The sequence below is a fragment of the Mycetohabitans sp. B8 genome, assembly GCF_021991875.1.
Classification (GTDB): Bacteria; Pseudomonadota; Gammaproteobacteria; order Burkholderiales; family Burkholderiaceae; genus Mycetohabitans.
Genome location: NZ_JAHLKR010000019.1, coordinates 115343 through 173013 on the forward strand (window position 1 = coordinate 115343; position 57671 = coordinate 173013).

At 62.6% G+C, this 57671-nt stretch carries 51 protein-coding genes, 1 tRNA gene and 7 pseudogenes (2 of these 59 running past the window's edge); 37 read left to right on the plus strand and 22 right to left on the minus strand.

What is annotated here, in order from left to right; all coding sequences use genetic code 11:
* Positions 1 to 830, minus strand: the start of a protein-coding gene (locus KQH60_RS11205; protein ID WP_237576523.1) for an acetolactate synthase 3 catalytic subunit. 940 nt of this gene lie to the left of the window's left edge; 830 of the gene's 1770 nt are visible here — the first part of the coding sequence; it begins with the start codon at positions 828 to 830; the stop codon falls past the left edge of the window.
* 323 nt (positions 831 to 1153) lie between these two features.
* Between KQH60_RS11205 and KQH60_RS11210 the strand changes: the two genes are divergently transcribed.
* From KQH60_RS11210 to KQH60_RS11245, 8 genes and pseudogenes are all read left to right on the plus strand, one after another.
* Positions 1154 to 1717 (plus strand): RNA polymerase sigma factor, encoded by a 564-nt coding sequence (locus tag KQH60_RS11210; RefSeq protein WP_237576524.1) that lies wholly within the window; start codon positions 1154 to 1156, stop codon positions 1715 to 1717.
* Positions 1714 to 2136: a DUF3619 family protein gene (locus KQH60_RS11215; protein ID WP_237576525.1), complete on the plus strand. Its 423-nt coding sequence runs from the start codon at positions 1714 to 1716 to the stop codon at positions 2134 to 2136. The genes KQH60_RS11210 and KQH60_RS11215 overlap by 4 nt, the downstream gene beginning before the upstream one ends.
* A gap of 24 nt (positions 2137 to 2160) precedes the next feature.
* Positions 2161 to 2967, plus strand: coding sequence for a DUF3106 domain-containing protein (locus tag KQH60_RS11220; protein ID WP_237576527.1), 807 nt, complete (start codon positions 2161 to 2163; stop codon positions 2965 to 2967).
* A complete protein-coding gene (locus KQH60_RS11225; protein ID WP_237576528.1) occupies positions 2964 to 3467 on the plus strand; it encodes an RDD family protein in 504 nt (167 codons plus the stop codon). Before KQH60_RS11220 ends, KQH60_RS11225 begins: the two co-directional genes overlap by 4 nt.
* Before the next feature lie 346 nt (positions 3468 to 3813).
* On the plus strand, positions 3814 to 3966 hold the full coding sequence (locus tag KQH60_RS11230; protein WP_237576529.1) for a hypothetical protein: 153 nt from the start codon (positions 3814 to 3816) through the stop codon (positions 3964 to 3966).
* Between the two features lie 132 nt (positions 3967 to 4098).
* On the plus strand, positions 4099 to 4854 hold the full coding sequence (locus KQH60_RS11235) for a TetR/AcrR family transcriptional regulator (RefSeq protein ID WP_237576530.1): 756 nt from the start codon (positions 4099 to 4101) through the stop codon (positions 4852 to 4854).
* On the plus strand, positions 4854 to 5438 hold the full coding sequence (locus KQH60_RS11240) for a TIGR00730 family Rossman fold protein (RefSeq protein WP_237576763.1): 585 nt from the start codon (positions 4854 to 4856) through the stop codon (positions 5436 to 5438). Before KQH60_RS11235 ends, KQH60_RS11240 begins: the two co-directional genes overlap by 1 nt.
* A pseudogene (locus tag KQH60_RS11245) lies at positions 5434 to 6028 on the plus strand (arginase family protein); the annotation flags it as partial. The gene KQH60_RS11240 and the pseudogene KQH60_RS11245, both read left to right, overlap by 5 nt.
* 21 nt (positions 6029 to 6049) lie before the next feature.
* Here KQH60_RS11245 and KQH60_RS11250 read toward each other — a convergent pair.
* From KQH60_RS11250 to KQH60_RS11270, 5 genes are all read right to left on the minus strand, one after another.
* Positions 6050 to 6484 (minus strand): group II truncated hemoglobin, encoded by a 435-nt coding sequence (locus tag KQH60_RS11250; RefSeq protein ID WP_237576532.1) that lies wholly within the window; start codon positions 6482 to 6484, stop codon positions 6050 to 6052.
* Between the two features lie 38 nt (positions 6485 to 6522).
* Positions 6523 to 7170: a DUF4126 domain-containing protein gene (locus KQH60_RS11255; RefSeq protein ID WP_237576533.1), complete on the minus strand. Its 648-nt coding sequence runs from the start codon at positions 7168 to 7170 to the stop codon at positions 6523 to 6525.
* A gap of 123 nt (positions 7171 to 7293) precedes the next feature.
* Positions 7294 to 7614, minus strand: coding sequence for a multidrug efflux SMR transporter (locus KQH60_RS11260; RefSeq protein ID WP_237576535.1), 321 nt, complete (start codon positions 7612 to 7614; stop codon positions 7294 to 7296).
* Positions 7615 to 7767: 153 nt separating this feature from the next.
* Positions 7768 to 8466 carry a two-component system response regulator KdpE gene (kdpE, locus tag KQH60_RS11265; protein ID WP_237576537.1) on the minus strand — a complete coding sequence of 233 codons (699 nt, stop codon included), beginning with the start codon at positions 8464 to 8466 and terminating at the stop codon, positions 7768 to 7770.
* Positions 8463 to 11267: a DUF4118 domain-containing protein gene (locus tag KQH60_RS11270; RefSeq protein ID WP_237576538.1), complete on the minus strand. Its 2805-nt coding sequence runs from the start codon at positions 11265 to 11267 to the stop codon at positions 8463 to 8465. The genes kdpE and KQH60_RS11270 overlap by 4 nt, the downstream gene beginning before the upstream one ends.
* 340 nt (positions 11268 to 11607) lie before the next feature.
* On the opposite strand from KQH60_RS11270, the gene KQH60_RS11275 reads away from it, so the two are divergent.
* On the plus strand, positions 11608 to 12963 hold the full coding sequence (locus KQH60_RS11275) for an F-box protein (protein ID WP_237576540.1): 1356 nt from the start codon (positions 11608 to 11610) through the stop codon (positions 12961 to 12963).
* Here KQH60_RS11275 and KQH60_RS11280 read toward each other — a convergent pair.
* A complete protein-coding gene (locus KQH60_RS11280; RefSeq protein ID WP_237576542.1) occupies positions 12943 to 13917 on the minus strand; it encodes a quinone oxidoreductase in 975 nt (324 codons plus the stop codon). The two genes, KQH60_RS11275 and KQH60_RS11280, sit on opposite strands and share 21 nt — an antisense overlap.
* Positions 13918 to 13941: 24 nt before the next feature.
* Complete coding sequence (locus KQH60_RS11285) at positions 13942 to 14331, minus strand: methylglyoxal synthase (protein ID WP_237576544.1); 390 nt, start codon at positions 14329 to 14331, stop codon at positions 13942 to 13944.
* Positions 14332 to 14612: 281 nt separating this feature from the next.
* Here KQH60_RS11285 and upp point away from each other — a divergent pair, with 281 nt between their 5' ends.
* From upp to KQH60_RS11350, 14 genes are all read left to right on the plus strand, one after another.
* A complete protein-coding gene (gene upp / locus KQH60_RS11290) occupies positions 14613 to 15263 on the plus strand; it encodes a uracil phosphoribosyltransferase (RefSeq protein WP_237576546.1) in 651 nt (216 codons plus the stop codon).
* A gap of 346 nt (positions 15264 to 15609) precedes the next feature.
* Positions 15610 to 16338: a YebC/PmpR family DNA-binding transcriptional regulator gene (locus tag KQH60_RS11295; RefSeq protein ID WP_237576548.1), complete on the plus strand. Its 729-nt coding sequence runs from the start codon at positions 15610 to 15612 to the stop codon at positions 16336 to 16338.
* Between the two features lie 41 nt (positions 16339 to 16379).
* Positions 16380 to 17654 (plus strand): phosphoribosylamine--glycine ligase, encoded by a 1275-nt coding sequence (gene purD / locus KQH60_RS11300; RefSeq protein ID WP_237576550.1) that lies wholly within the window; start codon positions 16380 to 16382, stop codon positions 17652 to 17654.
* A gap of 6 nt (positions 17655 to 17660) precedes the next feature.
* Positions 17661 to 18656, plus strand: coding sequence for an oxygen-dependent coproporphyrinogen oxidase (gene hemF / locus KQH60_RS11305; RefSeq protein WP_237576551.1), 996 nt, complete (start codon positions 17661 to 17663; stop codon positions 18654 to 18656).
* Between the two features lie 44 nt (positions 18657 to 18700).
* Positions 18701 to 19420, plus strand: coding sequence for a nicotinate-nucleotide adenylyltransferase (locus KQH60_RS11310; protein ID WP_237576764.1), 720 nt, complete (start codon positions 18701 to 18703; stop codon positions 19418 to 19420).
* A 2-nt stretch (positions 19421 to 19422) separates the two neighbouring features.
* Complete coding sequence (rsfS, locus tag KQH60_RS11315; protein ID WP_237576552.1) at positions 19423 to 19917, plus strand: ribosome silencing factor; 495 nt, start codon at positions 19423 to 19425, stop codon at positions 19915 to 19917.
* A gap of 42 nt (positions 19918 to 19959) precedes the next feature.
* Positions 19960 to 20430 carry a 23S rRNA (pseudouridine(1915)-N(3))-methyltransferase RlmH gene (gene rlmH / locus KQH60_RS11320; protein WP_237576553.1) on the plus strand — a complete coding sequence of 157 codons (471 nt, stop codon included), beginning with the start codon at positions 19960 to 19962 and terminating at the stop codon, positions 20428 to 20430.
* A 128-nt stretch (positions 20431 to 20558) separates the two neighbouring features.
* Entirely contained in the window at positions 20559 to 21221 is a 663-nt protein-coding gene (locus tag KQH60_RS11325) for a Maf family protein (protein ID WP_237576554.1), read from the plus strand.
* A 3-nt stretch (positions 21222 to 21224) separates the two neighbouring features.
* Entirely contained in the window at positions 21225 to 22694 is a 1470-nt protein-coding gene (gene rng / locus KQH60_RS11330; RefSeq protein ID WP_237576555.1) for a ribonuclease G, read from the plus strand.
* 17 nt (positions 22695 to 22711) lie between these two features.
* Positions 22712 to 23125 carry a hypothetical protein gene (locus KQH60_RS11335; RefSeq protein ID WP_237576556.1) on the plus strand — a complete coding sequence of 138 codons (414 nt, stop codon included), beginning with the start codon at positions 22712 to 22714 and terminating at the stop codon, positions 23123 to 23125.
* Between the two features lie 231 nt (positions 23126 to 23356).
* The gene (locus tag KQH60_RS11340) at positions 23357 to 24772 is read left to right on the plus strand and encodes an MFS transporter (protein ID WP_237576765.1); all 1416 of its coding nucleotides are present in this window, start codon (positions 23357 to 23359) and stop codon (positions 24770 to 24772) included.
* A gap of 52 nt (positions 24773 to 24824) precedes the next feature.
* Positions 24825 to 24977 carry a hypothetical protein gene (locus tag KQH60_RS11345; RefSeq protein WP_237576557.1) on the plus strand — a complete coding sequence of 51 codons (153 nt, stop codon included), beginning with the start codon at positions 24825 to 24827 and terminating at the stop codon, positions 24975 to 24977.
* A gap of 241 nt (positions 24978 to 25218) precedes the next feature.
* A complete protein-coding gene (locus KQH60_RS15075) occupies positions 25219 to 25470 on the plus strand; it encodes a cysteine-rich CWC family protein (protein WP_368669344.1) in 252 nt (83 codons plus the stop codon).
* A 122-nt stretch (positions 25471 to 25592) separates the two neighbouring features.
* Positions 25593 to 25669, plus strand: a tRNA-Met gene (locus tag KQH60_RS11350).
* 89 nt (positions 25670 to 25758) lie between these two features.
* Here KQH60_RS11350 and KQH60_RS11355 read toward each other — a convergent pair.
* The 3 genes and pseudogenes from KQH60_RS11355 to dnaE all read right to left on the minus strand — a co-directional run.
* A pseudogene (locus KQH60_RS11355) lies at positions 25759 to 25961 on the minus strand (IS3 family transposase); the annotation flags it as partial.
* Positions 25962 to 26320: 359 nt separating this feature from the next.
* Complete coding sequence (msbA, locus tag KQH60_RS11360) at positions 26321 to 28045, minus strand: lipid A export permease/ATP-binding protein MsbA (RefSeq protein ID WP_237576766.1); 1725 nt, start codon at positions 28043 to 28045, stop codon at positions 26321 to 26323.
* Between the two features lie 79 nt (positions 28046 to 28124).
* A complete protein-coding gene (gene dnaE, locus KQH60_RS11365) occupies positions 28125 to 31721 on the minus strand; it encodes a DNA polymerase III subunit alpha (RefSeq protein ID WP_237576558.1) in 3597 nt (1198 codons plus the stop codon).
* Between the two features lie 304 nt (positions 31722 to 32025).
* Here dnaE and KQH60_RS11370 point away from each other — a divergent pair, with 304 nt between their 5' ends.
* Complete coding sequence (locus KQH60_RS11370) at positions 32026 to 32907, plus strand: sulfurtransferase (RefSeq protein WP_237576559.1); 882 nt, start codon at positions 32026 to 32028, stop codon at positions 32905 to 32907.
* A gap of 66 nt (positions 32908 to 32973) precedes the next feature.
* Positions 32974 to 33888: a tRNA glutamyl-Q(34) synthetase GluQRS gene (gene gluQRS / locus KQH60_RS11375; protein ID WP_237576560.1), complete on the plus strand. Its 915-nt coding sequence runs from the start codon at positions 32974 to 32976 to the stop codon at positions 33886 to 33888.
* Positions 33889 to 33894: 6 nt separating this feature from the next.
* Here gluQRS and KQH60_RS11380 read toward each other — a convergent pair whose 3' ends face one another.
* The gene (locus tag KQH60_RS11380) at positions 33895 to 35421 is read right to left on the minus strand and encodes a DEAD/DEAH box helicase (RefSeq protein WP_237576561.1); all 1527 of its coding nucleotides are present in this window, start codon (positions 35419 to 35421) and stop codon (positions 33895 to 33897) included.
* Between the two features lie 436 nt (positions 35422 to 35857).
* The gene (gene purT / locus KQH60_RS11385; RefSeq protein ID WP_237576562.1) at positions 35858 to 37111 is read right to left on the minus strand and encodes a formate-dependent phosphoribosylglycinamide formyltransferase; all 1254 of its coding nucleotides are present in this window, start codon (positions 37109 to 37111) and stop codon (positions 35858 to 35860) included.
* A 230-nt stretch (positions 37112 to 37341) separates the two neighbouring features.
* Between purT and KQH60_RS11390 the strand changes: the two genes are divergently transcribed.
* Positions 37342 to 40773 carry a DNA translocase FtsK gene (locus tag KQH60_RS11390; RefSeq protein WP_237576563.1) on the plus strand — a complete coding sequence of 1144 codons (3432 nt, stop codon included), beginning with the start codon at positions 37342 to 37344 and terminating at the stop codon, positions 40771 to 40773.
* Positions 40774 to 40840: 67 nt separating this feature from the next.
* On the opposite strand, the pseudogene KQH60_RS11395 reads toward KQH60_RS11390, so the two are convergent.
* Positions 40841 to 41139, minus strand: a pseudogene (locus tag KQH60_RS11395) (lactonase family protein); the annotation flags it as partial.
* Between the two features lie 514 nt (positions 41140 to 41653).
* Between KQH60_RS11395 and KQH60_RS11400 the strand changes: the two are divergent.
* On the plus strand, positions 41654 to 42916 hold the full coding sequence (locus KQH60_RS11400) for a polyhydroxyalkanoate depolymerase (RefSeq protein WP_237576564.1): 1263 nt from the start codon (positions 41654 to 41656) through the stop codon (positions 42914 to 42916).
* 146 nt (positions 42917 to 43062) lie between these two features.
* On the opposite strand, the gene KQH60_RS11405 is transcribed toward KQH60_RS11400, so the two are convergent.
* Together KQH60_RS11405 and KQH60_RS11410 are read right to left on the minus strand one after the other, a co-directional pair.
* Complete coding sequence (locus KQH60_RS11405) at positions 43063 to 43452, minus strand: hypothetical protein (RefSeq protein WP_237576565.1); 390 nt, start codon at positions 43450 to 43452, stop codon at positions 43063 to 43065.
* A gap of 2550 nt (positions 43453 to 46002) precedes the next feature.
* Entirely contained in the window at positions 46003 to 46635 is a 633-nt protein-coding gene (locus KQH60_RS11410) for a TetR/AcrR family transcriptional regulator (RefSeq protein WP_237576566.1), read from the minus strand.
* A 234-nt stretch (positions 46636 to 46869) separates the two neighbouring features.
* On the opposite strand from KQH60_RS11410, the gene rsxB reads away from it, so the two are divergent.
* The 3 genes from rsxB to KQH60_RS11425 all read left to right on the plus strand — a co-directional run bounded on the left by rsxB (position 46870) and on the right by KQH60_RS11425 (position 49111).
* Positions 46870 to 47829 carry an electron transport complex subunit RsxB gene (gene rsxB / locus KQH60_RS11415; RefSeq protein ID WP_368669345.1) on the plus strand — a complete coding sequence of 320 codons (960 nt, stop codon included), beginning with the start codon at positions 46870 to 46872 and terminating at the stop codon, positions 47827 to 47829.
* 43 nt (positions 47830 to 47872) lie between these two features.
* Positions 47873 to 48517 (plus strand): endonuclease III, encoded by a 645-nt coding sequence (nth, locus tag KQH60_RS11420; RefSeq protein ID WP_237576568.1) that lies wholly within the window; start codon positions 47873 to 47875, stop codon positions 48515 to 48517.
* 162 nt (positions 48518 to 48679) lie between these two features.
* Positions 48680 to 49111 carry a DUF1841 family protein gene (locus KQH60_RS11425; RefSeq protein WP_237576569.1) on the plus strand — a complete coding sequence of 144 codons (432 nt, stop codon included), beginning with the start codon at positions 48680 to 48682 and terminating at the stop codon, positions 49109 to 49111.
* Between the two features lie 61 nt (positions 49112 to 49172).
* Here KQH60_RS11425 and KQH60_RS11430 read toward each other — a convergent pair whose 3' ends face one another.
* Together KQH60_RS11430 and KQH60_RS11435 are read right to left on the minus strand one after the other, a co-directional pair.
* Positions 49173 to 49508, minus strand: a complete 336-nt coding sequence (locus KQH60_RS11430) for a cytochrome c (protein WP_237576767.1) — start codon at positions 49506 to 49508, stop codon at positions 49173 to 49175.
* Positions 49509 to 49590: 82 nt separating this feature from the next.
* Positions 49591 to 49944: a cytochrome c gene (locus KQH60_RS11435; protein WP_237576570.1), complete on the minus strand. Its 354-nt coding sequence runs from the start codon at positions 49942 to 49944 to the stop codon at positions 49591 to 49593.
* 357 nt (positions 49945 to 50301) lie between these two features.
* Here KQH60_RS11435 and KQH60_RS11440 point away from each other — a divergent pair.
* The 5 genes and pseudogenes from KQH60_RS11440 to KQH60_RS11465 all read left to right on the plus strand — a co-directional run.
* Positions 50302 to 50667, plus strand: a pseudogene (locus tag KQH60_RS11440) (hypothetical protein); the annotation flags it as partial.
* A 51-nt stretch (positions 50668 to 50718) separates the two neighbouring features.
* Positions 50719 to 50959: pseudogene (locus KQH60_RS11445) on the plus strand (benzoate/H(+) symporter BenE family transporter); the annotation flags it as partial.
* A gap of 279 nt (positions 50960 to 51238) precedes the next feature.
* Positions 51239 to 52192: a transaldolase gene (gene tal / locus KQH60_RS11455; RefSeq protein WP_237576571.1), complete on the plus strand. Its 954-nt coding sequence runs from the start codon at positions 51239 to 51241 to the stop codon at positions 52190 to 52192.
* Positions 52193 to 52286: 94 nt separating this feature from the next.
* A pseudogene (locus tag KQH60_RS11460) lies at positions 52287 to 52403 on the plus strand (VOC family protein); the annotation flags it as partial.
* A 16-nt stretch (positions 52404 to 52419) separates the two neighbouring features.
* Positions 52420 to 53091: a DNA-3-methyladenine glycosylase I gene (locus tag KQH60_RS11465; protein WP_237576572.1), complete on the plus strand. Its 672-nt coding sequence runs from the start codon at positions 52420 to 52422 to the stop codon at positions 53089 to 53091.
* A gap of 350 nt (positions 53092 to 53441) precedes the next feature.
* Here the strand turns inward: KQH60_RS11465 and KQH60_RS11470 are convergent, their stop codons facing one another.
* Positions 53442 to 54386 (minus strand): spermidine synthase, encoded by a 945-nt coding sequence (locus KQH60_RS11470; protein ID WP_237576573.1) that lies wholly within the window; start codon positions 54384 to 54386, stop codon positions 53442 to 53444.
* 252 nt (positions 54387 to 54638) lie between these two features.
* On the opposite strand from KQH60_RS11470, the gene KQH60_RS11475 reads away from it, so the two are divergent.
* Together KQH60_RS11475 and KQH60_RS11480 are read left to right on the plus strand one after the other, a co-directional pair.
* Positions 54639 to 54917: a YlcI/YnfO family protein gene (locus tag KQH60_RS11475; RefSeq protein ID WP_237576574.1), complete on the plus strand. Its 279-nt coding sequence runs from the start codon at positions 54639 to 54641 to the stop codon at positions 54915 to 54917.
* Complete coding sequence (locus KQH60_RS11480) at positions 54914 to 55222, plus strand: type II toxin-antitoxin system RelE/ParE family toxin (RefSeq protein ID WP_237576575.1); 309 nt, start codon at positions 54914 to 54916, stop codon at positions 55220 to 55222. The genes KQH60_RS11475 and KQH60_RS11480 overlap by 4 nt, the downstream gene beginning before the upstream one ends.
* Positions 55223 to 55307: 85 nt before the next feature.
* Here the strand turns inward: KQH60_RS11480 and KQH60_RS11485 are convergent, their stop codons facing one another.
* The 3 genes and pseudogenes from KQH60_RS11485 to htpG all read right to left on the minus strand — a co-directional run.
* Entirely contained in the window at positions 55308 to 55784 is a 477-nt protein-coding gene (locus tag KQH60_RS11485; RefSeq protein WP_237576576.1) for a DNA-deoxyinosine glycosylase, read from the minus strand.
* Between the two features lie 25 nt (positions 55785 to 55809).
* Positions 55810 to 56373: pseudogene (locus KQH60_RS11490) on the minus strand (chorismate lyase); the annotation flags it as partial.
* Positions 56370 to 57671, minus strand: partial view of a molecular chaperone HtpG gene (gene htpG, locus KQH60_RS11495; RefSeq protein WP_237576577.1) — the 3' portion only. Its footprint extends 597 nt past the window's final position; only the last 1302 of its 1899 coding nucleotides appear in the window; its start codon lies off the right edge, out of view; its stop codon occupies positions 56370 to 56372. The gene htpG and the pseudogene KQH60_RS11490, both read right to left, overlap by 4 nt.

A 57671-nucleotide genomic window follows, 5' to 3' on the forward strand; every position in this document is an offset into this window, starting at 1 on the left:
ATGCCGAGCATGCCAAGAAACTTGCGATCCGTCGCACGATAGCCGCCCAGACCCATCAGCGTGTTGGTGACCGGGTAGCCGAGCAGGTCCGCGAACTGGTTCAACTCGCGCGAGGCCTCGGCCAGGATGACCCCCCCGCCGGTATAGATGTACGGGCGCTTTGCCGACAGCAGCAGTGCGAGCGCCTTGCGGATCTGGCCCGAATGGCCCTTCGTAACCGGATTGTACGAGCGCAGCGTGATGTGCTTAATCGGCTCATAGTGGCACGGCGCCTTTGACACATCCTTCGGGATGTCGATCAGCACCGGCCCGGGGCGACCGCTCTGGGCAATGTAGAACGCCTTCTTGACCGTCGCGGCGAGTTCGCGCACGTCCTTCACGAGAAAGTTGTGCTTCACGCACGGCCGCGTGATCCCGACCGTGTCACATTCCTGGAACGCGTCCTGGCCGATCGCCGCCGTCGGCACCTGGCCGCTGATGATTACAAGCGGAATCGAGTCCATGTATGCGGTGGCGATGCCGGTCACCGCGTTCGTCACCCCCGGCCCGGAGGTCACCAGGCACACGCCGACATTGCCTGTGGAGCGCGCGTAGGCGTCCGCGGCGTGCACCGCGGCTTGCTCGTGGCGCACCAGCACGTGCTGAACCTTGTCCTGCTTGTACAGTTCGTCGTAGATGTAGAGTACCGAGCCGCCCGGATATCCCCAGATAAATTCGACATTTTCGTCAGCGAGCGCGCGCATCAACACGGTCGCGCCGATCGAACCGGTTTCGGTTCCTGAAGGAGGGGAGAGATCCGACGTGGAGCATTCCGCGCTTGGCATGTTCATTGTTCACCTTTCGAATTTTCGGCAAAAAATTGATCGGGGGCTCTCTGCCGGGCTTGTGGCTCGGGTTCAAGCGGCGCGTCTTATAGAGAAAGCGAGCTTCGTGAGCGTCGCCTCAATGAGACAGTCACAACGTATTGCGAATGGGTAACCATATCGGGTCGTACCACAAGGGTCAAGCAAAAAATGCCGGCTTCCCACAGAGCTCTGTTTTTTGCTAGCATCCGCGGGTTTTTACGTTTTTGTTGCGTTGGCGCGCCCCGGTGGCGCGGGCTAGCCGGCAATTCACTTCCCGCGCGTCGCCTGTCGCGCCGAATTCCACACGGATGGCATCAGACAAGGAACTCGCCGATTTCCTGACGGGCGTCGAAAAGCGCGCATTCAAGCATGTCGCCTATGCGGTGCGCGATGACGACGCCGCGCTGGACGTCGTCCAGGACGCGATGATTAAGCTCGCCGAGAAATACGGCGAGCGTCCTGCGGCTGAGTTGCCGCTGTTGTTCCAGCGCATCCTGCAAAATGCGACTCACGATTTTTTTCGCCGCCAGAAGGTGCGCAACACGTGGGTCAGCCTGTTTTCGTCGCTGGGCAACGGCGATGACGACGAGTTCGACGTGCTGGAAACCTACGAAGCCTCGGACAATTCGACCGCGGCCGAGAACAGCGCCGACCGGCTCGAGCGGGAGCAGGTGCTCGCGCTGATCGACGAGGAGATCCAAAAGCTGCCCGCGCGTCAACGCGAAGCTTTTCTGATGCGTTATTGGGAAGATATGGATGTCGCCGAAACCGCCGCCGCAATGGGCTGCTCGGAGGGCAGCGTCAAGACCCATTGCTCACGGGCCACGCACGCGCTGGCTGTCGCGCTGAAGGCGAAAGGAATCACACTATGAGCTCCGCACTTGAAACAAAAGAAATCGAATTCGCGCTGAAAGTGCGCCGGGCGCTCAACGAGAGCGCGGCGCGCCTGCCGCGCGCGACGACTGACCGGCTGGCGGCCGCGCGACAGGTAGCGCTTGCGAGAAAGAAACCCGATACCCGCACGCGGCCGGTGTACGTGCCAGCGCTGGCCGGTGCCGGCAACATGCCGACGAACGTTGGCGGCGCGCGCAAGCGCGCCCGCTGGAACCGTCTGGCTCTGGTCTGGCCGCTACTGGCGCTGGTGTGCGGGCTCGCCGCGATCCGCTACTGGGAAAACCAGCAGCACCTGGCCGACATCGCCGCCATCGACGCAGCCATGCTCAGCGACGAGTTGCCGCTGTCCGCGTACCTGGACCACGGCTTTCACGCGTACCTATCGCGCGGGCACTAACACGCCAACCAGGAGTACTGTCGAGTGAGCAACAAGCGCGGTTTGGCTGGGGTCTATGCGGGAGTGATTGCTGCGCTTGTCGCGTTCGGGGCAATCTATCCACGCTTTCACCCGGCATCGTCGCCCCGCGCATTGCCGTCTGACGCCGCGCCAGCGCCGGTCGGCAGCGGTGTGGCCGCAGTGACGAGCCACGCCGCCGTTGCCAGCATGGCAGCCAATGCGGTCAGCCCGCTATCCTGGGCCCGCCTGAGCGCGGCGCAGCGCGACGCATTGGCGCCGCTGGCCCCCCAATGGGATCATTTCAGCGCCGAGCGCAAGCGAAAATGGCTAAAAATCGCGGCTAGATATCCGAAAATGCGCACAGAAGAGCAGCAGCGACTGCATCAGCGAATGGCCGAGTGGATTCGCATGACGCCAGAGCAGCGGCGCGTCGCGCGTGAGAACTACCAGTTGTCCAAGGAACTCTCCATACAGGCACGCGAGAAGGCGTGGAGCGCCTATCAGCAATTGCCCGACGAATGGAAGCGCCAATTGGCGGCCGCCGAGAAAGCACGACGCCCAACCGTAGTCAGCGCGCCGCCGAGCGGTAAACGTGGAATCAAGGATCTGGGCAAGCTCGAGCGCTCGCGCGAGCGCGCCGGTGCGGGCGTGCCACGCGCCGGCGCCTCGGCAAGCGCGGCAACGGGCAGCCTGAGCACGCCGTCCGACGCCAGCCCGGCATCGTCGGCGTCGGCCGCTGCGTCGACATCGCCCCCCGCCGCCGGCCTACAGACCGAGCCAGAAAAGCCGGCGCGGTCGGTGCCGTGGTTCTTCAACGATCACGCACAGTGAATCCGCCGCGCGAACATGTGCGTCATGGCCGCGCTCCATCCCTATGGCGCCGCGTGCTGTGCGCGATCTACGAAGGCGTGATTCTGTTCGGCGTCGTCTTCATTGCCGGCTACCTATTCAGCACGCTGACCCAGCAACGCAATGGATCGACGCATCACAACCTGTTGGCCGGCTGGATCGCCCTCGTCCTCGGCGTGTATTTTGTCTGGTTCTGGACCCATGGCGGCCAGACATTGCCGATGAAAACTTGGCGACTGCGGCTCGTCGACGATGCACTCGCACCGGTTGGTGTGGGGCGCGCGATACTGCGGTACGTGCTTGCCTGGCTAGGGTTCCTGCCGCCGCTGGCGCTCCATTCGGTGCTCGGCGAGTCGGTGCCGCACACGCTGCTCGCGCTATCCGCGTGGATAACGCTATGGGCCAGCACGCAATGGCTGGACCCGGACCGGCAATGGCTGCATGACCGGCTGGCCGGCACGCGCATTGTCGCTGCCCCGTAGTAAGAACGTCTTGTGACTGTCGCGCCAGTTACACGCCGACATGGCGCAATGGGAGGTACTGCACTGCGCAAGTGTGAACCAAGGCGTCCAGCCCAGCCCCCCGCAGCCCCTTCCTGGAGCACGCCGGCGCAGACGGCGGTCCCCTGCCTGAGTTCCGACCTGCCGACACGCCCGGCGGCCCCTTCGTGCCCCGTTCGCGTCGAACGCGCCGCCTGTTGCCGACGTCGATGACGACTTCGGCACGCATCGATACCGCCGCACCCCGTTGCGCGATGCTGGACGCTCCCGACCCGGCGCGCCACTGCCAAGCGCCGCCGAAGCGGACCGGTCTTCGAGCGTCAAGGCCATGATCGACCGCATTTCGCTGGCGCGCCACGAACTGCCGGGGCGCGCCACCGCGATGGTCGCACGGGCGTTCTGCGTGCTAACCGGGTCGCTGCTGACCCGCCCGCCGCTCATGGCACGCGTACCTGCATGGGTCCGCGCAAACCCGCACTGAGGTCCGCCAAGCCCATTAAACTGTCTGATACAAGAAAGCCCACGCCTCAGTGCGAAAACGGCAGTTTATAATCCGCCGATCTCGCCCGTGCGAGCCCACCAGCCGGAGTTTCCGGCGCACAGAGCCGACGCCATGGAATCGAAACCGCCCCGTCGCACCCGCGACCGAATTCTCGAACTGTCGTTGCGACTCTTCAATGAGATCGGCGAGCCGAACGTCACGACGACGACGATCGCCGAGGAAATGGAAATCAGCCCGGGAAACCTGTACTACCATTTCCGCAACAAGGACGACATCATCAACAGCATCTTTGCTCAGTTCGAGCAGGAGATCGGCAAGCGACTGCGCTTTCCCGATGATCATCGTCCAACCATCGACGAGATGTGGGCCTATCTAGCATACATGGCGGATTTTCTGTGGACGTACCGGTTCCTCTATCGGGACCTGAACGATCTGCTGGCACGCAACCGCACATTGGAGACGCACTTCAAGCAGATCATCACGCACAAAGTCAATTTCGCGCGCCAGTTGTGCGAGCAATTGATCGCCGACGGCGAGATGGAAGCGACCCCCCAGGAGATCGGCGTGATCTCGACCAACATCGGTGTGATCTCGACCTATTGGCTGTCGTACCAGTTCGTGATGAACCCGCGCAAGTACAACGACCAGGAGGCGATCCGGGCCGAATTGCATCAGGCGAGCCTGCACATCGTATCGCTGATGGCCCCTTATCTGCGCGGACGTTCGCGCCAATTGTTCGACGACCTGGTATCCGGTCGGTTGCCAATGCGCGAATTCACCGACTACCTGCCGCCGCGCGACGGCAGGGGCGAGACACAGTCCGATGCAGGCAAAGTCCAGACGCAACGCCCGAAGGGGGCGCGATGATGGGTTCGGTGTGCGTATATTGTGGCTCCGCTATCGGCCGTCGGGATGAATACCGACAGGCGGCGCGAGCGTTCGGTCGCACGCTCGCGCACGCAGGTCTTACACTGGTCTATGGCGGAGGTCACGTCGGCTTGATGGGCGAGATCGCGGATGCCGTGCTGCAAGCGCAAGGCCATGCAATCGGCGTGATCCCGCAGCTGTTGATCGACAAGGAAGTCGGTCATCGCGGCTTGTCCGAGCTGCACGTCGTCGCGAACATGCACGAGCGCAAGAAAATGATGGCTGACCTGAGTGACGCGTTCGTCGCGCTACCTGGCGGCGCCGGCACGTTCGAGGAGTTATTCGAGGTCTATACGTGGGCACAACTCGGCTATCACCAAAAGCCGGTCGGTCTGCTCAACGTCGCCGGCTATTACGATCCGCTGCTGGCAATGCTGCGCCACACCGCCAATGAGGGCTTCATGCGGCACGACTACGTCGGGCTGCTCCAAGTGGAGACAGACGCCGACGCGTTGCTCAACAGGCTGCAACGCTACATCCCGCCGGTCGGCGACAAGTGGTCGGAGAAGCGCGAAGCGGTCTAATCGCATCGTGGCGCCGTCGTTGCCGCTGACCGACATGGACGTCGAGCGGCTGCGGCAGATGTTCGAAACCCATGCGCTGGGCACCTATCTCTGCGCGCGAAGTAGCCCGCCGCATGAGGACGAATCGCAACGGCACGATCGTCAACTTGTCTTCAACTGCCGTACGGCTCGTCTGCGACTGCGCGGCACGCAAGGTGCCGCTGCGCTACGCGTACTTCGGCGTCAGCGATCTGGCCAATACAGCGGCTTTGTTCGAGCGCGCTCGGCAAATCGGCGCGCACTCTGTGTTGGATACGCAGATGCAGGACATCCACTTGCCGCAGCGGCTGGCCGAACTGCGCCAATTGTTGGACAATGCCGACGACGTGTACCTAAGCATCGATCTGGATGTGCTGCCGGGTGCGGTGGCGCCCGGCGTATCGGCGCCGGCGGCGCTCGGTGTGCCGCTGTCGGTGGTCGAAGCAATGGTGGGTTGCATCATCGACTCGAGCAAGCTGCGCGTGGCCGACATCGCCGAATACAATCCGTGGCTCGACAAAGACCAGCGCACCCCCCGGGTTGCGGCACGATTGGCGCACAGGCTGCTGTAGCTGGCCCCGTTGCAGCCAGGCTCAAGCCGGATCGGGCCGGTTGCGCATCCAGTCCGCCGTCTGGAAAAATGAGGTCAGCAGCCGCTCGCGCAGCGGCAGCGACAGCCCCACATCCTCCATCGCCCACGCCATGCAGCGCAGCCATTGGTCGCGCTCGCTGGATGCGATTGCGAACGGCAAATGGCGGGCGCGCAGCCGCGGATGGCCAAAGCGGCTCACGTAATGGTCCGGCCCGCCGAGCCAGCCGCACAGAAACCAGAACAGCTTGTCGCGAGAGCCCTCCAGCGTGGCCGGATGCAACGCGCGGATCCCGGCAAATTGCGCTTCGAGGTCCATCAAATCGTAGAAGCGATCAACTAGCTCACGCACGGCGCGCTCGCCCCCGACCCAGTCGAACAAACTCGGCTGCGCGGCAGCCCCATCTTGCACGTCGCCGTTGTCCTGTTGCCGCGCCATGGCGGCGACATTGTTGTTATGCTGCCCAAGCGCGTCAATCAACCACGCGGGCCGCGGCCGCGCGGCCCGCGCGCCACCAACGGCGAGAACTGACGGCGCACCGGCACCATGTCCGTCGCCATGCCGCGAAAGCCAAGCTGCACGCCGTGCCACAACGGCGGCAACGCATACGCGGCAAGCGCTAGGAACACCAGCATGCACAGCAGGAACAGCCCCGGCATGAACAACGCGAGCAACAACCCGACGACGGCGATCGTGTCCTCCACAAACGACACGAACCAGGTCGATGGCGGCTGCTGCGCGAGATTGATTAACGCACGGGCGCCGGCCTTGACCAGGTGCGCGGTGCCGGCGATCGCCGCGCCGGCCAACGCCGCCGCCGCCAATACGCGCGGATCGGCATGGCCAGCCGCGCCATAAGCAAGCATCGCGCCGGCGGGGATGCGAATCAGCGTGTGCAGTGCGTCCCACAGCGAGTCGACCGCGGGCACCTTGTCGGCCAGGAATTCGGCGATCGCAAACAGTGCTGCAGCGCCAATGATCCACGGCGAACCCAGTAGCGACAACGCATCGGGAAGACGCACGACGTCGAACGACGCGAGCAGGCCGGTCAACAGAACCGTCAGGTACAAGCGCAGCCCGCTTGCCCACGCAAGCCCGGTTGCCAGAGAAAGGGCGTAGAGCATTACCGCCTCCTTGCGCGCCCCCGCGCGCACCGGCAAGGACCAGTGCAGCGCGCGCCGCAAGCGTCAGTGTTGGATAAACCCGCAACCATTATAGCGACAGTCGCCGCGCGGGCACCGCTTCGCTCAATGGCCGGACGTCAGCTTCAAGCCGATTAGCCCAGCCAAGATCAAGACTGCACTGCCCGCCCGGGCCGGCGTCAGCACCTCGCCCATCATCACGATGCCGAACACGAATGCGCCCAGCGCACCGATGCCGGTCCACACCGCATACGCGGTGCCCAGCGGTAACTGTTTCATCGCCAGTGCCAGCAAACCGAAGCTGGCCAGCGCCGTGATCAGTGTGAAGATCGACCAGCCAGGCCGGGAAAAGCCTTCCGAGCTTTTCAGGCCGGCGGCCCATGCGACTTCGAGCAGGCCCGCAATCACTAGAAAGATCCACGCCATCGGCGACAACCTTGACGAAATGGGGGGCGTCCCCGATACGAACCGTAGCGCGCGGGCCGTCCCGCACAACGGGTTGCGTCGATTCTATCAAAGTGTCGTGCGCGCTGCCGAGCGTGGCCGTGCAGCGGCACAGCGCCGCACCACGCGAGGCCGCTACTGCACGCCGGCGAGCCGGTATCCGACACCTGTTTCGGTCACGATGTGCTCGGGCTGCGCAGGATCGCGCTCCAGCTTCTGTCGCAAATGTCCCATGTAGATGCGCAAGTAATGATGGCTCTCTACATGTGACGGCCCCCAGACGTCGCGCAGCAATTGGCGGTGCGTCAGCACGCGACCGGCATGGCGCACCAGCGTAACCAGCAGTCGGTATTCGATCGGCGTCAGATGCACCACCTCGCCATCCCGGGTCACGCGGCGTGCGCTCAGGTCCACGACGATGCCACCGAACTGTACTTGCGACGTGTCGTCCTGGCCACCGCGATTGCGCCGGCGCAACTGCGCGCGGATCCGCGCCAGCAGCTCCGACACGCCGAACGGCTTGGTTAAGTAATCGTCCGCCCCCGCATCCAGCGCGGCCACTTTCTGCTCCTCCTGGCTGCGCGCAGATAATACGATGATCGGCAGATCGGTCCATCCGCGCAATTCGCGGATCACGTCCAGGCCGTCGGTATCGGGCAGGCCCAGGTCCACGATCACCAGGTCCGCCCGGCGCGTGGCGGTCTCGACCAGCCCCTGCCGACCCGTGTCCGCGTCGAATACCGTCATGCCCTGCGCTTGCAGCGAGGTGCCTACGAAACGGCGGATTTGCTTTTCGTCCTCGATCAGGACAATTGTCACGTTCGGTTCGCTCATGATTTCGGTGTGACCTCGTCAACCGCATGCCCACTGCGCGCCGCGTCGGCATCCTGTTCCAGCGCTTCGCCGCCGCCCGGAGGGACCTCATCGGCCGACAACATGAACCAGAAGCGCGCCCCCAGCACGCGGCCTTGCGCATCAACGCGGTTTTCTGCGCCGATTCGACCACCGTGAGCGTCAACGATGGCCCGGCAGATCGCCAACCCGAGGCCGATGCCGGGCTTGGCCGATTCCTTTTCGCCGCGTGTGAACTTGTCGAACACGCGCGCTTCCATGCCCGGCGGCAGGCCGGGGCCGCAGTCCTCGACCGCTACTTTGACATAGCGGCGCGCGCCGTCCTCGACCACACTCGCATCAATCGACAATGGCGCGCCGGCCGGCGTGTACTTTGCGGCATTCTCGAACAGGTTGGCGAACAAATGCTCCATCAGCACCGGATCAAGCCACAACAGCGGCAGCTCGACCGGCACGCGCGTGTGCACCGGATGGGCGGCCAGGCTCCGGCGACATGCGGCGAGTGCGGCACCCACCATTTCCTCCAGCATCAACCACTGGCGGTTGAGCCGGACCGCGCCGGCCTGCAGCCGGGCCATGTCCAACAAGTTGGTCACCAAGCGCGTCATGCGCAGCGCCTCCTCGTGGATCGCCTCGATCAGGTCGCGCTCGGCCTGCGGCCGAGGCGACGCCCCCCCGCCCTGCTGTTCGGCGAGCATCGACGCAAAGCCGACGATGGCCGTCAGCGGCGTGCGCAGGTCGTGCGAAATAGCCGACAACAGCGCGTTGCGCAACCGCTCGGACTCCATACTGACCAACGCGTCCTGCGCAATCTCGACGTAGTGCACACGCTCCAGTGCTAGGGCGATCTGCGCGGCGAACGTATCGATCATGCGACGCTGCTCAGGCACTGCCAGGTCTTCAAAGCGCGCCACCACCAGTGCCAGCACGCCGCGCGTGCGCATCGGCGCCTTCAGCGGCAGATAGAGCGCGTCAGCGGCTGGCAATGTGTCGGTGCCGTGCCCGGCCGGCTTTTGCTGGTCGTAAACCCATTGCGCGATATCGATATCGAGTGCCGGCGGCTGCAGCATGATCGCCGGGTCCGGCTCCTCGACCTTCTGCCTGACTTTGTCATTGCTGTCCGGCAACAAGATCGACACGTGCGCCTGGAACACTTCTGCGACATGCCGGATGCCGATTTCGAGTATCTGGCCGGCGGTCAGCGCCGCACCCAACTCTCGCGTCATCGCGTACATCGCACTGGTGCGCCGCTCGCGCAGCGTCGCGATACGCGCCTGCCGGCGCAGGCTCGACGTCAGATGGCTGATCGTCAGCGACGTGAGCAGCATCACAGCGAATGTCAACAGGTATTGCGTGTCGGACACCGACAGCGATATACGCGGTGGCACGAAGAAAAAGTCGAACGACGCGACGCTGAGAAACGACATCAGCACGCCCGGACCGCGCCCCAGCCTTGCGGCGGCAAAGATCACACCGAGCAGATACAGCATGGCCAGGTTCGCCAGATCAATCCGGTGCAGCAGTTCGGTCGCCACCACCGTGATACCGGCACTGATCGCCGCCGCATACGCGTAGTGACGCAGCTTCGAGTGGCGCTCGCCACCCAGCGACGACGCGAAGCTGCGCACGTCGCTGCGTGCACCGCGCCGCTCATGCGCGCGGCCGGCACCCACCAGCGTCACGTCGATATCGAACGCCGATTGCAGCAACCGCTCGCCGATTGACGGGGCAAACCAGCGTCGTGTGCGCGGCACGCCGGCGACGAGCCTAGACACGTTGCGCATCCTCGCATAAGCAAGCAGCGTGCGAGCCGCGTCGGGCCCATCCAGCGTCACCGTTTCGGCGCCGAGTTCGGCAGCCAATTTCAACGCATCGAGTGTGCGCTTTCGGACGGCGTCCGGCAGCCGTTGCAGCTTCGGCGTCTCGACATAGACCGCCAGCCAATCCGCCTTTAAGCTTGCCGCGAGCCGCGCAGCCGCGCGCACCAGCATCGCGCTCTCCAAACCCGGACCGACACACGCGATGATCCGCTCGCGCGCATGCCAAACGCGCTCAATCGACTGATCCGCACGGTATTCGCGCATCTGCGCATCCACCCGATCCGCAGTGCGCCGCAACGCGAGTTCCCGCAACGCGATCAGGTTGCCCTTGCGAAAGAAATGGCGTACCGCGTGCTCTGCCTGCTGTGGCAGATAGACCTTGCCGTCACGCAAGCGCGCGAGCAGTTCGTCTGCGGGCAGATCCACCAGCGTGACCTCGTCCGCCAGATCGAATATTCGGTCCGGGACCGTTTCCCATACGCGAATACCAGTGATCTGGCCAACCACATCGTTCAGGCTTTCGAGATGCTGGACGTTGAGCGTCGTGTAGACGTCGATCCCGGCATCCAGCAGTTCCTGCACATCCTGCCAACGCTTCATGTGGCGTGCGCCGGGCACGTTCGAATGCGCCAACTCGTCGACCAGGATCAACTGTGGCCTGCGTGCCAGCGCCGCGTTCAGATCAAATTCTGGCAACACCTTGCCGCGATACGGATAACGGGCAGCGGGAATCGACGGCATGCCATCGAGCAGCGCCACCGTTTCCCTGCGTCCGTGAGTTTCCGCCACGCCGACCACGACGTCCACGCCTTCATCGCGGCATCGTCGTGCCGCCTGCAGCATCACGAACGTCTTGCCCACGCCCGCCGACGCGCCGAAAAAAATTTTCAGCTTGCCGCGCTGTTTTTTTTCCTCCTCGCGTTGTAGCTTGTCGAGCAATTCGTCAGGATCGGGGCGTTCCATTCACGTATTGAAAGTCCAAAGCAGGCCGCGCCTGCGTGCGGGCTCCAGTATGCCCGAGCCCGGGAACCGGAGACGATCTTTCACGCGAAGCCGACCCGGCACAAGCGTGGCTGCATGACGCGCGGGTGTGCCCCAAAACGCATCCACGCGAAACAGGCGGCGCAAAATCATGTCAGTGTACGCTCACAATATGGCTGATATGATCGCCTCATCCGCCAAGTCCCGTCTGCTTATCAACGGCCACAGACACGCGCGGCGGCCGTTGCGGTTCAATTAAGGCTCACTGTTTATAGACGCCCCCCGCGAGCCCATCGCGATTGCCTGGTACTAGGAGAGATCAATGGACACCGCCGATGCAAACGTTTCGGTCGCAGCCCTCGAAGCCGCTTTATCCGTGACACGAGAGGAACGACAGCATCAACCGATGCACGACCCCGGGTCGGCGTCGCTGACTCATGCACGCCTGCAACCCCGCACGGATGCAACAGGCACGCGAGCGGCCACCTATTGCGACTTGCCCGACGAGTTGATCGCCCAAATCAGCCGCTATTTGGACACCCGCGACCTTTGCCGCCTGTCGATGGTCGAGCGGCGCACCCATGCCGTACTGCGCGAGCAGGTTCTATCCAAGCGCCATGCCCATCACGCCCAAACCGTATTCAACGCCGCCGACGTACAAGCGCTACTGGTACAGATCGAGCATGACATCGTCGAGCAGCCTGGGCTGCGCATCCTCCCGATCTTGACGCTATTGACGCAACTGCTGCGCCAAAACTTTCCCAAGCACGAGCAAGCGGCAGCCTTCGAATCGGTATTCACCGCTGCCGCGGGACTGCCTGCCGCGGGTTATGCGATCGGTAGGACCGTCGTGACCACGTTGAAATACCTTGATCCAAGTGCTCGCGCCAACGCGTACGAATCCTGTTACACGCAGGTGTGGCAGCGCCATCTGATGCCGTCGCACTATGGGTTCGCCCTCGCATCGCAATTGCACGTGCTGCCGCGCGAACGGTTCATCCAGCGATACGATGAATTCATTGCATGGATTCCGCAGCTTGACACGGCCGAGCGAGCGGCGCTGATCAGTGCGCTCGCGGTCCAATTGCCAGCATTCGTGCACGGATTCAATGTACGCGACGCAGCAACGCTGCATCAAGCCACGCAGTGGTACCGCACGCTACGGCAAGCGCTGTTGAGCCTTCCACCGTCCGACCAGGGCCAGGTGACGGCGGCACTGTGTGTCGCCTTGCCTACGTTGGGCCGTCAGACAAGTATCGCGGAATATGGGCAGATTCGACAGATCGCGATGTCGCTACCGCAACCGGCGATGACCGAAGCGTGGCTCGGGCTGCTCCGGGCATTGCCGATGTTCCCAGCGGAGCTGCAGCCGGCACAGTTGTACTCGCTGTACGCGATGATCGAGCGCTGGCCGTCGCAGTACGCTACGTTCGCCGCGCAGACGCTGCTGGAAACCGTCCCGGCGTTGCACGTCGACACGCGAGCGGTGGCCTGGCACAAGGCAGTCATGCTGCTACCGTCCAACGCGAGCGAGCGAGCCGAGCATGTCATCCAGCATGCGCTCGACCAGATTGCGTTCCTGCGCGCCGATGAACGCAGTGCGGCACGTGTCGCGATCGCACGCATCATCGATGCCGGTGACAATGCCGATATGGCGTTAGGGCAGCAAGATCGATGAGCCGGTCGTGCGCCGGCCCTCCAGATCCCGATGTGCATCGGCCGCGTCGCGCAACGCGTAACGCTGGCGGATACCGATCCGCACCCACCCGCGCTGCACGACGTCGAACAGCTCGCCCGAGATCTGAAGCAGGTCTTCGCGTTTCGCGATGTGCGTAAACAGCGTCGGACGCGTGAAGTACAACGAGCCGTGGTTCGCCAGGTCGGCCGCATTGATCGGCGGCAGCGGGCCGCTCGCATTGCCAAAGCTGACGAACACGCCGAACGGCGCAAGACAGTCGAGCGAGCCGGCATAAGTGTCCTTGCCGATCGAGTCATAGACTACTGGCACGCCGCGGCACGCCGTGATCTCCTTGACCCGCTGCGCGAAATCCTCGCGCGTGTAGACGATAGGGTGGTCACAGCCATTGGCTTTCGCCAGCATAGCTTTCTCATCCGAGCCGACGGTGCCGATCACCGTCGCGCCAAGCGCCTTCGCCCACTGGCACAAGATTAACCCAACGCCGCCTGCGGCCGCGTGCACGAGGATCGTGTCGCCGGCCTTCACGCGGTACGTGCGCCGAAGCAGGTACTGCGCCGTCATGCCTTGCAGCATCATGGCCGCCCCCTGCTCGTACGAGATCGACTGCGGCAGCTTGACCACGCTGGAGGCGGCGATCACACGCTCCTGCGCATAGGCGCCAGGCGGGCGCGCCGCATAGGCGATACGTTCACCCGGCGCGAAATCGGTGACGCCGGGGCCGACGTCGACCACTTCACCAGCGGCCTCCATGCCTAGGCCCGCGGGCAGCGGCTGCGGATACAGGCCGGTGCGAAAATACACATCGATGAAGTTTAGGCCGACCGCGTGGTGGCGCACGCGGATCTCGCCCACGCCGGGTGCCGGCACGTCGACGTCAACCCACTGCAGCACCTGCGGTCCGCCGGTGCGCTCAAAACGAATGGCTTGGGTCATCGTGGCTCCTGGTGGCAAATCGATTCAGGCCGGCGCATCCAGCCGCTGCGCGAGCCGCTCAAGGATCATCCGTGCCGTGGACATGTTCGTCGCGCACGGCACGTTGTGCACGTCGCATGCGCGCACGAGCGCGTTGATATCCGGCTCGTGCGGCTGCGGCGTCATCGGGTCGCGCAGGAAAATCACCATGTCGATGCGACCTTCGGCCAGCTCCGCGCCGATCTGCAGGTCGCCCCCATGCGGGCCCGACAGCTTGCACTGCACCGGCAAGCCATGCCGGTGCGCGATGCGTGAGCCGGTCGTGCCTGTTGCCACGAGTTCGCAGCGACTGAGCACATGCACATATTCGCCGCACAGCGTGACGATGTCGTCTTTCTTGTGATCGTGCGCGATCAACGCGATACGGGTGGTCATGGGCGCTGTCCTCCTGTGGATGCTTCGAACGGGATCGGCGATGCGCACGCGTCAGAACGTGCCAGGCAGGGTACGCGCCGCCCCGTGCGGCTATGCCGGCTGGGGCGGCCACGCGCGGCCATGCCCCACGTTCGCCGGCCAAGCGCCGATTGTATTGGAATCGGCTGCATCGCGTTGATGCGCGCTGCCGCGTGGACGATTACCTTGGGATTGGCGCCAATATTTGAGTAAACTGGGTTGGTATGACGCTTCACCGTCGTCCGCGCCACCCTCCCGCCGCCATGAAACAAGACAGCCGATTCCCGAACCTCTTCATCCTCAATCATCCACTGATCCAGCACAAGCTCTCGCACATGCGCGACCGGGATACCTCCACGCGCACCTTCCGCGAGTTGCTGCGGGAAATCACGCTGCTGATGGGCTATGAGATCACCCGCGATCTGCCGCTGACCACGCGTCGCATCGCCACGCCGCTGGTCGAAATCGACGCGCCGGTGATCGCCGGACGCAAGCTGGCGGTCGTGCCGGTGCTACGCGCCGGCGTGGGCATGTCCGATGGGCTGCTGGAGTTGATTCCGTCGGCACGCGTTGGCCATATCGGCGTATACCGGGCAGACGACCATCGTCCGGTCGAATACCTGGTGCGGCTGCCCGATCTGGAGGAGCGCACGTTCATCCTGTGCGACCCGATGGTGGCGAGCGGCTACTCGGCAGTGCACGCGGTCAACGTGCTGAAGCGCCGCGGCGTGCGAGGCGCCAATATCCTGTTCCTCTCCCTTGTCGCGGCGCCTGAAGGGGTGCAGGTATTCACACACGCACACCCGGACGTGAAATTGTATGTCGCGGCGCTGGACTCACACTTGGATGGACACGCGTACATCGTACCGGGCCTAGGCGACGCGGGCGACCGGCTGTTCGGCACCAAGAACTAGGGACGCCTGCAGCCAAGCCGGAGAGCGAGCAGGAGAGCGCAGCCGCAGAAGCGGGCAGGGAGCGGAGCCGGAAGGCAGGTAGGAAAGCGGATCACGACATGGGGTCGGAAGCCACATTGCGGCCGCACGGCTTGTAGGCGTAGCCGGCATGCTAAAATTGCGCCTTCCCGTCGAACGCCCTTGCCGCGCCGCCCCTCGCGCGCGAATGCGACGCGCGCACGGCGGGCAACAGGGCGCGCGACGTACGCCGTCGTCCCGATGGCGCCACGCGCCAGGGCCTTCGCCACGACACATCGATATTTGAACGAATGATGCGCGCGTTGCGTGCGCGGTCGGAGAAACCATCATGGCTGGTCACTCGAAATGGGCCAACATCAAGCATAAGAAAGCCGCGGCAGATGCCAAGCGCGGCAAGGTCTGGACGCGGTTGATCAAGGAAATCACCGTGGCGGCGCGGCTGGGCGGCGGCGATGCCGGATCGAACCCGCGCCTGCGGCTGGCGATCGACAAAGCAACCGACGCCAACATGCCAAAGGACAATGTTAATCGCGCGATCCAGCGCGGTGTAGGTGGCATCGAAGGCGCGAACTACGAGGAAATCCGCTACGAGGGGTACGGCATCGGCGGTGCGGCAATCATCGTCGACACAATGACCGACAACCGCACGCGCACCGTCGCCGAAGTGCGCCACGCGTTCTCCAAGCACGGCGGCAATCTGGGCACCGACGGCTCGGTCGCCTTCCTGTTCGATCATGTCGGTCAGTTCCTGTTCTCACCCGGCACGCCGGAGGACACACTGATGGAGGCGGCGCTGGAGGCCGGCGCCGATGACGTGACGGCCAATGACGACGGCAGCATCGAGGTAGTGTGCCCGCCGAACGACTTCGCGCAGGTCAAAGCCGCGCTCGAGGCCGCGGGCTTCAAGGCGGAACTCGCCGAGGTCACGATGAAACCACAAACCGAGGTGGAGTTCACGGGCGACGACGCAGTCAAGATGCAAAAGCTGCTCGACGCGCTGGAAAACCTCGACGATGTGCAGGCGGTTTACACGAACGCGGTCATCGCCGACCAGTAACGGCTCGCGCAGAAGATTTTTTAGCTCTTTCGGGGATTTCCATGAAGGTATTGGTCGTCGGCTCCGGCGGTCGCGAACACGCACTCGGGTGGAAGCTCGCCCAATCGCCGCGTGTCACCGCGGTTTACGTGGCGCCGGGCAATGGTGGCACGGCGCTGCAGGAGCGCCTGCACAACGTCGATATCACCGACCTGCACGCACTGGCCGACTTCGCCGAGTGCGAGCAGATCGCATTCACCGTGGTCGGGCCCGAGGCACCACTCGCGGCAGGCATCGTCAACTTATTCCGCTCGCGCGGCCTGAAGATCTTCGGGCCGACCCGCGAGGCGGCGAAGCTTGAGAGCTCGAAGGACTTCGCCAAGTCGTTCATGAAGCGCCACGGCATTCCGACCGCCGAATACGAGACGTTCTCCGACGTGGCAGCGGCGCACGCGTACGCCGAGGCAAAGGGGGCACCGATCGTGATCAAGGCGGACGGACTCGCGGCCGGTAAAGGCGTGGTGGTCGCGCAGACGCTGGATGAAGCGCACCGCGCGATCGAGATGATGCTCGCCGACAATAAACTCGGCGACGCGGGCGCGCGCGTGGTCATCGAGGAATACCTGCAAGGCGAGGAAGCCAGCTTCATCGTGATGGTCGACGGCAAGCACGTGCTCGCGTTGGCGTCGAGCCAAGACCACAAGCGCTTGCTCGACAGCGATCAAGGCCCGAACACCGGTGGCATGGGGGCCTACTCGCCGGCACCGATCATCACGCCACAATTGCACGCACGCGTGATGCGCGAGATCATCCTGCCGACCGTGCGCGGCATGGAGCACGAAGGCCTGCGCTATACCGGCTTCCTGTATGCTGGGTTGATGATCGACGCACAAGGCAACCCGAAGACGCTCGAGTTCAATTGCCGAATGGGCGACCCGGAGACGCAGCCGATCATGGCGCGGCTCAAGGGCGACTTCGCGCGTGTCGTCGAGCATGCGCTCGCCGGTACGCTGGACACCGTCGAACTCGAATGGGACCGGCGCACGGCGCTGGGTGTCGTGCTCGCAGCACACCAGTATCCGGACGCGCCGCGCAAGGGAGACCGCATCGATGGCATTCCGGCGCAGACCGAAACGGCTGTCACATTCCACGCGGGCACCGCGCTGATCGACGGCAAGCTGGTCACCTCGGGCGGACGCGTGCTGTGCGTGGTCGGGTTGGCCGACTCGGTGCGCGAGGCACAGTCGATCGCCTATGAGACGATCCATCATATTCAATTCGATGGCATGCAATATCGCCGCGACATCGGTCACCGCGCCCTGAACCGCAAGCACTAATCCGCAATGAGTTGTCCGTTCGATCTTGCCCCCCCGTCCTCCGATCCAGCGTCGGCCAGCGCGCCGGCGCACAGCGCAGCCGCCTGCGGGCTTGGTGATCTGGCACCGGTGCGCGACTATCTGCTCGCGCTGCAGCGCCATATCGCCGATACGCTGGGCCAACTCGACGGCAAGCCATTCGACACGCATACGTGGCGCCGTGAGCCAAGTGATACGCTGCAAGGGGACGGCTGCTCGCGCGTGATCGAGGACGGCGAATGCTTCGAGCGCGGTGTGGTCGGCTTCTCGCACGTGAGCGGCGCCGCCTTGCCGCCATCGGCCAGCGCCGCCCGTCCGCAACTGGCCGGGCGCGGCTTCGAGGCGATGGGGGTATCGCTGGTGCTCCATCCGCGCAATCCCTATTGCCCGACCGTGCACATGAATGTGCGGCTGTTTGTCGCAACCCACCCGGACGAAGCGCCGGTGTTCTGGTACGGTGGTGGTATGGACCTGACGCCGTACTACGGGTTCGAGGAGGACGCGCGGCATTTCCATTTGACATGCCGTGACGCACTGGCTCCGTTCGGCGACGAGTTGTATCCGCGCTTCAAGCGATGGTGCGACGAGTACTTCTACTTGAAGCACCGTGGGGAACCACGCGGCATCGGCGGCATTTTTTACGATGACCTAGCGGAGTTGGGATTCGCGCGTGGCTTTGAGATGACACGCAACGTCGGGGACGGTTTGCTCACCGCCTATCTGCCGATCATCGAGCGGCGACGCGCGATGCCTTATGGCGAGCGCGAACGGGATTTCCAGGCCTACCGGCGCGGCCGCTACGTCGAGTTCAATCTTGTCTTCGACCGCGGCACACTGTTCGGCCTGCAAAGTGGCGGGCGGACCGAGTCCATTATGATGTCGATGCCCCCGGTGGCAAAATGGCGCTACGATTGGCATCCGGACGCCGGCTCACCCGAGGCCCGGCTATATCGCGATTTTCTGGTGGTGCGCGACTGGATTTAAGCCGTGACGGCCGCCACCCGATCGCATTGTGTAAGGACGCAGACCTGAGTTCGCCGAACCCATCATCGCCGGACGCCATCGGCGCGTGGGCCGCACCCGTGCGGCCTACGCGGGTCGGCATCCTGGGCGGCACGTTCGACCCGATCCACGTCGGCCACTTGGCGCTTGCGCGCCGGTTTGCCGAATTGCTCGAGTTGACCGAACTCGTGCTGCTGCCAGCGGGGCAACCGTGGCAAAAGAGCGACGTATCGTGCGCGCAGCACCGGCTCGCGATGACCCGCCTTGCGGCGGCGTCGCTGGCACTGCCTGCCACGCGGGTGAGCGTCGCGACCGATGAAATCGATCATCCCGGCCCAACGTACACGACTGAGACGCTGGCCGCATGGCGCGCTCGCCATGGTGCAGCGGCATCGTTGACGTTATTGATTGGGGCCGACCAACTGGTCCGTCTGCATACGTGGAAAAACTGGCGCCAACTATTTGAATTCGCCCATGTCGGTGTCGCGACGCGTCCCGGATTCGATCTATCGCAGGCAGACGCCACGGTGCTTGGCGAAATCGGGCGCCGCAGCGCGTCGGCCGACACGCTGCGTGCGACGACCCACGGCCATGTGCTGCTCGATACGACGCTGTCGCTGGGCGTCTCGGCCACGGACGTGCGACGATGGCTGCGCGAACGGGCGTGTGGCCACCTCGAGGAAGTCGCCAGCGTGCCCGACGCGGTCTGGCAGTACATCCATCAACATCATCTGTATCAGACATAAACATGGATATCTGCACATTGCAACGCGTTATCATCGACGCACTCGAAGACGTCAAGGCGCAGGACATCCGCGTCTTCAACACCCATCATCTGACCGAGCTGTTCGACCGCGTGGTCGTGGCAAGCGGCACCTCGAACCGGCAAACCAAGGCATTGGCCAACAGTGTGCGCGAAAAGGTCAAAGCGAGCGGCGGTGACATCGTCAGCACCGAAGGCGAGGACACCGGCGAATGGGTGCTGGTTGACTGCGGTGACGCGGTCGTGCACATCATGCAGCCCACGCTGCGCCAATACTATCGACTCGAGGAAATCTGGGGGGACAAGCCGGTGCGCGTGAAGCTCGGCGGCCAGGCCGGATCGGCCACGCCGGCACCGAATGGCGGGCATGATGACAGCTCGGACGATGATGCGCCGCAAGACGATGCCGGCTCGGCCCGCAGCCCGCGCACGGCGGCAGGGCCGGCACGCAAGACAGCGACCCGGTCGCGCCGGGCCTGACGACGTGATGCATATGGCGGCGGCCGCGCCCGATTCATCGGCATGAAGCTCCATATTGTCGCAGTCGGACACCGGATGCCTGACTGGATCGCGCGCGGCTTTGACGAATACGTGAAGCGCATGCCGTCCGAGTTGCGCATCGAGTTGCGGGAAGTCAAGCCGGAACAGCGTGCTTTGGGACGCCCGGCAAGCAGCGTGATGGCGGCCGAGCGAGCGCGCATCGAAGCGGCACTGCCCAAGGGCTCGCGGCTCGTCGCGCTGGATGAGCATGGCCGCGACTGGACCACGATGCAGCTCGCGCAATACCTGCCGCGCTGGCAGCAGGACGGCCGCGACGTGGCGTTTGTGATCGGTGGCGCAGACGGGCTCGATCCGGCTATCAAGGCACAGGCCGACCTGCTGCTGCGGCTCTCCAGTATGACGTTGCCGCACGCGCTGGTGCGCGTGTTGCTGGCGGAACAGCTTTACCGCGCGTGGAGCATCACGCAAAATCATCCCTACCATCGGGCATAACGGTACCGCCCGACGCGTCGGCTTGCCTGCTCCGGTCCGCGCCAGCAGGCGCCACGGCCCTTCCCGTCCAGGTAATCATGTCCCTCGTTCCATCACTTAACCCATCGTCGCCAGCCGCATCGGCACACGTGACATCCGGCGCGGCCGGCTCCTCCGGCCCCGCACCGCACCATTCGTTCGTTTACCTCGCATCACAAAGCCCCCGTCGCCAGGCGCTGCTGGGCCAGATCGGCGTACGCTTCGAACTGCTGCTCGCCGAGCCCCACGAAGACGCCGAGGCACTGGAAGCCGAACGACCTGGCGAATCCCCGCAGGACTACGTCATGCGCGTGACGCTCGCCAAGGCAACGGCCGCCTGCGCGCGCCGGGACCGGCTGTTGACAGGCACGCGCGATGCGACACCGGCACCGATCCTGGTGGCGGACACCACCGTTGCGCTCGGTGACGAAATCCTGGGCAAGCCGAGCGACGCCGATCACGCGCTGCGCATGCTCAAGCGCCTGGCCGGCCGCGAGCACCAGGTATTGACCGCTGTCGCGCTGGTCGATGCCAGCGGCGCCCTCACCCGTGCTCTGTCCATGTCGCGCGTGCGGTTTGCCGCGACGGACGAGGCATCGCTTGCACGCTACGTGCGTAGCGGCGAGCCCTTTGGCAAAGCAGGCGCCTACGGCATACAAGGCAGGGCCGCCGAGTTCATTGAGCAGATCGACGGGTCCTATTCAGGTATCATGGGCCTCCCCCTTTTCGAGACCGCCGCGCTGCTGCGCGCGGCCCGTGTGACGTTCCAATAAATCATGAACGAAGAAATTCTGATCAACGTCACCCCGCAGGAAACCCGCGTCGCGATCATCCAGCAAGGCGCGGTACAAGAGCTTCATGTCGAGAGAACGCTGTCACGCGGCCGCGTCGGCAATATCTATCTCGGCAAAGTCGTGCGTGTGCTGCCCGGCATGCAATCGGCATTCATCGATATCGGGCTGGAGCGCGCCGCGTTTTTGCACGTGGCCGACATCTGGCATCCCCGGCTGGCGCCGGATGCGGCAGTCAGCGCGCCGCAGCAACCGATCGAGAAGATTGTCTTCGAAGGGCAAACGTTGATGGTCCAGGTAGTCAAGGACCCGATCGGCACCAAGGGCGCACGCCTGTCCACCCAGATCAGCATTGCCGGGCGAACGCTCGTCTATTTGCCACAGGAGCCGCACATCGGCATCTCGCAGAAGATCGAGAGCGAGGTGGAACGCGAAGCGGTCCGTGCCCGGCTAACGTCGGTGCTTCCGGTCGACGAAAAGGGCGGCTATATCGTGCGTACGATCGCCGAGGATGCGTCCAGTGAGGCGCTGTCCAACGACGTCGCTTACCTGCGCAAGACATGGGCCACAATCCAAGCCCAGGCGACGCGGATGCCGCCAACGACACTGCTGTACCAGGACCTGAACCTGGCGCAGCGCGTATTGCGCGACTTCGTCAACGACGATACGACACGGATCCAGGTTGACTCCCGCGAAACATCGCAGATGCTCGTCGAGTTCGCCAATGAATTCACGCCGGCTGTCGCCGCCAAGCTGCATCACTATACTGGCGAGCGCCCGCTATTCGATCTGTACAACATCGAAACCGAGATCCTGCGCGCGCTGTCCCGCCGCGTCGACTTGAAGTCTGGCGGCTACCTGATGATCGACCAGACCGAGGCGATGACGACGATCGACGTCAACACGGGGGGCTACGTCGGCGCGCGTAACTTCGACGACACGATCTTCAAAACTAATCTCGAGGCCACCCATACGATTGCACGGCAATTGCGGCTGCGCAATCTCGGCGGCATCATTATCATCGACTTCATCGACATGGAGAATGGCGAGCATCGCGATGCGGTACTGGGCGAGTTGAAAAAGGCACTCAGCCGAGACCGCACACGCGTCACTGTCAACGGCTTCTCGCAGCTCGGTCTGGTCGAGATGACCCGCAAGCGCACGCGCGAATCGCTTGCGCATCTGCTGTGCGAACCCTGCCCAGTATGCCAAAGCAAGGGACAGGTCAAGACGGCACGCACGGTGTGCTACGACATCCTTCGGGAAATCCTGCGCGAGTCCAGGCAGTTCAATCCCCGCGAGTTCCGCGTCGTGGCGGCGCAACAGGTGATCGACCTGTTCCTCGAAGAGGAATCGCAGCATCTGGCGATGCTGTGTGACTTCATCGGCAAGCCCGTGTCGCTGCAGGTCGAGTCGAATTTAAGCCAGGAGCAGTACGACATCGTGTTGATGTAGGGTGCCCTTCAGCGCGAATGCGCTCTCTACTCCGGCGTGACGGTCTTGGCGCCGGAACCATTCAATTCAACGGCCTGATCGCCCTTACCCAGTTGCACAGCATTCGCTCCGAGACGGCCAGTCTGCGGGTCCTCACGCTGACGCTTTGCCCGCCCTCGACTCGCCGCACGGCCGTCGCCGGGGACCCCTCCGCGCACGTCTGCCTAGGCAATCTGAACATTGCTTTTTGCCTTCCTTTAGAGCGGCTTCATACGCGAGCTGCTGCAAGCCAGATTTCGGCAGCAGCGCACAACAACGGTATAGCTGCACGGCTGCAATGCAATGCCATTCGTTATGGAAATCAGCAATCCTACTTATATTCCATTGATGAGATATATTTTTTACCACCAAAAACAACCATTAATCAACATCCGCTCACACCTTCCATTTGATGAGTTATGCATATTTTTCATAACATGTTATAGAGGTCGCCCACGTGGCAATAAAATTCCTATGTACCCAAAAAAGCAAATCATGTAGACTATTTTCTACCCTGAGAGTACGTTTGTTAAGCAACCATTTTTGCATACCCTCTCTTGTCAAGCAACGTAAACTCCGGGATAGAGATAATAGGAATAGAGCGGCCTCGTATTTTTGAAATCTCATTGCACCATAAAACCGCCATGCGAAGTGAAAAAGCATTGACAGTACTACTGTGGATTGTGGGAACCGGGTTCTTTATGCAGACCCTTGATTCTACTGTGTTGAATACTGCCCTTCCGGAGATAGCGAACAATCTCGGTAGACATCCATTGCATATGCAACCGGTCGTATTTGCTTACTCGGTGGCGATGGTTATGGTCATCCCAGCTTCCGGCTGGCTGGCGGATCGTCTAGGTATACGGCGTATCTTTCTAATAGCTGTTGCGCTTTTTACAGTAGGCTCAATCGGTTGTGCGATCTCGCGCACCTTAGACGAATTGGTGATGGCACGGGTCGTTCAAGGTTTGGGTGGCGGAATATTGCTGCCCGCTGGACGACTGGCCATTTTAAGAACGCATTCTCCAAGCCAGTACTTGCATGCATTGAGCTTTGTGGCAATACCCGGGCTCCTTGGTTCGGCCCTGGGACCAGCGTTCGGTGGCTGGATCGTATCTGTTGCTTCCTGGCGATGGATTTTCTGGATTAATGTACCGATTGGTACAATGATCTTCATAGCCGCTCAGATAGCCATCCCAAATATCAAGCTATCGGTACAGCGCTTTGACCTGAAGGGATATATGCTGTTTGCAGCATGCGTGCTGACGCTTTTATTAGCCCTCAATGGCTTGGCGAACCACCATCTGTCCTTTACCGTCGTTTTGGTATTACTGGGAATCAGCTTGGTAACATTGATTGCCTATGGTCGATATGCGGCGCATACGAATCATCCGATTTTTCCTTCTAGCCTGTTCGCGGTACGCACCTATCGTATAGGTCTGCTCGGCAATGGGCTGACACGTATGGGGGGAGATGCGCTACCTTATATGATTCCGTTGCTATTACAGCTAGGCCTGGGTTACGCCCCTTATGAGGCCGGCTTGATGATGCTGTCTATGGCCCTGGCTGCCATGGGAGCCAAGCGGTTTATTAACCCGCTCATCACAAACTATGGTTACCGTCGTGTCCTGGCTGGTAATAGCTTGCTGATAGCCAGCCTAATCGTGAGTTTTTCATTGGTTTCGCCAGAGCAACCGGTTTGGCTTCGTGTAGTCCAGTTGGCTGCTTTGGGTGGATTTTATTCAATACAAGCGACCGCAATGAGTGCGGCCACACTTAAGGACTTAGTTGGCATAGGCGCCAGCAGTGGAAATGGTTTATTTGCGACCGTTCAAATGCTCGCCATGAGCCTGGGTGTCACTGTCGCGAGTATTTTATTGAACCTTTTTCAGTCACTGTTCACCATTCAGGCAAGCGATAGTTTATTGCCCACCTTTAAAGCTACTTTTATTTGCGTCGGGCTTATCACCGCAGGTTCAGCCTGCATATTTTGGCAGCTTATGCCCAATAGAACAGTCAATGCGGCGCCGTGTTGCTCAACGAATAAAGGGGCCTCTTAGAAAACGGATACCAAGCGCCACAAGTTTTCTCCGTAAGTCCTTCAGAAAAGACATGGCCCAACCTCACGGCGCGTCATTATTCGAGCGGCTCATCGCCCCGATGCTCCGGCACTTTGGTCCAATCGACAGGCTGACGCAGGGCGCGCGCACTGTCGACGATCTGAAGAGCGAAGCTTGGATCATTGCAGAGGAAATCGAGAGGTGACACGGCGTCACGTTGAAGCCTGAAAACGCTGAACTGCCGGGGGCAATTCTTATAAGATACCCGTCCAGCAACGCATTGACTAGGGGCCACATTATCCGTGGATCACTAGTGATTACCCTACAATACGGCATCGTGTTGAAGTAGCCGCACCTGGCTTCACCGGAAGTACAACTATCGCATGAAGCCCGCGAACTGCTTAAATGGGTCCAGGCCGAGTGTCGATGAACTGAATGGGGGAAAAATGGGACAACGGTGCTCGTGCTGCGGCGAAGCATTCGTTTGCGGGGCGGACGATCCCGGCCGCCCATGCTGGTGCGCGAACTTGCCGCCGTTGCCTGCCCGCGCGCTGGATTCCGAGCAGGACTGCTTGTGCTCTAGCTGCTTGGTGAACAAACTTGCACGCATGCCGGTTGACGCCACCGCGCCGGACGGGCCGGACCGTGCGAACCCAGTCTGCCACAGCCGAGACTGCACCGGCTCAGGGGCCTCCTAAGGCAGCCACGCGCCCGTCCTGATACGGTCGCTGGCGCAAGCGTCGTCACGATGGCATGCGCATTGATCATCTAACCATTTGACCTACTCGTTAGACCCCGCTATAATTCTTTTCTTTCCAGACGCGGGGTGGAGCAGTCTGGCAGCTCGTCGGGCTCATAACCCGAAGGTCGTAGGTTCAAATCCTACCCCCGCAACCAAAATTCGCAAAAGGCACGATTGCGCAGCGAATCTGTGCCTTAATTACCTTTCTCCGTTGTCTGACGAATCTCATAGCATCAGGGAATGATGCGGCTACACGTTGTTGAGCCGCGGACCTGTTCTTCTCGAACATCATGGGGCTGCTGTAATCGCGCGTCGAGTGTCATCGATGCACGCGTGCGACCTTCAGCGAACTGCAAATACTTTCAATTGGCGCATTATCCCAGCATCGCCTCGCCAACTCGGCGATGAACACATACCGTATGCTTGTAATGGCTCCTTGAGCAAGTTGTGCCCGACCTTTGTCACACGCAACTCGCCGCGCTTGGCAATCAGTACGGCGTGTTCTTCGGCGGTAATCAATGCGGGTACCCATCCCGACCTTTGTGCTGGTCGAAGATCAATCGGGTCCTGGCCTCTTCAGACTCGCTTATTTGTCAGCCATCTGCAGCGCCTTCGTCGAACGCACGCTTCCAATCGCGGACGATAGCGAAGTTTCGAATACCGAAGCAAGCTGCAGCTTGCCGATAGGAAAGCGCCTCCTCCCGCATACAGGACTCCATTCGCGAAAGCATAGTCGCCCACCGTCCAACTCCGCAGGATCGGTTCAAAATGTATTTGGGCACAATTCGAGCGTGTAGCGCGCACCGCTACGCCGTCCCCTGCTGGTACTGAATCCGATGCAGGTTCGCATACAGACCGTTGCGGTGCAACAACGCCGCGTGCGTCCCCTCCTCGACGATCCGGCCACCCTCGAGCACAAGAATGCGATCGGCGCGTTCAATCGTCGACAATCGGTGCGCGATCACCAGCGTGGTTCGTCCACGCATCAGCACCTCGAGCGCCGCTTGCACATGGCGCTCCGACTCCGAATCGAGTGCCGACGTCGCCTCATCGAGGATCAAGATCGGCGCATCCTTGTAGATCGCGCGTGCAATCGCGAGCCGTTGCCGCTGTCCGCCGGACAGTCGCATGCCATTGTCGCCAACCAGCGTATCGATCCCCGCCGGCATCAACGCGACCGCCTCCGTGAGGCTGGCTGCGCGTAGCGCAGCATCGACGCGATCGCGGTTCACAGGCTGCCCATAGGCGACATTGGCCGCGATCGTATCGTTGAACAGCACGACATCCTGACTGACGAATGCGATCTGCTTGCGCAGGTCCGGCAATCGATATTCGGGCAACGGCACGCCGTCGATCAACACGCGCCCGGCGGTTGGATCGAAGAAGCGGGGCAACAGGTTCACCAGCGTGGTCTTACCGCTGCCAGAGGGCCCGGCCAACGCCACCATTTCACCCGGCGCAATCTTCAACGAGATGTCGTCGAGCGTCGGCCGCTGCGTTGCTCCATAGTCGAAGCTCACATGCTCAAATTCGACACTGCCAGTCGCACGATCGAGTTTCCGTTCGCCACCGGCATTCTCCACCGGCTCGTCAATCAGGCCGAAAATCAGCTCGGCGGCCGTCATGCCACGCGTCAACGGTTGGTTGACGTCAATCAAGTGCTTCAATGGCGAAATCACGAGCAGCATCGACGTGACGAACGCGACGAATCCGCCGACCGTCGTCTGATCGTTCGCCGATTGGATCACGGCAATCGTAATCACCACCGCCAAAGCGACCGATGCGAGGAACTGTGTCAGCGGCTGAGCCAGGCCCCCGGAAATCGTCACCCGCATTGCATAACCACGCAGGCGCCGGCTCATATGTGTGAAACGGCCCATTTCGTACGGTTCGCCGTTGTGCACCTTGACGACCTTGTAGCCGCCGACCGTCTCCTCGACGATGTACGACAGCTGGTTAGTCAGCATCTGCTGCTCACGATTGAGCCGACGCAAACGCCGGTTGATCTTGCTGACCAGCCAGCCGATCGCCGGCAGGATCACCGCAACGATCAACGTCAACCGCCAATTCAAGTAGAACAGATAGCCGAGCAGGAACACCACCGTCAACGAATCGCGCACGAGCGTGACCAGCACGTTCGTCAACACGTTGAGCACCTGGTTCACCTCGAATACGATCGCATTGATGATCGTGCTGGCCGTCTCGCGCTGGAAGAAAGCGGCCGGTGCGCGCAGCATCGTCTGGAACATCTGCAACCGCAGGTCCAACAAAGCGCGGTTCAACACGTAGGACAGCAGGTAGCCGGACGCGTACTGTGCAAGCCCGCGACCCAGCGCGAGCCCGATGATCGCCACCGGAACATACCAGCGGACCGACGAACTCGGGTCCTTCGTGCCGAAACCCTTGTCGATCAACGGTTTGAGCAACGCCGGAATGCCCGCCTCGGCCGCCGCCACCCCCCCCATCGATACGATCGCGAGCACGACAGCCCACCAGTACGGCCGCACGATCTGGCCAATGCGGGCCAGCACATCGACGTGCGCGACGGGCTTGGCCACGCTGCTGGCCACGCTGTTCTCGGGTGTAGTCAAGTCAATCCTTTCGGTGGTGTCAGCGCTGCGGATACTGGATCTCGACAGCGCCCGCGCTGAATTCGGCGCGCAGCAGGTTGAGAAGGTCATCGCTGGGCCTCACACGCCACGCGTCGCCCAGCGTCGAGTCGCATTGCGCGCCCATGCCCTGATAGCGGATTCGGACCCGCAAACCGCCCGGCTCCGGGCCGCCACGCGCGTCGCCGTTGCGACGCCCGCTTCCGCCATCGCCCGCTGGGCCACGCGTTGGGCCACCGGCATGGCGCGCTCGGCCCGACATGCCGGTGGCCACCGGCATCTGTTCGGACTGCGCAGTTGCCGCCAGCCGGTGGGGTTCGAGCAAATCACGCAACCGCCTCGGGTCCGCATTGCCATTGATCGACAACAGTAGTGCGTCCGCATAGCGGCGGCGCGCGCGTTCCAGGTCCATGACAATGTCGACGGTGAAGCGAATGCCGCCGGTAAAGCTGTCGTTGCGCGCCTGCCCTTGCACGACCAGCAGTTCGTCTTCTTTGAAGAGCGCGCGATTCGCGTCGTAGATCTCGTTGAAGACCGTGACCTCGCATTGGCCAGTGCCATCATCGAGTACCGCGACCAGCATCTTGCCGCGTTGCGTCATCTGCGTGCGCATCGCAGTGATCACGCCGGCGATCACCTTGTCGCGCCCTTCCTTCAACGCCCCAATTTTCTGGCGCACGAAGCGTCGCACTTCGTCCTTGTATGCGTCGAACAAATGCCCGGAAATATAGAAGCCGAGCGCCGCTTTCTCTTCCTGCAGCTTGCGCTTCTCGGTCCACGCCGGCTCGTCGACGAGCTCATGCTGATGGCCGCTCGAGCCATCGGGCATGTCGAACAGACCGCCCTGCAGTGCATTGGCGCTCGCCTGCTCGGCCGCCTCCATCGCCAGCGGCACCGACGCGAGCAGTTGCGCCCGGTTCTCGTGTAGCGAATCGAATGCGCCAGCCCGGATCAGCGCTTCGATCGTGCGGCGATTCACAATGCGGCGATCAACGCGCTCGCAGAAGTCAAACAGGTCGCTGAACGGCTGCGACTCGCGGGCCCGTAGGATTTCCTCGATCGCGTTCTGCCCACTACCCTTGATCGCGCCCAGGCCGTAGCGGATTGTCTTCGAACGCTTGCCCGGCGCATCGGCCACCGGCTCGAAGCGGTAGGCCGACTGATTGATGTCCGGCGGCAGCACCGTCAGATGGTTCGCGATGCAGTCCTCAAAAAGGACCTTCACCTTGTCGGTGTCATCCATCGCGAGCGACATGTTGGCCGCCATGAATTCGGCCGGATGATGCACCTTGAGCCACGCGGTGTAATACGCGAGCAGTGCGTACGCCGCCGCGTGCGACTTGTTGAAGCCGTAGCCGGCAAACTTCTCCATCAAGTCGAAGATCTCGTCGGCCTTTTCCGCGCTCAAGCCATTCTTGGCCGCCCCTTCACGGAACAGCTCGCGATGCTTGGCCATCTCCTCAGGCTTTTTCTTGCCCATCGCGCGACGCAGCAAGTCCGCGCCGCCAAGCGAATAACCGCCGATGATCTGCGCCATCTGCATCACCTGCTCCTGATAGACCATGATGCCATAGGTCTCCTTCAGGACAGGCTCGACGCGGGGATCCGGATATTCGACCGTTTCCCGTCCATGCTTACGCGCGCAAAAGCTCGGAATCAGATCCATCGGGCCCGGCCGATACAGCGCGACCAGCGCGATGATGTCCTCAAAGCGATCGGGCTGCGCATCCTTGAGCATGCCTTGCATGCCGCGGCTTTCCAACTGGAACACCGCCACCGTATTGGCGTTCTTCAGGATCGTAAACGACGCGGGGTCGTCCAGCGGCACCTGCGCGAGCGACCAGTTCTGCTTGGACGGGTCCAGTCGCCGGATGTAGCGCTCGGCCCAGTCGAGGATCGTGAGCGTGGTCAACCCGAGAAAGTCGAACTTGACGAGCCCGACGGCCTCGACGTCATCCTTGTCGTACTGGCTGACGACGCCACCGTCGTCGCCCTGCGTGTACAGCGGACAAAAATCAGTGAGCTTGCCCGGCGCGATCAGCACGCCACCGGCGTGCATACCGACGTTGCGCGTCAACCCTTCGACGCGTTGCGCAAGTTCGAGCAACTGGCGCACCTCGTCTTCGTTGTCGAATCGCTCCTGCAGCTGCGGCTCCTCCTTCATCGCGTCGGCAATAGTCACATGCTTGCCGGGCTTGAACGGAATCAGCTTCGCGACACCATCGGTGAAGTTGTAACCCAAGTCCAGCACGCGGCCGATGTCGCGCACCGCAGCCTTTGCTGCCATCGTGCCAAACGTGGCGATCTGCGACACCGCATCGGCACCATACTTGCTCTTCACATACTGGATCACGCGATCGCGGCCATCCTGGCAGAAGTCGATGTCGAAGTCCGGCATCGAGACACGCTCAGGATTGAGAAATCGCTCGAACAGCAGGTTGTAGCGCAACGGATCCAGATCCGTGATCCCGAGCGCGAACGCCACCAGCGAACCGGCGCCTGACCCCCGCCCTGGCCCCACCGGCACTCCGTTGTTCTTAGCCCAGTTGATGAAGTCCGCGACGATCAGGAAGTAACCCGGAAAACCCATCTTGATGATGGTGTCGCACTCGAACGCCAGCCGCTCTTGATACGTCTGGCGTTGTGCGTCCCGTTGCACCGCGTCCGGAAACAGCTGCTCGAGGCGCTGCTCGAGTCCCGCCTTGGACAATTGAACGAGGTAATCGTCCAGCGACATGCCGTCCGGTGTCGGGAACAACGGCAGCTTGGGCTTGCCCAGTTCGAGCGTCAGGTTGCAGCGCTTGGCGATTTCCACCGTGTTGGCCAGCGCCGACGGGATATCGGCAAACAGCTCGCACATCTGCTGCTGCGTGAAAAAGTACTGGTCCGTTGAAAACCGCTTCGCGCGTCTCGGGTTGGCTAATATGTCGCCTTCGGAGATACACACGCGCGCTTCGTGCGCGGTGAAGTCCTCCGGCGTCATGAACTGCACCGGATGCGTCGCCACTACGGGCAGCCTCAACTGCGCAGCAAGCTCCACCGCCTGCTGTACATAAGCTTCGACACCCGGTTGCCGCATCCGCTGCAGCTCGATGTAAAACGCATTCGGGAAGATCGCCGCCCAACGCTGCGCATGGCGTGCGGCCGCCTGCACATTGCCCGCGGCCAGCGCGATGCCGATGTCGCCGTGTTGCGCGCCGGACAACGCCAGCAGGCCTTCGGCAAGGCCCGTTTCGAGCCACTGGCAGTCAACCTCGGCCCGGCCGCGGTACTGGTTTGTCAACCACGCGCGGCTGAGCAACTCGCACAGGTTCAGATAGCCACGCCGGTCCTTGACGAGCAATAGCAGCCGTGCTGGCTTATCCCGATCGTCGGGGTTCGAGATCCAGACGTCGGCGCCAAAGATCGGCTTGACGCCGTGCGCGCGAGCCGCCTTGTAAAAACGCACCAGACCGAACGCGTTGGCGAGATCGGTCAGTGCAAGTGCGCCTTGCCCGTCTTCCGCTGCCCGCTCGACCGCGTCGTCAAGACGCACGATGCCGTCGGCAATGGAAAACTCGGAGTGAACGCGCAGATGGACGAAGCGTGGATCAGACATACAGGTATTTTACCTTGCGGGGAGCAACACCGGCCGTCATGCTGCAGCGCCGGCCCTCACGACAGCATACCGGTCTGCACCAGGCGGCCCAGTCGGCGAGACGGACGATGTGAGCAAGACGGCCTATATGAATAAGCGCGACCGCTCGCTGGTCAACCGGCCGATGCGGTCCGGGCAACGGATCGGCGATAATACAACCCTATGGCGCCGGTGCCATCTCGGTCGACGGGCAAGCCAAGCGCCCTCCTGTCCATGGTCGCCGCACGGCCACATTGATTTCTGTTTTCGCCAAGAGCAGCACACCATGAGTATCGTCAACCTTGCCGCCTACAAATTCATTTCGCTGGACGCGATCGACACGTGGCGTCCGGTGCTGCGACAGCGATGCGACGCGCTGGCGCTGCGCGGCACGATTCTGCTAGCGCCCGAGGGCATCAATCTGTTCATCGCCGGCAGCCGCGAGGCAACCGACGCGTTCATCGACTACCTGCGCACCGACCCGATGTTTGGCGGTAAGTTCGCGGATTTGCCATTCAAGCAAAGTCTGTCGGACAAGCAACCGTTCCGACGCATGCTAGTCAGGCTCAAGCGTGAGATCATCACGATGAAATCACCGGCGATACGGCCCGAAGCCGGCCGCGCGCCGGCGATCGATGCGTGCACCCTGAAGCAATGGCTCGATCGCGGGCACGATGACGCCGGCCGTCCCGTAGTGATGCTTGACACGCGCAATGCGTTCGAAGTGGACGTAGGCACATTCGACAACGCGATCGACTATCGGCTGACGAAGTTCAGCGAGTTTCCGGATGCTGTCGCGTCACATCGAGACACGCTGGCAGGCAAGACCGTCGTGTCGTTCTGCACCGGCGGCATCCGCTGCGAGAAAGCCGCAATCCACATGCACAACATTGGCATCGACAGCGTGTACCAGCTTGATGGCGGCATCCTGAAGTACTTCGAGGAGGTGGGCGGCGCTCACTACCATGGCGACTGCTTCGTGTTCGATCATCGAACGGCGCTCAACCCGCAACTCGAACCGACCGGCACCGTGCAGTGCTTCGCATGCCGCGCGGTCGTCACCCCGACCGAACAACAATCGCCGCTTTATGTCGCCGGCAAACAGTGCCCGCACTGCGCCAACGATGCGTGCCTGTCATCCAAGGCATTGGCACAAATCGACACATGATGCCCGCCCGGTCGAGTCGCGATGGGTGCGGCTTGCCCGTTGGTTGTGATATAGAAACGCTTTGCGATGCAGATGATAACCGAGGTCGCGCCGCCGCGCCGCTATCGTGGCCGTTTTGCGCCGTCCCCGAGCGGCCCACTACACCAAGGCTCGCTGGTCAGCGCACTGGCGAGCTACCTGGACGCACGTGCGCATGACGGCACGTGGCTGGTCAGAATAGAGGACATCGATATACCGCGCACGGTTCCCGGCGCAGCCGAACACATCCTGAAGACGCTACACCAGCTCGGCATGCACTGCGACGAAACGCCGGTATGGCAAAGCACTCGCACCGCACTGTACCAGCAAGCGCTCACTCAGTTGAATACGGCGGGCCTGATTTATCCATGCGGATGCACACGCAAGGAAATCGCCGATTCGCTGCTGCGTGCGCACGTTCGACACACGACGCTCGCGTATCCGGGAACGTGTCGAAGCGGACTGCACGGCAAGCCAGCGCGTGCGTGGCGCATCCGGGTGCCGGACGGAGAAAATGCAGTGATTGTCTTTGATGACCGCTGGCAGCATGCGCAGCGGCAGAATCTTGCCACCGAGGTCGGCGACTTCGTGATGAGGCGCGCGGATGGCGTCTGGGCCTACCAACTCGCGGTGGTCGTCGACGACGCACAGCAACGGATTACCGACGTCGTGCGCGGCGCAGACCTGCTCGATTCCACCGCGCGGCAAATCTACTTGCAGCGCTGCCTCGGCTATCCGACGCCCGCTTATCTGCACGTGCCCGTGGTCGTCAATGCGCAGGGCGAGAAATTAAGCAAGCAAACCGGTGCACCGCCGATTGACATCGACCGGCCGCTCAAGGCGCTATTAGCTGCGGCGTCGCATCTCGGACTCGCGTTGGCACCCCAACGATGCACGACGCTGGAGGCGTTCTATCGCGAGGCCGTGCCTGCTTGGGGTGCGCGCCTGGCAGCGCGCGCGTGACACCGTTTACGAATTCCGGCGCGGCATGCCGAAGCCGCCCAGCAGCGCGGCCAGCGGTCGCTTCGGCGTCTTCTTGTCGGCCGATGAGCTCGATTCCACACGTTCCGACGTCTGGCGGGCCGAAGGCGACGGCTCGTATGGCTTCGTGAAGAAGTCATCGACCGGCTGGGCGTCACGCATTGACGCGCGCACCCGGTCTGCAACGTGCGCATGTCGATCGCGACGGTTATCGTCGCGATCGTCGCGATAACGCGAGCGGCCTTGCCGTGCTGGCCGATCCAACTCGAGCGGCTCGATGGTCAACGCCCGCTTGATCAGTTTCTCGATGTCCGCCAGTTGCTTGCGCTCGTTGCCACTGAACAACGACAGCGCGTCGCCAGATGCCCCAGCACGGCCCGTGCGCCCGATCCGGTGCACGTAGTCTTCCGCATTGAATGGCAAGTCGAAATTGATCACCGCCGGCAACTCCGCGATATCCAGGCCGCGCGCGGCCACGTCGGTCGCAACCAAGGCCTCGATCTCGCCGCGCTTGAACGCCTCCAACGCCTGCATCCGCTCGCTTTGCGAACGGTCACCATGGATTGCGGTGGCCACCACGCCATCGCGCTCCAGTTGCCTTGCAAGCCGGCTCGCACCGATCTTGCTATTACAGAAAACGATCACCTGCTTCAATCCGCGCTGACGAATCAGCTGCACGACCGCCGCCTGCTTGTCCGGCTCGGCCACCTCGAAGACGATTTGCCGCACGTTCGATGCCGTCGAATTGCTGCGGGCCACCTCGATCGTGACCGGATTGCGCAAGTAGGTCGACGCAAGCTTCTTGATTTCGGCGGAGAATGTCGCAGAAAACAGCAACGTTTGCCTTTGGCTCGGCAGCAGGTTCAAGATCCGCTGCAAGTCGGGCAAAAAGCCCATGTCGAGCATCCGGTCGGCCTCGTCGAGCACGAGCATTTGCACCTGCGCCAGCGACGTGCTTTTTTGCTGCACATGATCGAGCAGCCGGCCGGGCGTCGCGATCAGGATCTCGACCCCACGACGCAATTCAGCCGTCTGCGGATTCATATCGACGCCGCCGAACACGACCGCGCTGCGTAGCGGGGTATGCTTGGCGTACGCATGCACATTGGCCGCCACCTGGTCCGCGAGTTCGCGCGTGGGCGTCAGAATCAACGCCCGCACCGGGTGACGCGCGGGGGACGCACTGGTACTGGCGAGCGGCAATAAACGCTGAATGATCGGTAGCGAGAAGCTGGCCGTCTTGCCGGTACCGGTCTGCGCTGCGCCCATGACGTCGCGTCCGGCCAGCACGATGGGGATCGCCTGCGCCTGGATCGGCGTCGGCTTCGTGTAGCCCTGTTCGACTATCGCCTGAAGGATCGGCGCGGCAAGGCCGAACCCGTCGAATGACAACGGGGCGGCGGCTGGCGCGGAGCTGGAGGCGGCGGCGCTTGCTGTGGCACCGCAAGCCCCCGCGTCAGTCGGAACGAAACGTGGAGTAATGGCTGAATCTGACATGTATGGGCGTTCGCTCAAGCGGCCGCGTGCGCGGCTGCCCCTAATGAAATACCGGAAATAGCCTTAAATTGTAGCACTTTGCGCGGCCAAGGCCGGAGCCGGCGTGACGGCGCGCATGCACTGCGTGTCACCCTCAGCACAATTCGGGTATGTCCTCGATCGCGTAGCGGATGTCTTCGCCCCCCAGCGTTGTCAATCAATCGGGCAGCGAACACACATGCATTGGCCCGCTGCGGCCAGATCCAGGACCCTGTTAAGTTGTCATTGTAGGAGATCGGAAACGCACATGCAGCGCGGGGCGATCATGGATTGATCACATCCGCGCGCGCGTCGATCAGCGCTACGGCCACGTGGCCGACCGGCGGCACGCGCTTCAGGCCCGCCAGCGCGAGCACACAGTATGCCAACCGCGATTCGAACAACCGCTACCATAGCGTATCACCATTCTGGAGCGTCACCGTTCATGCGCGGCTTGATCATACGCACCACTGACTGGTTTAACACAGCCGGCCGCCGTGCGTGCGCGCTCGCGGGCGTCGTCCACGCTCGACGCCACCGCCAACGCCACACCCATACGGCGCTTGACGAAGCTCTGCGGCTTGCCAAATAGCCGCAGGTCCGCGCCCAGCACCGCCAGCGCATCGGCAACACCGTCAAAGCCAATGCCTTTCTCGTCGCGGCCGCCGTAGATCACCGCCGATGCACCGGGCGAGCGCAACGCGGGGTCCACCGGCAGGCCAAGGATCGCACGTGCATGCAATTCGAATTCGGAAAAGCGCTGCGTGGCCAGCGTCACGAGCCCAGTATCGTGCGGACGCGGGCTGACCTCGGAAAACCAGACCTGATCGCCACGGACGAATAGCTCGACCCCAAACAGCCCACGCCCGCCCAGTGCGGCCGTAATCCGCTGAGCGACCTCGTGCGCCCGCTCGAGCGCAAGCGGGCTCATGGGCTGCGGTTGCCATGATTCGACGTAGTCCCCGTCCACTTGCAGGTGGCCCACCGGCTCACAGAAATACGTCGCGATCGCGCCGCTTGCCGGATCGGTGGCTCGCACGGTGAGCAGCGTGATTTCATAGTCAAATTGCACGAAGCCCTCGACGATCACCCGGCCGTGATGCACGCGCCCGCCCGACATCGCGTACTGCCAAGCCCGCTCAGTGTCCGCAGCGCTCCTGAGCACCGACTGGCCTTTGCCAGAGGACGACATGACGGGCTTGACCACGCACGGGTAGCCGATACCGGCGTCGATCGCGGCTTGCAGCGCGTCGAGTGAATCCACAAACGCGTAGGGCGAGGTCGGCAATTGCAGTTGCTCGGCGGCCAGGCGGCGAATGCCTTCGCGGTTCATCGTCAATTGCGCCGCGCGCGCGGTGGGGATCACCTCGGCCAGTCCCTGCGCTTCGATCGCGGCAAGCTCATCGGTGGCGATCGCCTCGATTTCGGGCACGATTAAATGCGGGCGCTCCTGCTCGACCAGTGCGCGAAGCGCGCGGCCATCGGTCATGTCCATCATGTGCGCACGGTGCGCGACTTGGTGGCCGGGGGCGTCGGCATAGCGATCAACCGCAATCACCTCGACCCCGAGCCGCTGCAACGCGATGGTCACCTCTTTGCCCAGCTCGCCGGCACCAAGCAGCATCACACGGGTCGCGCCCGGCGACAATGGCGTGCCGAAACGCCGGTGATGAAACGAACTGACGGACATGTATTCCCCTTTGATGTAGCCAAGACCGGTAGTGCGGCATGGCCAGCGATGTTAACATGCTGCCCCTTCGCGAAGATGCTCGCAGCACATGCCGGTTGCCTCGGCCATCAGTACGCGGTCAGGACCGATGGCCGCCACGGCATTCACATCGAGCAGTTAAACTTGCTCTTTGGTCCGCGATCGTCGTCCGCAGTGCGGCACCTGCTCTCTCTGACTGATTCTATTCAAGTATGCTCAGCGTGGTTCTCGGCGGATTTGGATTTTCCACAGCCTGGCTCATCGTCCTCGCGTGGCGGCTCGCGCGGGCGCTCTGGCCGGGCAGCGCCGGCCTGCAGGGGCCCGGGACGATCCGCCTGTGGCTCAGCGCCGTCGTCGTCCTGGTCACCAGCAGCGCGCTGGAGGCGCGGCTCGCCACGCATGCCGCGTACGACACGATCGGCCGCGCAAGCGCCGCGAGCCTAGCCGCGCTGTTAGGCACACCCGCGTCGATCGTCGTGTTCACGCTGTTGTGGATCGCCGCGCTGCCGTGGCTGTTTGGCGCCCAATGGCCGCAATGCCTCGCGTACCTGGACCGCACTTTCGGCCTAGGCATCGGTATCGGCACACGCCATACATTGCGCGACGAACGACACAAACGCCCGAGCCGTCGCCCCACCGGCAGCGACGAAATGCATAGCCCGCGCGAAAGTCATTTTTGCGTGCTCGGCGACGGCGATTTTGGCCCGAACGATACGCGTGGCAAGCGCGCGTCCGCGTCCCGCTGGCCCGACGCGCGCCGCGTGCCAAAATACCTGGGCATGACACGCGGTTTCACGGGCCCATCGCCGAACGCTCGGTTCGAGTCGGTAGGTCCTGCGGCGAGCCACCATAGCCACGGCCGTGGGCCGGCGATCGCATCATCCGCCGCCACGTTGTCGCCCACGGTATCGCCAATGGCCCCCCCGGCGCCATACGCTGTCCCCGCGCCCGGCGCCTCGAAGGTTCTTACACGCGGCAGCAACACACCGCTGAATAGAGGGGAAACCCTGCGCGTGACGATACCGGCCTTGCTGACGCGACCGGCCGTGCCCCCGTACGCAGTCCATTGGCGTGCCGTTCCGCGCACGGCCGTGCCCAACGGTGACGAAGCCCGCCGCATGACGCCGTGCGGCGGCACCCCCGCCGCGCCCGCTCCCCGGCAAGCGCCGTCGCGCACGCCGCCACGCCCATATCGGCCGAGCGACAACTACCTAGAGCGCGCCGCGGCACAGCACGGCAGCCCCGCGAGCGGACCAGCACAACTGGACGGCGTGTTCGCCCCGCTGCCTGCACCGCCAGCGCCGCCAAGCATCGTGGCAGCACTGCGCGCGATTGAGCAACAAGCAGCCCAATGGACCGTGCCCGCCGGCGCAAGCCTCGACCGACGAGCGGGTCGCAACGGCAACACGGCCACCGCGATGCCAGCAGCGCCCGTGCCGGTTGCATCACCACTGGCTCAACCGTCGTCGGAATCCGCGGCAATGCCTCACGATCCGGCTCCGTCGACACTCGCTCCCATGTCCGCTGTTACGTCTTCGTCCGCGTGCGCGGCGCCACGATTCGATCCGGACCCGCCAAGGCCCGCTGCGGCACCACCGGACGCAGCCACGTCGGAATCCGCTCCCACACTGCTGGCCCAATCGTTGTCGGAATCCGCCTCGCCACCACGGGTCCCTCTCCCGCCAGCGTGTGCCGAGACGCCTTTGGACACCCTTCAATCGCCTGAGCTGAGCGTGGATGCGCCGGCGGTTGACCCTATTTCAGTCGATACCCGGTCCGCACCGCCATGGGTGCAAACTCCCACGGACCCTCTTCCGTCCGTGTCAGCGCTGCCCCCCGCCGCTCTCCCATCGGTCATCCCGCCAACTGCCCGGGTTGCGGCAGTTGCCGATGCCGTCTGCGTATCGGCGCCCTTGCCGGCGTCGGCGCCGCTGCCCACACTCGAGCCGCTGCCCACGCCCGAGCCGCTGCCCACGCCCGAGCCGCTGCCCACGCCCGAGCCGCTGCCCACGCCCGAGCCGATGCCCACGCCCGGGCCAATGTCCAGCCCCGACGGCGGCGCGCCGATTTCCGCTATGGTGCCTGCCACACCCGATGAAACCCTGCCGGCGGCAAGCCCCGCCCCAAAGCACCACACTTTCCCATGCCAGGCGAGCGCCGCCTCACCTATAGAATTGCCGACCCTAGCGCTGCTCGCAAGCGACTCGGACATCATCGAACCGGTATCCGAGGCGGCGCTCGCCGCGACCGGCCAGTTAATTGAGCAGCGGCTCAAAGAGTTTAAGGTGCCGGTGTCCGTAATCGGCGCTTCGGCCGGCCCGGTGATCACGCGCTTTGAGATCGAGCCGGCACTGGGGGTACGCGGCAGCCAGATCGTGGGCTTGATGAAGGACTTGTCACGGGGCCTCGGGTTGACGTCGATCCGCGTGGTCGAGACGATCCCGGGCAAGACCTGCATGGGGCTCGAACTGCCCAACGCCCGACGGCAAGTGATCCGGTTGGCGGACATCCTCGCGTCGCGCGAATACGCGGGCTCGGCATCGCAACTCACACTCGCGCTGGGCAAGGACATCACGGGCGAGCCGGTCGTGACCGATTTGGCGCGTGCCCCGCACATGCTCGTGGCCGGCACTACCGGCTCGGGCAAGTCGGTGGCGATCAACGCGATGATCGTGTCCTTGCTGTACAAGGCAACACCGCGAGACGTCCGGCTAATCATGATCGACCCAAAGATGCTGGAGCTCTCAGTCTACGAGGGCATTCCGCACCTGCTTGCGCCGGTCGTGACCGACATGAAGCTCGCCGCGAACGCACTGACGTGGTGCGTCGCGGAAATGGAGAAGCGCTACCGGCTGATGTCCGCGCTCGGTGTGCGCAACCTCGCGGGCTTCAATCAGAAAATCGCCGATGCCGAGCAAGCCGGACGCAAGCTCGGCAATCCGTTCTCGCTGACGCCGGACGCACCGGAACCGCTTACCCTGCTACCCATGATCGTGGTGGTCATCGACGAACTAGCGGACCTAATGATGGTGTCCGGCAAGAAAATCGAGGAGTTGATCGCCCGGCTCGCGCAAAAGGCCCGGGCTGCCGGGATCCACTTGATCCTAGCCACGCAACGGCCGTCAGTCGATGTGATCACGGGTCTGATCAAGGCGAACATTCCGACGCGGGTGGCATTCCAGGTTTCGTCTAAGGTGGACTCGCGCACCATCCTGGATCAGATGGGTGCGGAATCGCTGCTCGGCCAAGGGGACATGCTGTTCCTGCCGCCCGGCACCGGCTACCCGCAACGGGTCCATGGCGCCTTTGTCGCGGACGACGAAGTACATCGCGTCGTCGAACATTTGAAACAGTTCGGTGAACCGGAATACGAGGAAGGCATCCTGGCTGGCGTGCCCGGCGACGGAGCGGCCACGGACCTGTTCGGCGAGGCGCCCGATACGGAGGCCGATCCGCTGTATGATGAGGCCGTGGCATTCGTGTTGCGCAGCCGCCGCGCGTCGATTTCATCGGTGCAACGGCAGTTGCGCATCGGCTACAACCGCGCTGCCCGCTTGGTCGAGCAAATGGAAGCGGCCTCACTGGTGTCGTCAATGGGAGTCAATGGCAGCCGTGAAGTGCTCGCGCCGGCGCCCACGGACTGAGCCGTCGCACCCGTGCCGCGCGCCCCTCGACGCGCGCCGCCGTTCTCGAGACGGCACCCTGCCCCGTCTACGCGCCTGGCTCGTTAAGCGGAACGAATGCAAAAAATGCCGGCGAGCCCATTTCCAGCCGCTTGGGACAGGCTTCAACAAGCCGGTCTGCGTGTCGCGCGCGAACAGGTACGCTGTATCGCCCAGCGGGTTGCCCACGATCAGCCACCGCCCGCTCGGGTCAATCCGGAATTCGCGCGGCGTGCTGCCCAGGCTCGACTGGCGGCCCACGAGGCTCAGGCGGCCGTGGTCGGCATCGACCGAATAGATAACGATCTCATTGGCATCACCGCAGTTGGTCGCATACAGGAAGCGGCCGCCTTCATGTCGTTGTGCACCTGGCCTGCGTGGGCGGGCTGGGTGCCGATGACACCGCTTGGGCCATCCAATGCGAAATGGTCGATCACCTGAAAGGATCTGGACGGAACCCAACGTTGAGCGTGGTCGCGCAAAGCTATCGCGACGAAGCCGGCGGCAATGACCTGGAGGCCAGCGTATTGCCAAGACCGCTGCAGGCAACGGCCACGCTCGTTCCGCGCTCAATGCGCCGCAATAAGCGACACGCTCGGCAGCGGGCGCCAAAGTGGCTGTTGGCGACGCGAAAAATCCGCGGCAAGGCGCAAAATTACATTGCGTTTGCCCCAGTGCTGACCCATTTGCTGCATTGCACCAGAGCGCAAATGTCCGATATGATTGGATATCAGGATTGGACACGTCATCCTGCGCCCGGCCGCCCGCGTGTCTAGCGCGGGCAACGAGCAGTGCTCGGCTTCGACCAGCGCCGTACCGATGGCAGCGGGAATCGACCCACATGCCGTAACATGGAGCAAGGATGCTCTACCAATTTCACGAATTCCAGCGCGCGCTGCTGAGCCCGCTGACTGCCTGGGCGCAATCTGCGTCGAAATCGTTCGCGAATCCGGCCAGTCCGCTCGCCTATGTCCCTGGCGCATCGCGCTGGGCCGCCGCCTACGAGTTGCTATACCGGCTCGGCAAGGACTACGAACGTCCCGAATTTAACATCAAGCAAATCGAGAAGGACGGCCGCAGCATCCCGGTCGTCGAACAGACGATTCTGGACAAACCGTTTTGCCGGCTGCTGCGCTTCAAGCGGTATTCCGACGACAGCGACGCCGTATCGCAACTGAAGCATGAACCGGTCGTGCTGGTCTGTGCACCGCTGTCCGGACATCACGCGACGCTGTTGCGCGACACGGTGCGCACGCTGCTGCAGGACCACAAGGTCTACATCACCGACTGGGTCGATGCACGGATGGTGCCGTTCGAGGCCGGCGCATTCCATCTGGACGACTACGTCGAGTACATTCAGGACTTTATCCGACACATCGGCGCGAAAAACCTGCACGTGATCTCAGTATGCCAGCCGACGGTGCCAGTGCTCGCGGCGATCTCGCTGATGGCCAGCCGCGGCGAGGACACGCCGTGCACGATGACGATGATGGGCGGGCCGATCGATGCCCGCAAGAGCCCGACATCGGTGAACTCGCTGGCAACCCAGCACTCGTACGAGTGGTTCGAGAACAATGTGATTTATACAGTGCCGTCGAACTACCCGGGCGTGGGCCGCAAAGTTTATCCGGGTTTTCTGCAGCACGCCGGGTTCGTTGCAATGAACCCGGAACGGCATGTGCAATCGCATTGGGAATTCTTCGAGAACCTAGTACGCGGCGACGAAGACGATGCCGAAGCGCATCGCCGCTTCTACGACGAATACAACGCCGTGCTGGACATGGCGGCAGAATATTACTTGGAAACGATCCGCATCGTGTTTCAGGAATTCCGGCTTGCGCAAGGCACCTGGGCCGTCAACGGCGAGCCGGTGCGTCCGCAGGACATCGCCGATACCGCGCTCTTGACGATCGAGGGCGCGCTGGATGACATCTCCGGCTGTGGACAGACGCGCGCTGCCCACACGCTGTGCACCGGCATTGCGTCAGCGTCACGCCGACATTTCACCGCGGAGCAATGCGGTCACTACGGGATCTTCTCGGGACGGCGCTGGCGCACGATCATCTATCCGCAGATCCGTGAGTTCATCTATGAGCATGATCACGAGGCTGCGGTGCAGGCGTAGCGCCGATGCGGCCGGCTCTCCAACATGGGCAGCCGCGAACAAAGTCGGCACGTTACCCAGACGTGGGTCTCGCACCGGACGCGCCGCATCTGGGTTGCCGGACCTATCAGCGGCACGGGCGTTCAGGCAACGAAAAAACTGAGCCGTTACTTTTGATGGGGCGATTCGGACTCCTCCGGTGCGTTGTCCTCTATGTTACCCTGAGCAAATAAGGGCTGGTAAAAGGCCCGGGGCGCTTGATCGAGGGGAATGTACAGTGATTGGAGTCGCTTGGTTGCTCTACCGTTCTCCGATTCCGTTTGCTGGCGCTTTATGCCTGCGTGAGTTTGCAATGGCACGCTATCCGTGGCCGCACTTCGAGACGCATCCAAAGTCTGCGTCGCATCTGCGCGCGAGACGTCCGAAGCTGCGTGTTGGATCAAGCTTAGCCTGATGCCTTCGGCGAACGCCTCATCGTCGGCGTCTTGTATTTCCTTTTCGGACGGCTTTTCCTTCGCGTCCAACTTTTCACGAATCTTTTGCTGTTTCTCGCTCAAATAGGCATCAAAATTTGGGGGACTAACGGTATTTTCCCGCTGCGACGACAGCGGAACGACTCGTCTGCGTGGCCTGCGCGGCGGAACCACCCCATTATTTGGTCGTGGCGGCACGTCCTCAAGCCTTGGAGGCGTAGCGTATCTTGTGGACGGAGGCTGCGGCATTGGCATACTGGGGTTGATGCCCGGCCCTTGGAACATCTGCTGCGGCACACCGTGATTGGCAAACGCTGACATCGCGTACTCGGCGCTGTTCGGTTCATGCCAGCCTGCCGCCATCGGAACACTACCGTGGCCAGGCCAGGCAGGCGCCGGCACGTTGCCACTGCCAGACCCGTATGGACCGTACGACAGCATAATTGCACTACTGGGTACCGCCGTCATGGGGACGTCGCCCAACAAACGCGAAATGGCAGACACAATCGATGACTGCGGCGGCGGTAGGACGACGACCATGTGGCTTAAAGGCTGATAAGGCGCCGACATCACCAACGGGCTATGGCCCCCCATCGGGGTGAACCGTGATGGCGTCCCGCTCTCAAGTGGCGGCCCGAATCGCGGCGCTGTAGAAAAGCTTATGGCATTGCCGTGTCCCCAAACATGAGGTGGGTGGGTGCCTTGCATCGCGCCGCCCGTACTTGGAGAGGATATATTCCACTGCGCTGGTTCGGACGGTAGCGCGGCAGCACGCAGACGCGAGCCATACTTTTTCAACCCGCTTAGCAATGCAGAAACCCCGGCACGCCCTGGGGTGACGCCCGGCTTGTCATCAGAAGCCGAACGTAGACTTCGCAACGGTGGCAAAGCCCATCCAGACACATTCAGTTTTGGCCTGTCAATCATACATGCTCCAATGATCGCGTCCTATTCGAATTGTGCGTTGCTGCCTGGCGCCACGCACGGCTTGAGTCACCACTTCTTTGAAGGTCCATGCGGTGCAGCGACGCCAATTCATCCCTACGCACTTCGGGCGAACCGGAGGTCCTGGACGGCTTAAACACTTGGGGCCAATTCGCACGCCTGCGGTACCGCGGCGTGATTTCGCAATGGCACTTTATTGGCGACCGTAATCGACACTCGCGTAGCATGCCGGCATGGGTACGCCTTCCCAGTTGGTTTGGGCTTCAAATTAATCTGTCTCTTGGTCTGCCGAGAATACACTTGGCGCCAACTGCGGCTGATAGACGTTCCTACGGGTTTCGGTCAGCGGTCTATGCACCGGTACGCTCCTCTCCTGAGGGGGTAATATACGGCCCTTCCACTGCTCCTTCGATACATCATCGGGGAAATTAGCTTGTGACAGACTCGCGGACTGTGAGCGCCGTCCCAATGGCTTGTTAACAGGTGGGTGTTTCAGCGTCGAAGAGGACGGGACCGGGGGCATTTTCGCCGAGGCGGCTCCCCCCTGCTGGGGACGTAATCTACTTATCTTCCACTGCTCCTTCGATACATCGTCGGGGAGACTAGCTTGTGACGGACTCGCGGACTGTGAGCGCTGTCCCAATGGCTTGTTAACAGGTGTGTGTTTCAGCGTCGAAGAGGGCGGAACCGGGGGCGTTTTCGCGGAGGCGGCTCTCCCCTGCTGGGGACGTAGTGTACTGATCTTCCACCGCTCCTTCGATGCATCATCGGGGACATGAGCTTGTGGCCAATCCACCTCCTCCGAGCGCGGCTCCGGCGGCAAAAATTCACTGCACAATAGCATCTTCGCGGGATGGGGTTGCTGCAGCGATGGGAACGGCTCGTCTTCGTCTAAAGATGCGGTGTCATCTTTCCACCTGGGAACACCGAACGACTGGAATGGGCCATTAGGCCCGTCGGCACGTCCATCTTTCGGAAACGGTGCGATGACACCTCGTGCTGGCGCGTTCATGGGTGACGTCGCTTGCCCTCCCCAAGCCGAAGCGGCTTTGGGAATGAAGAAGCCGCGAAACATTCTTGCCACAGCAGCCGCGATTGCCTTGCAACGGGCCCACGGCACGGTTAAGAAGGGTGTGCTCGCCCGACGCGGCATTTGCGCAAATGAAGGCATCCAGCGAGCGCTGGGGTGCTCCCCGGCGCCCAGCGCGGATGGGCGAACCGTCGGCTGCGGACCATATACGCCGGAGGCAGCAGGAAACGTCTGATTGCCTTCAACAAGAGCGCCGTGCGGACTGAACGCCGCAGGCCTTCCTACAGGCGGTTGAGCGCGCATGTGCTTAGATCGGGCCAACATTTTCAAAGCCGTCAGCGGCCCGTTGGATGCGGAGGGGCTCGAAGGACACGGTGTGCTCGCAAAGGAACGCTCATTGAGCCATTGCGGCAACAGCGCTGCTGAGCGGGGAAGTATCGCGACGCGGTCGTTGTACAAGTCTGACTCCTAACGCGGTGGTAAATAGAACACCACGCCCCGTCAGCTTAATCGCGGCATAGCACAACATCAGGTCACATCCGAACGGCGACGCCGGCAAGCGAATCAACGAACCCCTGTCTCGACGCACCGGGTAGAGCCTCGCAACCGCGACGGGCTTAAGCTTGACGCTGCCCCTGGTCACAACAGGGTCGCGATGCTCACCGATGCAGTAAGTACGCCAGCAACATATCCGTATTGAGCCGAACCATCTCGGCATGTTCATCGTCGTGGCCGAAATCGCGCCCCAGCGTCGCATACAGCGTATGCCGATTGGACACAATGTAATAGCCTAACCCGGAGATCGTCACATATAGGCGCATCGGATCGATGCCAGCCCGGAACAGCCCGGCGCGGTGCCCGCGCTCCAGGATGCCGGAAAGCGTCGCGAGCATCGGTGAAACGGTTTCACGAATCCGCGTCGACTTTTGCAGATACCGCGCCTCATGCAAGTTTTCGTTGTTCAGCAAGCGCAGCAGGTCAGGATGTTGACGATAGAACGCCCATATGAAGTGGGCAAGCCGCGTCATGGCCTCCACGGGCGCCAGTCCGTTCAGCTCCAGCGTGCGTTCCGCTTCGGCAAATCCTGTCAGCGCCTGCTCGAGCACTGCAGTGAATAACTGCTCTTTGCTGCCGAAGTAGTAGTACAGCATCCGCTCATTGGTCTCGGCACGACGGGCGATCTGGTCCACGCGCGCGCCGGACAATCCGCCGTTCGCGAATTCTTCGGCAGCGGCGGCGAGAATGCGGCGTCTCGTGCCTTCGGGGTCCCTTTTGGTTCTCGGCTGGTTCATGTTCAGATCATGATGCAATGGCCATGATGCACAAGCCGCGTTGACCGATCGCATCACCACCGGGTAGGCCCACGGCGACAGAAAACGGTGCGCCGCGCTAGGTTACTGTCCTAAGACTGACACGGGAGCAGTGGGATTATGGCACGCGGGTCCAACGCCGCTATCGGAATAGGCGATAATTGCGTATTGATAAAATATGCGTCACGCTTCTCGACGCGTCCAGGTTCCAACACTGTGACTGCTTCTCCGTCGCTCACGGATCGGATCGACGATCTGCTTCCCCAAACCCAATGTACCAAATGCGGCTATAGCGGCTGCCGCCCCTATGCGCAAGCCGTTGCCGACGGCACGGCGAGCTACAACCAGTGTCCGCCCGGAGGACAGCAAGGCATCGCCCGGCTGGCGTCATTGCTCGACAAGCCGATCATCCCGCTCAATCCGGCCAACGGCGTCGAGCGTGCACGGCCGCGTGCGGTAATCGATGAGACCGTATGCATCGGCTGTACGTTATGCATGCAGGCATGCCCGGTCGACGCTATTGTCGGCGCGCCAAAACAGCTGCATACGGTGTTGGCAGATTGGTGCACCGGCTGTGACCTGTGCGTCGCGCCGTGCCCCGTCGATTGTATCGAGATGGTTCCCGTGACCGGCACTGCCACCGGATGGGACGCATGGTCGCCGCAGCAGGCCGATGCGGCTCGACGCCGGCACGCGCAGCGTAATGCGCGGCTCGACAGCGCGCGCGACGCCGCGCAACATCGCGCTGCCGCGCGTCGCGCGACGATGAGTCCGAGTGCCACACCGGTGCCGGAAGGGGCGTCGTGCGGCGCGGTACGGGAGGGTGCCGGTGCGGCACCCGGTCGCCCGCACGGCGCGACGCCCGCCGCTGTCGCCGCGGCCGGCATGCTGGCGTGCGAGCCAACGGCGCCATCGCGGGACAATGCCGCCGCGCGAAAGCAGGCGATCATCCAGGCGGCGCTTGAGCGAGCCCGGAAGAAAAAAGAGGAACTGGCCGCCCAGGGGCTTGGGCCGCGCAACACAGCAGACGTCAGCCCGGCCGTGCAAGCGCAAATCGACGCGGCCGAGGCACGGCGGCGGCGCCTAGGATTGGACTCGGGCAAACGAGCCACCCATGCATCGGAGCCGCCTCCGCCACCCGATGCGGGCAAAGGCGGCTCCGACACCGCTGCATGATGCGCCGTGTGCGCCCCATTATCCCCTAAATCGATGAATCTCCATGAACGCCCAAAAGCGCCGCGCGATCTACGAGACGCTGCAAAGTCTGAATCCCCATCCGACGACGGAGCTGGAGTACACGACACCGTTTGAACTGCTGATCGCAGTGATGCTGTCAGCGCAGGCGACCGACGTCTCGGTCAACAAGGCGATGCGCCAGATGTTCCCAGTCGCCAACACGCCGAAAGCTATCCTGGCGCTCGGCGAGGACGGTGTGGCGCAGTACATCAAGACGATTGGACTGTACCGGACCAAGGCCAAGAACGTTATCGCGACCTGCAAAATCCTGCTCGACAAGCACCACGGCGAAGTGCCAGCGGATCGCGAAGCGCTCGAGGCTCTGCCTGGGGTGGGCCGCAAGACGGCGAACGTCGTGCTGAACACTGCATTCGGGCATCCGACGATCGCCGTTGACACGCATATCTTCCGCGTCGCGAACCGCACCAGGCTGGCACCCGGCAAAGACGTGCGAGCGGTGGAAGCAGCGCTGGAAAAGCTCACGCCAGCCGAATTCCGGCATGACGCGCACCACTGGCTGATCCTGCACGGCCGCTACGTCTGCCGCGCGCGGCTGCCTGAATGTTGGCATTGCGCGATCGAGCCGCTGTGCGAATTCAAGAGCAAGACACCCGCTCCCACTCAATGATGCAACGATTGCCGCAAAAGCCCCGCGGATGCACTGATCCGACGCTTGCGTCGTGGCTGTACAGCAATGAGCATAGCGGTGCGACGGTGCGGCACCACGACAACGCTCGGCGTACAATAAGAAAATTGCGCAGTTGCGCGTGCCAAGCGGTTCCAGTGCCTGATGTTTAATCCAAGTCGCGACGAAGTCCGTCGTTTTTTTACCGAGACGTGGCGCAAACAACGCGCCGGTGAGATCCTCACCCCACTGCAGAGCATTGCAGCAGACTGGATCGTCCAGCACCCAGAGTACCAAACTGTCCTGGGCTCCGCCGACGCAGGCGAGCAGGACTACTCGCCTGAGCGTGGCCAGACAAACCCGTTCCTGCACTTGTCGATGCATTTGGCCATCAGCGAGCAGTTGTCGATTGACCAGCCGCGCGGCATCCGCGCCGCACATGAGCGCCTGGCAGCGCGCCTGGGCTCGGACCACGACGCCCACCATGCGATCATGGAATGTCTTGGCCAGGTCATCTGGGAAGCACAACGCAACAACGTCCCGCCGGATACCGACGCGTATCTGGCGCTGATTGAACAGCGCGCGTCCCGGGATTGACGGCACCCGGCCGGCCGACGCGGCGACACCGCCGTGCGTGTGCGCCGGCGGCGTGAGACCGCTACTTCTTCAGCACGAGATCGCCCTTCAGCGACTCGATATACGCGGCAATGTCTTTCAAATCGCTTTCGGACAGGCTCTGCACCTGCGCAGCCATGATCCCATTGTCGCGACCAAAGGACGGATTGCCACCGCCCATCTGGTATTGGCGCAATGCCCAATAGGTGTAGTCGGCATGCTGCCCCGCGAGCTTCGGATAATCCGGCGTCACCGGCTTATCCAGCCCCGCTCCGTGGCACGCGGCGCAGTTGGTGCGTTCGACGATTGCGCGCCCGTTATCGATGTTTGCAGCTTGCGCGGCCCCGATCGATACCACGACCGCACACGCGGCGATCATTGCCTTGGCGACGCCCGACGCTTCGATAATGCGCTTTTTCATGAGTTCTCCTGTTGCTCGTCTACCGTTCGCCATGTTCCGGTCACCGCTCCGGATTGGGCCGGCTTGCCGGCGTCTGGGCCGCGTAGTACGCGGCCAGGTCGGCAATGTCCTGGTCCGTCAGCGACTTGGCGATCGCTTGCATCGGCGCGAACTTGCGTGAACCCTTCTTGTATTCCTGCAATGCGCTTTCCAGATACTTTGCGTTCTGACCGCCGAGCATCGGCACTTTGTAGACTTGTGGGAACGCAGCGCGATAGCCGGCAATGCCGTGGCAGCCAATGCACATGGCGACCTTCCCTTGCGCGGCGCGCGCGTTGCCGACCACGTCCGCCGCCGCGGTGCCGGCTGACCCGGCGAGCACCGCAATGGCAGCCATCACGACGAATCTGTTCATAAGCATCTAACCTGGCTGTAGGGGAATATCGGGGCGCTGAAACCGCGCAGGCCTGCACCGCCCTGCTCTGCACGAATCCGCTGGCGTTGAGCAGCCGGCCAAAAAAACGGCGTATTGTAACCCCCGACGCTAGGAGCGTCCACTTCAGGGCCGGCGCGCGACTGCGCGCCGCGCGCCGCGCAGTCAACCGTGCTGCAGGCAGCAAGCCGTCCTCTGACTGCGTCAATCAGCCGCAGTGAAATGCAGCATTTGAGCACGCGGCGGCCCGCGCCATCACCGGTCGGCGCGCCGATGGCGTGCCCACACCCTAGGGACAGCGAGTCGGCCGCACGGCCGGTGGCGATGCGGCTCCGGTCTTCATGCGTCTACGACTTCCTCTGGAAGAACAACCGCCGGCGACACATGGAGCGCGTCCCGACCTGGGACGTGCTGCATAAGTTCACGCCGGACTACAAGCTCATCTTCGTCGGCGACGCCACGATGAGCCCGTCTGAAGTGCTGCAGCCCGGCGGCAGCGTTGAGTACAACAACGCGGAGCCCGGCGCCACATGGCTGCGCCGGCTCGCCGATCAGTTTCCCCACCATGCTTGGCTGAACCCGGAGCCGGAAAGCTTATGGGAATATCGGCAGTCGATTGCGGTGATCCGCCAGCTGCTCGGCAACCGCATGTACCCGGTCACGCTCGCCGACATCGAAAACGCGATGCGCTTCCTCAGCAAGTAACCCTTCCCGTCCATGACCGCGCCCTCACCACCCGGCCCCGCCGCACCGCCCATGCTACGCGCGCCGCTGCATCCAATCAGTGACACCTCGCTGTCGGCGCGGGTCGCCGGTTTCGTGGCCACGATGATGGGCTACACTAGCTCAATCATTGATATTGAAGGCCGGCCGCGCCGCGCACTTGAGCGATGCCCAGATCTCATCGTGGATTTAGGCGCTGTCAATCGGCATGGCAATCACGGCCATCGGGCTGTCGCTACGCTTTCGCGCGCCGATCGTCGTCGCCTGGTCCACGCGATGCAGGATGCCCAGCAACGCGAAGCGGCATTCATGTCCTTCATGGTGACCGCCTCCGGGTTCACACTGCTGTCAATCGGCTCGGCCTTCTGGGGCCTGGTGGTCGGCATCATCGCGAACACCTTCCTGAACTGGCGCCGCTGGCATCCGGCATCCGGCGAAACGATGAACCAGTGGAACATCGGCCGGTCGGACGACTATCGGACGCCGCGCGGCTGCGAGACAATGGCAGGAATCAGCGCGGTAACCCGCGATATGACCCGCAAGGAACCTAGCCATGACGACTGCACTAGACCAGTTGAAGCAGTACACGACCGTCGTCGCCGATACTGGCGATTTCCAGCAACTCGCGCGTTACAAGCCGCAGGACGCGACGACCAATCCATCGCTGATCCTCAAGGCGGTTCAGAAGGACGACTACCGCCCGCTGCTCGAGAAAACAGTACGCGATCATGCTAGCCGGCCCGTCGGCGACATCATTGACCGATTATTGGTTGCGTTCGGCGTCGAGATCTTGAAGATCGTCCCGGGGCGGGTATCGACAGAAGTGGACGCGCGGCTATCGTTTGACGTCCAGAGGAGCGTCGAGAAAGCACATCAGCTGATTGCGCTCTACGAGAGCGCGGGCATCAGCCGCGAGCGCGTGCTGATTAAACTCGCGTCGACCTGGGAAGGCGTACGCGCCGCCGAGATGTTGCAGCAGGAAGGGATCAATTGCAACATGACGTTGCTGTTCTCGCTCGTCCAGGCGGTCGCCTGCGCGCAAGCCCGGGCCAAGCTCATTTCGCCATTCGTCGGCCGCATCCACGACTGGTATAAAAAAAATGCCGGCGCGAACTGGGACGAAGCCCGCGACGGCGGCGCCAACGATCCCGGTGTGCAATCGGTCAAGCGTATCTACGCGTACTACAAAAAGTTTGGCTACCCAACCGAGGTGATGGGCGCGAGTTTCCGCACGACGAGCCAGATCCTGGAGCTCGCCGGCTGCGACCTGCTGACGATCAGCCCGGACTTGCTACAAAAGTTGCACGAGAGCAACGAGCCTGTGCAGCGCAAGCTCTGCCCGCAGCAGGCGGCCAGTATGCCGATCAAGCGCATCGCGCACGATGAGCCGACGTTCCGCTACCTGCTGAATGACGAGGCCATGGCCACCGAGAAGCTGGCTGAAGGCATTCGCCTGTTCGCGGCGGACGCGATCAAGCTAGAGCAGTTGATTACGCCATTGCGCTAAGTGGTTGCGGTACGCACTCGACTACGATACACCGCCTAAAATGCACGAGCGGCACGCGCGCGTCGCCTGCCTGTTGCCCCTATGCAAAAAGGGACTAGCCGACGGCGGCAACGTGATGATGCCGTTCGGCGCGACGTTCTGGAATACGGACTTCGGTATGTTGACGGACCGATTCGGCATTGGCTGGATGGTCAACGCACCGCATCAATGATAAATCCAAACCATCGATGACACACCCTTTCGTTTCTGCTCCGGCGATACTAGCCGGGCCATCGGTCGTGCCGGCGCCGACGCTGGCCCCCTTGCGGCGCTGCCATTGGTGCGGCACCGGCGCCGAGTATTGCGCTTACCATGACACGGAGTGGGGTTTTCCGGTCGACGACGACCGCCGGCTGTTCGAGAAGCTATGCCTCGAGGGATTCCAGGCCGGCCTCAGCTGGCTGACGATCCTGCGCAAGCGGGAGGCCTTTCGCGCCGCATTCGCCAACTTTGACATCGAGAAGGTGGCCCGGTTTACCGACTGCGACGTGCAGCGGTTGCTCGGCGACACCGGCATCATCCGGCACCGGGGAAAGATCGAGGCTGCCATCCATAACGCACGCCGCGCGCTGGCGCTGCTCGATAGCGAGCGCTCGCTGGCCGCCTACCTGTGGCGCTTCGAGCCGGACCCGCGGAGCCGGCCGCGCCAGCTGACCCGGGACGTGCTCGGCACGATGACGACGTCCCCCGAGTCGATTGCGTTGGCGAAGGACCTGAAGCGGCGCGGTTGGCAATTCGTCGGGCCGACGACGATGTACGCGATGATGCAAGCGATGGGCCTGGTCAACGATCATCAGCACGATTGCAGCGTGCGGGCCGATGTCAATCGAGCACGTGCCGCCTTTCAGGTGCCGCGCTGATCAGCCAGCCTGCACCGTCAGGCCTGCGAGCGTCCCGCCTTCGCGCAAACTGGCGCTCCATCGCGGGGCAACCGCCGATAAGCTGCCGTTGACGGCCCACTCAGAGACCCCTCTCTCGAATGCCGTGCGGTATGGCGTCATCCGCAGTCCGCGCAATCGACGCAAATCTTGCCGTGCGACGGACACTATCTCGATTTACCCAGCATACCGATGCACGCCCGCAGGCTCAAGATGGCCCTCGCACTACCGCACGTTCTGGACCACGGACGCATCACGTCTAGCTCTCGATGACGTCCAAGTAGTCCTCAGGCCGGGTTCTGTCTTCGGAGCACGACATGTCGGGGACGAACTCAGATGATGAAATGCTCGCCGACGGCGATGTCGTGCGCGTCGCGGCGTGACACGCAGGACACCTCACGTAGGGCGGCGACCCACTTACGGGCGTTCAACCCGCATGCCTTCTCGATGACCTTCGCGCGCTCGGTCAGTACGTTCCAGTCAATCGACAACGCGGGCCCAGAAAAAGCCAGCACGACGCGGTTGCCCTCATGCACCTCGGGCAATGCGATGACCCGCGCATCGAACGCCGCGCGCAAATGGCGCATGTTGCGCACAAAGCTCGGATGGTCGCCGAACAGGTTGACCGTCACCACTGCGGCGCTGCCGAGGCACGCACGGCACGCGCGATAAAACGCGACGGAATCGAGCACCGGACCGCGTGCGGTCGCGTCATACAGGTCAATCTGCATCGCGCCGACCGTACCGTGGTTCGCGGGGTCATGAACAAAATTCCATGCATCGATCTGGAGCACGCTCAAGCGCCGGTCGTCAGGCGGCAACTCAAACATGCTGCGCGCGGCAACGGTCACCGCCGGGTTCAATTCCACCGCCTCGACATGCGAGCGCAGAAAATGCCGATGACAGAACTTGGTCAAGGCTGCCGCCCCCAAACCCAATTGCACAATGCGCTTGGGCGGCGCGAGAAAGAGCAGCCACGCCATCATCTGCTGCGCGTATTCAAGTTCAATATCGAACGGCTTTTTCAATCGCATCGCGCCCTGTATCCACTCAGTGCCGAAATGCAGGTAGCGCACGCCCCCTTCTTCGGAAAATGTCACTGGTGCAAAACGGGCTTTGCGCGGCGCTTCGAGGGTCGGCGCGGCTTCGCGCTGCGCGGCGCTCTCGTGTTCGTCGCGTCCCGTGCGGCGAGCGGCGCCGCGCAACGGTTGCGCGGCCCGCCCACCGCGCTGGAATGTGCGCGCTTGCGCCGACGCGCGCTTGATTAAGGATGTCATGTCACGAAGTCTTGCGTGTTGCACAGTTTTTGTTTGTCCCAAGCATAGCATCCGGGGCCGCGCAGCAGGTTACGCAACCCGTAATCGAGTTGGGACGACCTGCGGTCATCCACGGGTCGCGTGGTGCTAGCGCTGGAAGTCGCCCATTTCGGAGCGTTGGACGCTCTCCACTGACTCTACCAAACGGCTGGCTTGCATCAACATAGCCATCAGCGGATAATGCATCGCAACTGCGATGCTTCGACAGATACCATGAAATCCGCCACCTTCCCTTCCATTCGGGTCGAACCGGAACTGCGTGACGCCGCCGAAAGCGTCCTCGGCGAAGGAGAAACGCTGTCGAATTTCATCGAGCACTCGATCCGCGAGGGCATCGAACGCCGTCGCAACCAAAGCGAATTCATTGCCCGCGGCATCGCGTCGCGTGAAGCGGCCCGCCGCACCGGCGACTATCTGCCTGCGTCCGAAGTACTGGAGAAACTGGAGCGACGGCTCGACGCCCTTCGCGATACGAGGCGCAAGCCTCGATGACGTACGCGGTCCGGTTCACGCGTGCGGCTTCAGATGATCTGGACCGCCTTTATGGCTTCATTGTCAATCGCGACGACGCCGACGTCAAAATCGCTACTCGCGCACTTGCGGCCATCGCCGCCGGGATCGCTACATTGGAATCGTCGCCGTTCACATGCCGCAAAGCGCATCCATCGATGCCGTTTCTGCGCGAATTGATTATTCCGTTCGGCATGTCGGGATATGTTGCGCTGTTCGAGATCGACGACAATCAGACGGTGACGATCCTTGCGGTGCGTCATCAGCGGGAAAGCGATTACCACTGAACCGGAACGGATCCGACGTTCGGTCACGTAGGCTGTGGGTCGGCCCCATGCCACGCAACATTGCGTCACCCGCCATCGAATGTCGTCAGAAAAGAATCTCCCGCCAACACGAAAGCTTTTGTTCAAACGACAGCATCGCATGCGCCGGGCTCGACGAAGGCAGCACGAGCGTTTCATACCCGGCAGCACCGATTACATCGGCAAACCGCCCCGCCGTCTTGCCGTTGAAGCACACCTTCTTCAGCAACGGTGCATGCGCTTTCAACGACGCGAAGTCGTTCGGCTTCGCATGGCGAATCGCCGAATCGAGACTGCCCTCGCGATGACACGCGGCGAGCACGTCCCATATCCCGATTCCGTGCTTCAACACACGTTCGAGCCGCGCGTCATACGCAAGCTCATGCAACTCAGGCTCGTTAAGCACCGCGCCCAATAACCGCCAGAACTGATTGCGCGGATGCGCATAGTACTGTCCTGCCCCGAGCGATGCCTCACCAGGAAAACTGCCCAGCACCAGAATCGTCGTATCGGGCCGGATTACCGGAGGAAAACCTTGCAACATCAGCAGTTTAATGGGTCGTCATGGCCCACATGGCCGGCAGGAAGCATTCGGTCACCATCAGCGGCAGCCGATGACGGGTAAACACCGAGCGCCGCGCGACGCATGCGTGCGGCCGATCCCGGCCTAGCTGTGCGACAGCGAGCCGATACAGCGGATGGGCGCCATCGACGCGCCGACTGACGATCGGCGAGCGCATCACCGTCATGTCCGCATACAGCAGCTCGGCCAGCGCTCGCGTGCGCAAGCGTCGCACGGCTTGCCATACGCCCCGGCTCGCGCGCAGCGGCGTGACGCTGTGCGCGGCCACCACGGCCACGCCATCCACCGCTAGCACGACCTCGCGAATCCACACGGGCGCGCGGCATGCAACACGCAACACGCGCGCCTCGTCGCGCCATGCGACGCCCATCTTCTCACGGGTGACCCGCACGCTCACTCGACCGAGCGAGCCCAAATGACGCGTGAGCGAGCCCGTGCGGGTTACCCAGTCCTTCTGCACGGCGCTGAAGGCGGCACGCGGTCGCGCCCGCCAACCGTCGCCGTGCGCATAGAACCGCCCGCCCGAGCGCCGCTCAAGCGTGCTGCTCAATGCGCGCCCGACAGCAACAACGTGTTGGTGCGCTTGACGAAGCTCGCTGGGTCATCGAGTGCGCCCCCCTCGGCGAGCAGCGCCTGATCGAACAGCAAATGGCACCAGTCGGCAAAATCCGCTGCATCCGGCGACAGCCGCTTGATCAGCGCGTGTTCCGGATTCACTTCGAGGATCGGATGGAAATCGGGCGCTTTCTGGCCGGCCGCCTTCAACAGTCGCTGCAGGTAGCCACTCATCTCTCCGTCGTCGGCCACCAGGCAGCTCGGCGAGTCGGTCAGGCGGAACGTAAGGCGCACGTCCTTGGCCTTTTCCTTAAGCACGTCCTTCATCCGCTCGACCAGCGGCTTCAGGTCCTCACCGACCTTTTCCTGAGCCTTTTTCTCCTCGTCGTTCAACGCACCCAGATCCAAATCGCCACGGGCGACACTGGCCAGCGGCTTGCCGTCGAACTCATGCAGGAACGACAGCATCCATTCGTCGACGCGATCGGTCAACAGCAGTACCTCGACACCCTTCTTGCGGAATACCTCCAGGTGCGGACTGTTGCGCGCGGCCTGCCAACTGTCGGCGGTCACATAGTAGATCTTCGTCTGCTCCGGCTTCATCCGCGCGACGTAGTCGGCCAGCGACACATTCTGCTCGGCGCTGTCGGTCTGCGTCGACGCGAAGCGCAGCAGCTTGGCGATGCGCTCCCGGTTCGCGAAGTCCTCACCCAGGCCCTCCTTGAGCACCTGGCCAAATTCGCGCCAGAACGTCGCGTACTTCTGCTTGCCGGCGTCGTCGTCGGCACCGGCCAGCTCCTCGAGCATCGACAGCACCCGCTTGGTAACGCCATCGCGGATCGCCTTCACGTCGCGGCTCTCCTGCAGAATCTCACGCGACACGTTCAACGGCAGGTCGTTTGAATCGACCACCCCCCTGATGAAGCGCAAGTAATTGGGCAACAACTGCTCGGCCTCATCCATAATAAACACGCGCTTCACATACAACTTCAGTCCGCCGCGATGATCGCGATTCCACATATCGAACGGAGCGCGACCGGGTACGTACAGCAACTGGATATATTCGCTACGCCCCTCGACGCGGTTGTGAGTCCAGGCAAGCGGCGCCTCATGATCGTGCGACAAATGCTCGTAGAAGTGCTTGTACTGCTCGTCGCTGATTTCGCTCTTGGCACGCGTCCACAGTGCGCTGGCCTGGTTGATGGTCTCGTCCTCGTCCTTGACGACCATCTCGTTCTTTTCTGCGTCCCACTCCTCCTTCTTCATCAGGATCGGCAGGCCAATATGGTCCGA

Coding starts and splice junctions, on each gene's coding strand:
- KQH60_RS11410 (WP_237576566.1), bottom strand. CDS start 46,635: ATGAACCAGCCGAGAACCAAAAGGGACCCCGAAGGCACGAGACGCCGC.
- KQH60_RS11430 (WP_237576767.1), bottom strand. CDS start 49,508: ATGATCGCCGCGTGTGCGGTCGTGGTATCGATCGGGGCCGCGCAAGCT.
- KQH60_RS11280 (WP_237576542.1), bottom strand. CDS start 13,917: ATGACCCAAGCCATTCGTTTTGAGCGCACCGGCGGACCGCAGGTGCTG.
- KQH60_RS11260 (WP_237576535.1), bottom strand. CDS start 7,614: ATGGCGTGGATCTTTCTAGTGATTGCGGGCCTGCTCGAAGTCGCATGG.
- KQH60_RS11215 (WP_237576525.1), top strand. CDS start 1,714: ATGAGCTCCGCACTTGAAACAAAAGAAATCGAATTCGCGCTGAAAGTG.
- KQH60_RS11255 (WP_237576533.1), bottom strand. CDS start 7,170: ATGCTCTACGCCCTTTCTCTGGCAACCGGGCTTGCGTGGGCAAGCGGG.
- KQH60_RS11435 (WP_237576570.1), bottom strand. CDS start 49,944: ATGAACAGATTCGTCGTGATGGCTGCCATTGCGGTGCTCGCCGGGTCA.
- KQH60_RS11400 (WP_237576564.1), top strand. CDS start 41,654: ATGCTCTACCAATTTCACGAATTCCAGCGCGCGCTGCTGAGCCCGCTG.
- rsfS (WP_237576552.1), top strand. CDS start 19,423: ATGGATATCTGCACATTGCAACGCGTTATCATCGACGCACTCGAAGAC.
- KQH60_RS11335 (WP_237576556.1), top strand. CDS start 22,712: ATGCGCTCTCTACTCCGGCGTGACGGTCTTGGCGCCGGAACCATTCAA.
- KQH60_RS11465 (WP_237576572.1), top strand. CDS start 52,420: ATGACACACCCTTTCGTTTCTGCTCCGGCGATACTAGCCGGGCCATCG.
- KQH60_RS11390 (WP_237576563.1), top strand. CDS start 37,342: ATGCTCAGCGTGGTTCTCGGCGGATTTGGATTTTCCACAGCCTGGCTC.
- KQH60_RS15075 (WP_368669344.1), top strand. CDS start 25,219: ATGGGACAACGGTGCTCGTGCTGCGGCGAAGCATTCGTTTGCGGGGCG.
- KQH60_RS11295 (WP_237576548.1), top strand. CDS start 15,610: ATGGCTGGTCACTCGAAATGGGCCAACATCAAGCATAAGAAAGCCGCG.
- KQH60_RS11210 (WP_237576524.1), top strand. CDS start 1,154: ATGGCATCAGACAAGGAACTCGCCGATTTCCTGACGGGCGTCGAAAAG.
- KQH60_RS11475 (WP_237576574.1), top strand. CDS start 54,639: ATGAAATCCGCCACCTTCCCTTCCATTCGGGTCGAACCGGAACTGCGT.
- tal (WP_237576571.1), top strand. CDS start 51,239: ATGACGACTGCACTAGACCAGTTGAAGCAGTACACGACCGTCGTCGCC.
- dnaE (WP_237576558.1), bottom strand. CDS start 31,721: ATGTCTGATCCACGCTTCGTCCATCTGCGCGTTCACTCCGAGTTTTCC.
- kdpE (WP_237576537.1), bottom strand. CDS start 8,466: ATGAGCGAACCGAACGTGACAATTGTCCTGATCGAGGACGAAAAGCAA.
- upp (WP_237576546.1), top strand. CDS start 14,613: ATGAAACAAGACAGCCGATTCCCGAACCTCTTCATCCTCAATCATCCA.
- KQH60_RS11485 (WP_237576576.1), bottom strand. CDS start 55,784: ATGTTGCAAGGTTTTCCTCCGGTAATCCGGCCCGATACGACGATTCTG.
- gluQRS (WP_237576560.1), top strand. CDS start 32,974: ATGCAGATGATAACCGAGGTCGCGCCGCCGCGCCGCTATCGTGGCCGT.
- KQH60_RS11340 (WP_237576765.1), top strand. CDS start 23,357: ATGCGAAGTGAAAAAGCATTGACAGTACTACTGTGGATTGTGGGAACC.
- KQH60_RS11345 (WP_237576557.1), top strand. CDS start 24,825: ATGGCCCAACCTCACGGCGCGTCATTATTCGAGCGGCTCATCGCCCCG.
- KQH60_RS11235 (WP_237576530.1), top strand. CDS start 4,099: ATGGAATCGAAACCGCCCCGTCGCACCCGCGACCGAATTCTCGAACTG.
- KQH60_RS11425 (WP_237576569.1), top strand. CDS start 48,680: ATGTTTAATCCAAGTCGCGACGAAGTCCGTCGTTTTTTTACCGAGACG.
- KQH60_RS11250 (WP_237576532.1), bottom strand. CDS start 6,484: ATGGCGCGGCAACAGGACAACGGCGACGTGCAAGATGGGGCTGCCGCG.
- KQH60_RS11275 (WP_237576540.1), top strand. CDS start 11,608: ATGGACACCGCCGATGCAAACGTTTCGGTCGCAGCCCTCGAAGCCGCT.
- KQH60_RS11285 (WP_237576544.1), bottom strand. CDS start 14,331: ATGACCACCCGTATCGCGTTGATCGCGCACGATCACAAGAAAGACGAC.
- KQH60_RS11240 (WP_237576763.1), top strand. CDS start 4,854: ATGGGTTCGGTGTGCGTATATTGTGGCTCCGCTATCGGCCGTCGGGAT.
- hemF (WP_237576551.1), top strand. CDS start 17,661: ATGAGTTGTCCGTTCGATCTTGCCCCCCCGTCCTCCGATCCAGCGTCG.
- purT (WP_237576562.1), bottom strand. CDS start 37,111: ATGTCCGTCAGTTCGTTTCATCACCGGCGTTTCGGCACGCCATTGTCG.
- rng (WP_237576555.1), top strand. CDS start 21,225: ATGAACGAAGAAATTCTGATCAACGTCACCCCGCAGGAAACCCGCGTC.
- KQH60_RS11370 (WP_237576559.1), top strand. CDS start 32,026: ATGAGTATCGTCAACCTTGCCGCCTACAAATTCATTTCGCTGGACGCG.
- KQH60_RS11230 (WP_237576529.1), top strand. CDS start 3,814: ATGATCGACCGCATTTCGCTGGCGCGCCACGAACTGCCGGGGCGCGCC.
- rlmH (WP_237576553.1), top strand. CDS start 19,960: ATGAAGCTCCATATTGTCGCAGTCGGACACCGGATGCCTGACTGGATC.
- KQH60_RS11470 (WP_237576573.1), bottom strand. CDS start 54,386: ATGACATCCTTAATCAAGCGCGCGTCGGCGCAAGCGCGCACATTCCAG.
- nth (WP_237576568.1), top strand. CDS start 47,873: ATGAACGCCCAAAAGCGCCGCGCGATCTACGAGACGCTGCAAAGTCTG.
- purD (WP_237576550.1), top strand. CDS start 16,380: ATGAAGGTATTGGTCGTCGGCTCCGGCGGTCGCGAACACGCACTCGGG.
- KQH60_RS11480 (WP_237576575.1), top strand. CDS start 54,914: ATGACGTACGCGGTCCGGTTCACGCGTGCGGCTTCAGATGATCTGGAC.
- KQH60_RS11270 (WP_237576538.1), bottom strand. CDS start 11,267: ATGGAACGCCCCGATCCTGACGAATTGCTCGACAAGCTACAACGCGAG.